The 56,813-nt window shown below is 69.6% G+C and carries 51 protein-coding genes, 1 tRNA gene and 1 pseudogene (2 of these 53 only partly in view); 23 read left to right on the forward strand and 30 right to left on the reverse strand.

Translation table 11 applies throughout. From position 1 onward, the window contains the following. Nucleotides 1-206 carry the start of a D-arabinono-1,4-lactone oxidase gene (locus ACCO44_RS15855; RefSeq protein WP_372467323.1) on the reverse strand. 1,108 nt of this gene lie to the left of the window's left edge, so only the first 206 of its 1,314 coding nucleotides appear in the window; it begins with the start codon at nt 204-206; its stop codon lies beyond the left edge, outside the window. Then, nucleotides 203-1,450, reverse strand: coding sequence for an alanine racemase (locus tag ACCO44_RS15860; protein WP_372467325.1), 1,248 nt, complete (start codon nt 1,448-1,450; stop codon nt 203-205). Before ACCO44_RS15860 ends, ACCO44_RS15855 begins: the two co-directional genes overlap by 4 nt. An 87-nt stretch (nt 1,451-1,537) precedes the next feature. Between ACCO44_RS15860 and ACCO44_RS15865 the strand changes: the two genes are divergently transcribed. Then, nucleotides 1,538-1,610: transfer RNA gene (locus tag ACCO44_RS15865), tRNA-Leu, on the forward strand. A gap of 9 nt (nt 1,611-1,619) precedes the next feature. Here the strand turns inward: ACCO44_RS15865 and ACCO44_RS15870 are convergent. The 11 genes from ACCO44_RS15870 to ACCO44_RS15920 all read right to left on the reverse strand — a co-directional run bounded on the left by ACCO44_RS15870 (nt 1,620) and on the right by ACCO44_RS15920 (nt 12,026). Continuing rightward, nucleotides 1,620-2,285, reverse strand: a complete 666-nt coding sequence (locus ACCO44_RS15870) for a DedA family protein (protein ID WP_372467328.1) — start codon at nt 2,283-2,285, stop codon at nt 1,620-1,622. A 6-nt stretch (nt 2,286-2,291) separates the two neighbouring features. Then, nucleotides 2,292-3,197, reverse strand: coding sequence for a cation-transporting ATPase (locus tag ACCO44_RS15875; protein WP_262000601.1), 906 nt, complete (start codon nt 3,195-3,197; stop codon nt 2,292-2,294). A 293-nt stretch (nt 3,198-3,490) separates the two neighbouring features. Then, entirely contained in the window at nt 3,491-5,005 is a 1,515-nt protein-coding gene (locus tag ACCO44_RS15880) for an NAD(P)/FAD-dependent oxidoreductase (RefSeq protein ID WP_372467331.1), read from the reverse strand. Between the two features lie 25 nt (nt 5,006-5,030). Next, nucleotides 5,031-6,338, reverse strand: coding sequence for a S8 family serine peptidase (locus ACCO44_RS15885; RefSeq protein WP_372467333.1), 1,308 nt, complete (start codon nt 6,336-6,338; stop codon nt 5,031-5,033). Next, the gene (locus ACCO44_RS15890) at nt 6,335-6,877 is read right to left on the reverse strand and encodes a DUF501 domain-containing protein (protein WP_372467335.1); all 543 of its coding nucleotides are present in this window, start codon (nt 6,875-6,877) and stop codon (nt 6,335-6,337) included. Before ACCO44_RS15890 ends, ACCO44_RS15885 begins: the two co-directional genes overlap by 4 nt. 47 nt (nt 6,878-6,924) lie before the next feature. Continuing rightward, entirely contained in the window at nt 6,925-7,491 is a 567-nt protein-coding gene (locus tag ACCO44_RS15895) for a septum formation initiator family protein (RefSeq protein ID WP_105709540.1), read from the reverse strand. A gap of 98 nt (nt 7,492-7,589) precedes the next feature. After that, nucleotides 7,590-8,870 (reverse strand): phosphopyruvate hydratase, encoded by a 1,281-nt coding sequence (gene eno, locus ACCO44_RS15900; protein WP_029262985.1) that lies wholly within the window; start codon nt 8,868-8,870, stop codon nt 7,590-7,592. 118 nt (nt 8,871-8,988) lie between these two features. Beyond that, nucleotides 8,989-9,648: an O-methyltransferase gene (locus tag ACCO44_RS15905; RefSeq protein ID WP_105709539.1), complete on the reverse strand. Its 660-nt coding sequence runs from the start codon at nt 9,646-9,648 to the stop codon at nt 8,989-8,991. Between the two features lie 31 nt (nt 9,649-9,679). Further along, nucleotides 9,680-10,630, reverse strand: a complete 951-nt coding sequence (locus ACCO44_RS15910; protein WP_372467339.1) for a lysostaphin resistance A-like protein — start codon at nt 10,628-10,630, stop codon at nt 9,680-9,682. 5 nt (nt 10,631-10,635) lie between these two features. Then, nucleotides 10,636-11,679: a hypothetical protein gene (locus ACCO44_RS15915; RefSeq protein WP_105709538.1), complete on the reverse strand. Its 1,044-nt coding sequence runs from the start codon at nt 11,677-11,679 to the stop codon at nt 10,636-10,638. Next, nucleotides 11,676-12,026 carry a GntR family transcriptional regulator gene (locus ACCO44_RS15920; protein ID WP_262000597.1) on the reverse strand — a complete coding sequence of 117 codons (351 nt, stop codon included), beginning with the start codon at nt 12,024-12,026 and terminating at the stop codon, nt 11,676-11,678. The genes ACCO44_RS15915 and ACCO44_RS15920 overlap by 4 nt, the downstream gene beginning before the upstream one ends. A gap of 102 nt (nt 12,027-12,128) precedes the next feature. Between ACCO44_RS15920 and ACCO44_RS15925 the strand changes: the two genes are divergently transcribed. After that, nucleotides 12,129-12,599 (forward strand): PaaI family thioesterase, encoded by a 471-nt coding sequence (locus tag ACCO44_RS15925; RefSeq protein ID WP_105709536.1) that lies wholly within the window; start codon nt 12,129-12,131, stop codon nt 12,597-12,599. A 43-nt stretch (nt 12,600-12,642) separates the two neighbouring features. Further along, the gene (locus tag ACCO44_RS15930) at nt 12,643-13,872 is read left to right on the forward strand and encodes an APC family permease (RefSeq protein WP_372467342.1); all 1,230 of its coding nucleotides are present in this window, start codon (nt 12,643-12,645) and stop codon (nt 13,870-13,872) included. A 2-nt stretch (nt 13,873-13,874) separates the two neighbouring features. On the opposite strand, the gene ACCO44_RS15935 is transcribed toward ACCO44_RS15930, so the two are convergent. Continuing rightward, nucleotides 13,875-14,669, reverse strand: a complete 795-nt coding sequence (locus tag ACCO44_RS15935; RefSeq protein WP_372467344.1) for a helix-turn-helix domain-containing protein — start codon at nt 14,667-14,669, stop codon at nt 13,875-13,877. An 87-nt stretch (nt 14,670-14,756) separates the two neighbouring features. Between ACCO44_RS15935 and ACCO44_RS15940 the strand changes: the two genes are divergently transcribed. Continuing rightward, entirely contained in the window at nt 14,757-15,299 is a 543-nt protein-coding gene (locus tag ACCO44_RS15940; RefSeq protein WP_372467346.1) for a VOC family protein, read from the forward strand. On the opposite strand, the gene ACCO44_RS15945 is transcribed toward ACCO44_RS15940, so the two are convergent. The 4 genes from ACCO44_RS15945 to nhaA form a co-directional block, all read right to left on the reverse strand. Beyond that, nucleotides 15,268-16,074, reverse strand: a complete 807-nt coding sequence (locus ACCO44_RS15945; protein WP_372467348.1) for an SGNH/GDSL hydrolase family protein — start codon at nt 16,072-16,074, stop codon at nt 15,268-15,270. The genes ACCO44_RS15940 and ACCO44_RS15945 overlap by 32 nt on opposite strands. Before the next feature lie 67 nt (nt 16,075-16,141). Next, entirely contained in the window at nt 16,142-17,392 is a 1,251-nt protein-coding gene (gene hisS / locus ACCO44_RS15950) for a histidine--tRNA ligase (RefSeq protein ID WP_372469418.1), read from the reverse strand. A gap of 64 nt (nt 17,393-17,456) precedes the next feature. Continuing rightward, nucleotides 17,457-18,062 (reverse strand): MazG family protein, encoded by a 606-nt coding sequence (locus ACCO44_RS15955; RefSeq protein ID WP_372469419.1) that lies wholly within the window; start codon nt 18,060-18,062, stop codon nt 17,457-17,459. A gap of 100 nt (nt 18,063-18,162) precedes the next feature. After that, complete coding sequence (gene nhaA, locus ACCO44_RS15960) at nt 18,163-19,332, reverse strand: Na+/H+ antiporter NhaA (protein ID WP_029262997.1); 1,170 nt, start codon at nt 19,330-19,332, stop codon at nt 18,163-18,165. A 113-nt stretch (nt 19,333-19,445) separates the two neighbouring features. On the opposite strand from nhaA, the gene ACCO44_RS15965 reads away from it, so the two are divergent. Both ACCO44_RS15965 and gdhA read left to right on the forward strand, forming a co-directional pair. Then, nucleotides 19,446-22,139 (forward strand): phosphoenolpyruvate carboxylase, encoded by a 2,694-nt coding sequence (locus tag ACCO44_RS15965; protein ID WP_372467350.1) that lies wholly within the window; start codon nt 19,446-19,448, stop codon nt 22,137-22,139. Nucleotides 22,140-22,272: 133 nt separating this feature from the next. Continuing rightward, complete coding sequence (gene gdhA / locus ACCO44_RS15970; protein ID WP_372467352.1) at nt 22,273-23,643, forward strand: NADP-specific glutamate dehydrogenase; 1,371 nt, start codon at nt 22,273-22,275, stop codon at nt 23,641-23,643. Nucleotides 23,644-23,704: 61 nt separating this feature from the next. Here the strand turns inward: gdhA and ACCO44_RS15975 are convergent, their stop codons facing one another. Beyond that, entirely contained in the window at nt 23,705-24,307 is a 603-nt protein-coding gene (locus ACCO44_RS15975) for a gamma carbonic anhydrase family protein (protein ID WP_105709528.1), read from the reverse strand. A gap of 46 nt (nt 24,308-24,353) precedes the next feature. After that, a complete protein-coding gene (mfd, locus tag ACCO44_RS15980; protein ID WP_372467354.1) occupies nt 24,354-27,941 on the reverse strand; it encodes a transcription-repair coupling factor in 3,588 nt (1,195 codons plus the stop codon). Between the two features lie 79 nt (nt 27,942-28,020). Here mfd and ACCO44_RS15985 point away from each other — a divergent pair, with 79 nt between their 5' ends. From ACCO44_RS15985 to ACCO44_RS16015, 7 genes are all read left to right on the forward strand, one after another. After that, the gene (locus ACCO44_RS15985) at nt 28,021-28,584 is read left to right on the forward strand and encodes a GNAT family N-acetyltransferase (RefSeq protein WP_372467356.1); all 564 of its coding nucleotides are present in this window, start codon (nt 28,021-28,023) and stop codon (nt 28,582-28,584) included. Between the two features lie 51 nt (nt 28,585-28,635). Beyond that, nucleotides 28,636-29,499, forward strand: coding sequence for an Fpg/Nei family DNA glycosylase (locus tag ACCO44_RS15990; protein WP_372467358.1), 864 nt, complete (start codon nt 28,636-28,638; stop codon nt 29,497-29,499). 276 nt (nt 29,500-29,775) lie between these two features. Further along, the gene (gene ribD, locus ACCO44_RS15995; RefSeq protein WP_372467360.1) at nt 29,776-30,825 is read left to right on the forward strand and encodes a bifunctional diaminohydroxyphosphoribosylaminopyrimidine deaminase/5-amino-6-(5-phosphoribosylamino)uracil reductase RibD; all 1,050 of its coding nucleotides are present in this window, start codon (nt 29,776-29,778) and stop codon (nt 30,823-30,825) included. After that, nucleotides 30,825-31,454, forward strand: coding sequence for a riboflavin synthase (locus ACCO44_RS16000; protein ID WP_091034373.1), 630 nt, complete (start codon nt 30,825-30,827; stop codon nt 31,452-31,454). Before ribD ends, ACCO44_RS16000 begins: the two co-directional genes overlap by 1 nt. After that, the gene (gene ribA / locus ACCO44_RS16005; protein WP_091034375.1) at nt 31,451-32,719 is read left to right on the forward strand and encodes a GTP cyclohydrolase II; all 1,269 of its coding nucleotides are present in this window, start codon (nt 31,451-31,453) and stop codon (nt 32,717-32,719) included. The genes ACCO44_RS16000 and ribA overlap by 4 nt, the downstream gene beginning before the upstream one ends. Further along, nucleotides 32,716-33,189, forward strand: coding sequence for a 6,7-dimethyl-8-ribityllumazine synthase (gene ribH, locus ACCO44_RS16010; RefSeq protein ID WP_372467363.1), 474 nt, complete (start codon nt 32,716-32,718; stop codon nt 33,187-33,189). Before ribA ends, ribH begins: the two co-directional genes overlap by 4 nt. Before the next feature lie 71 nt (nt 33,190-33,260). After that, nucleotides 33,261-33,614: a hypothetical protein gene (locus tag ACCO44_RS16015; RefSeq protein WP_029263008.1), complete on the forward strand. Its 354-nt coding sequence runs from the start codon at nt 33,261-33,263 to the stop codon at nt 33,612-33,614. A 10-nt stretch (nt 33,615-33,624) separates the two neighbouring features. Here ACCO44_RS16015 and ACCO44_RS16020 read toward each other — a convergent pair whose 3' ends face one another. Next, the gene (locus tag ACCO44_RS16020; RefSeq protein ID WP_372469420.1) at nt 33,625-34,611 is read right to left on the reverse strand and encodes a LacI family DNA-binding transcriptional regulator; all 987 of its coding nucleotides are present in this window, start codon (nt 34,609-34,611) and stop codon (nt 33,625-33,627) included. 159 nt (nt 34,612-34,770) lie between these two features. Between ACCO44_RS16020 and ACCO44_RS16025 the strand changes: the two genes are divergently transcribed. The 4 genes from ACCO44_RS16025 (at nt 34,771) to ACCO44_RS16040 (ending at nt 39,810) form a co-directional block, all read left to right on the forward strand. Beyond that, on the forward strand, nt 34,771-35,688 hold the full coding sequence (locus tag ACCO44_RS16025) for a carbohydrate ABC transporter permease (RefSeq protein WP_105709521.1): 918 nt from the start codon (nt 34,771-34,773) through the stop codon (nt 35,686-35,688). A 1-nt stretch (nt 35,689) separates the two neighbouring features. Further along, nucleotides 35,690-36,580, forward strand: coding sequence for a carbohydrate ABC transporter permease (locus tag ACCO44_RS16030; RefSeq protein ID WP_051662277.1), 891 nt, complete (start codon nt 35,690-35,692; stop codon nt 36,578-36,580). Nucleotides 36,581-36,645: 65 nt separating this feature from the next. Then, on the forward strand, nt 36,646-38,007 hold the full coding sequence (locus ACCO44_RS16035; protein ID WP_372467366.1) for a sugar ABC transporter substrate-binding protein: 1,362 nt from the start codon (nt 36,646-36,648) through the stop codon (nt 38,005-38,007). 66 nt (nt 38,008-38,073) lie between these two features. Next, nucleotides 38,074-39,810, forward strand: coding sequence for a beta-galactosidase family protein (locus ACCO44_RS16040; protein ID WP_105709519.1), 1,737 nt, complete (start codon nt 38,074-38,076; stop codon nt 39,808-39,810). Nucleotides 39,811-39,849: 39 nt separating this feature from the next. Here ACCO44_RS16040 and ACCO44_RS16045 read toward each other — a convergent pair whose 3' ends face one another. Continuing rightward, a complete protein-coding gene (locus tag ACCO44_RS16045) occupies nt 39,850-40,347 on the reverse strand; it encodes a metallophosphoesterase (RefSeq protein WP_372467369.1) in 498 nt (165 codons plus the stop codon). A 147-nt stretch (nt 40,348-40,494) separates the two neighbouring features. On the opposite strand from ACCO44_RS16045, the pseudogene ACCO44_RS16050 reads away from it, so the two are divergent. Beyond that, nucleotides 40,495-41,954 (forward strand): annotated as a pseudogene (locus ACCO44_RS16050) (MFS transporter). Between the two features lie 78 nt (nt 41,955-42,032). Here ACCO44_RS16050 and ACCO44_RS16055 read toward each other — a convergent pair. Together ACCO44_RS16055 and ACCO44_RS16060 are read right to left on the reverse strand one after the other, a co-directional pair. Continuing rightward, entirely contained in the window at nt 42,033-42,410 is a 378-nt protein-coding gene (locus ACCO44_RS16055; RefSeq protein ID WP_105709516.1) for a type II toxin-antitoxin system VapC family toxin, read from the reverse strand. Continuing rightward, the gene (locus ACCO44_RS16060) at nt 42,407-42,658 is read right to left on the reverse strand and encodes a hypothetical protein (RefSeq protein ID WP_105709515.1); all 252 of its coding nucleotides are present in this window, start codon (nt 42,656-42,658) and stop codon (nt 42,407-42,409) included. Before ACCO44_RS16060 ends, ACCO44_RS16055 begins: the two co-directional genes overlap by 4 nt. Before the next feature lie 127 nt (nt 42,659-42,785). Between ACCO44_RS16060 and ACCO44_RS16065 the strand changes: the two genes are divergently transcribed. Both ACCO44_RS16065 and ACCO44_RS16070 read left to right on the forward strand, forming a co-directional pair. After that, complete coding sequence (locus ACCO44_RS16065; protein WP_372467371.1) at nt 42,786-42,992, forward strand: AsnC family protein; 207 nt, start codon at nt 42,786-42,788, stop codon at nt 42,990-42,992. 97 nt (nt 42,993-43,089) lie between these two features. Then, entirely contained in the window at nt 43,090-44,976 is a 1,887-nt protein-coding gene (locus ACCO44_RS16070; RefSeq protein ID WP_372467373.1) for an ABC transporter ATP-binding protein, read from the forward strand. A 128-nt stretch (nt 44,977-45,104) separates the two neighbouring features. On the opposite strand, the gene ACCO44_RS16075 is transcribed toward ACCO44_RS16070, so the two are convergent. Continuing rightward, on the reverse strand, nt 45,105-46,967 hold the full coding sequence (locus ACCO44_RS16075) for a phosphoenolpyruvate carboxykinase (GTP) (RefSeq protein ID WP_262000580.1): 1,863 nt from the start codon (nt 46,965-46,967) through the stop codon (nt 45,105-45,107). A 112-nt stretch (nt 46,968-47,079) separates the two neighbouring features. Here ACCO44_RS16075 and ACCO44_RS16080 point away from each other — a divergent pair, with 112 nt between their 5' ends. From ACCO44_RS16080 to ACCO44_RS16090, 3 genes are read left to right on the forward strand one after another with little or no spacing between them, the layout of a single operon-like run. Continuing rightward, nucleotides 47,080-48,522 (forward strand): XRE family transcriptional regulator, encoded by a 1,443-nt coding sequence (locus ACCO44_RS16080; protein ID WP_029263022.1) that lies wholly within the window; start codon nt 47,080-47,082, stop codon nt 48,520-48,522. A 45-nt stretch (nt 48,523-48,567) separates the two neighbouring features. Further along, entirely contained in the window at nt 48,568-50,034 is a 1,467-nt protein-coding gene (locus ACCO44_RS16085) for a S10 family peptidase (RefSeq protein ID WP_372467376.1), read from the forward strand. Next, a complete protein-coding gene (locus ACCO44_RS16090) occupies nt 50,031-51,422 on the forward strand; it encodes a hypothetical protein (protein ID WP_105709510.1) in 1,392 nt (463 codons plus the stop codon). Before ACCO44_RS16085 ends, ACCO44_RS16090 begins: the two co-directional genes overlap by 4 nt. A gap of 21 nt (nt 51,423-51,443) precedes the next feature. On the opposite strand, the gene ACCO44_RS16095 is transcribed toward ACCO44_RS16090, so the two are convergent. The 5 genes in view from ACCO44_RS16095 to ACCO44_RS16115 are tightly spaced (at most 4 nt apart) and all read right to left on the reverse strand, a layout consistent with a single transcriptional unit that may run on beyond the window. Next, nucleotides 51,444-52,628: a M20 family metallopeptidase gene (locus ACCO44_RS16095; RefSeq protein WP_262000578.1), complete on the reverse strand. Its 1,185-nt coding sequence runs from the start codon at nt 52,626-52,628 to the stop codon at nt 51,444-51,446. Beyond that, a complete protein-coding gene (locus ACCO44_RS16100) occupies nt 52,629-53,432 on the reverse strand; it encodes an ABC transporter ATP-binding protein (RefSeq protein ID WP_197021063.1) in 804 nt (267 codons plus the stop codon). Beyond that, on the reverse strand, nt 53,429-55,354 hold the full coding sequence (locus ACCO44_RS16105; protein WP_372467379.1) for a dipeptide/oligopeptide/nickel ABC transporter permease/ATP-binding protein: 1,926 nt from the start codon (nt 55,352-55,354) through the stop codon (nt 53,429-53,431). Before ACCO44_RS16105 ends, ACCO44_RS16100 begins: the two co-directional genes overlap by 4 nt. Continuing rightward, a complete protein-coding gene (locus ACCO44_RS16110; RefSeq protein ID WP_091034413.1) occupies nt 55,351-56,373 on the reverse strand; it encodes an ABC transporter permease in 1,023 nt (340 codons plus the stop codon). Before ACCO44_RS16110 ends, ACCO44_RS16105 begins: the two co-directional genes overlap by 4 nt. 4 nt (nt 56,374-56,377) lie before the next feature. After that, nucleotides 56,378-56,813: the final stretch of an ABC transporter substrate-binding protein gene (locus ACCO44_RS16115; RefSeq protein ID WP_029263029.1), read on the reverse strand. It continues 1,139 nt past the right edge of the window; 436 of the gene's 1,575 nt are visible here — the last part of the coding sequence; the start codon falls outside the window, past its right edge; its stop codon occupies nt 56,378-56,380.

Below are 56,813 nucleotides of genomic sequence, written 5' to 3' on the forward strand. Positions count from 1 at the left end.
TCGTCCAGCTCCAGCAGAACGCCGGGTGCGACGGCGATGCCGGTGAAGCTGTGCCCCGCTCCGACAGCCTTCACGCTGAGACCGTGCTTGACCGCAGCGATCACCGCGCGCTGCACGCCTTCGGGGCTGCGCGGACGCTCCACGCGCACGGGGCGCACCGAGGCCGAACGGCCCCAGTTCTGCCAGGAGCCGCCGATTCTCGTCACAGGAACGCCTTTCCCTCGCCGCGGTAGGTGGGAAGCTCCTCGATGACCTGCTCCCCCGACACCAGGTGATAGCGCTCGATGCGCTCCGCGGGCTCGCCGCTCTTCGCATGCCGGAACCAGACCCGGTCCCCCACGCCCAACGACGTGGCGGCGGGGCCCTGCAGCGGCGTCTGCACCTCACCGGCGGCCTCGCGCCCGAGTGTGCGGAGTCCCTCGGGCCACACCGGACGGGGCTGACGGGAGGCGAGAGCGGGACCGGAAGCTATCCACCCTCCACCCAGCACGGTGGCGATGTCGGCGGCCGGTCGGCGCACCACATCGAACGCGAAGGCCGAGGCAGGAGCGGGGCGGAACGAGCGGTACCCGTCGAACAGGTGGCCACCGAGCAGCCCGCTCCCGGCACTCGCCTCGGTGAGTGATTCGTCGCTCCCCGTGAACTCGAGCGAGCCGGTGCCCCCTCCGTTGAGGATCTCCAGCGGAGCGATCGCACCGACGGCGGCCACGATGGCTGCCCGTCGCTCCCGCAGCTCGTTCCTCGAACGTGCCTGCACCATGCGGATCAGCGGCGCGTCGGCACCGGCGTCATCGCCCTGACCGGCGATCTGCGCGTCGTACATCTGAAGTCCGACCAGGCGGAAGCCGGGACGGGCGACGACCTTGCGGGCGAAGCCGGCGACCTCGCCGGGCGTGAAGAGCGCCGAGCGGCGCACGCCGATGTGGCCGAGGAGGGAAGAGCGCCAGGACGCATCGACATCGATCGCGACACGGATCTCGGGGCGCGAGGTGGGACCTGCGACACTGTCGATCAGGTCGAGGTGGACGAGATCGTCGACCATGAGCGTGATGCGCTGCGCCGCCTGCTCGTCGGAGAAGAGCCGTTCCAGTCCCGCACGATCCACCGTCGGATAGCCGAGCATGATGTCATCGTGCGTCTCGGCCAGCCACAGCGCCTCCTCGAGCGTGAACGCGAGGATCCCGCGGAATCCGGGGAGCTTCAGCACGGCATCGAGCACGGCCCGCACCCGCACCGATTTCGAGGCGACACGGATGGGGAGCCCGCCCGCGCGCACCAGCAGGTCCATCGCGTTATAACGGAGCGCTTCGCGATCGATCACCCCGACCGGCGCGGGCACGTGTCCGGTTGCGGCGGAGAGGCGTGGCCAGTAGCGGGCCGGATCTTCCCACTCGGGGGCGATCGCGGGCGCACCCTGGACGGGGCTCAGTTCGTCGATGAGGTCGAGCACTCCCCCACCCTAAGGCCTCCTCGTACTCCGGATCACCCCTTGCGGCACCGGGTCGCAGCCACCGCACGGCGATAGGCTGACGACGCGGCCCCCGTAGCCCAATGGCAGAGGCAGGCGACTTAAAATCGCTTCAGTCTGGGTTCGAGTCCCAGCGGGGGCACTCCGCTTCTCACTTCTCGCCGTCGGCAACCGCCCTCCGCTCTCCCGCAGCCTCACGCACCCGGCGAGCGACCAGGACGATGAGGGCGATCACGATGGCCATGTAGACGGCGTAGTCGAGGTACCCGAGGTACTGCTCCAACTGCTCGTGCTGCGTGCCGAGCGCCGCACCGACACCGAGGAGCAGAGCGTTCCACGCGCCACTGCCGACGATCGTGTAGATGCTGAAGGTGGCGAGATTCATGCGCGATGCCCCGGCGGGGATGGAGATGAGACTGCGCACACCCGGGACCATCCGGCCCACCAGCACCGTCCAGCCGCCGCTGCGCGTGAACCAGTCGGCTCCCCGCTCCAGGTCGGAGCGGCTCACCAACCGGGTCGCCGCCAGCAGCCGCACCGCCCGTTGCATGCCGATCGCCGCGCCGAGTCCATACAGCAGCAGGGCTCCCAGCCAGGAGGCCAGCGTGCTCCAGAAGATGAGCCATCCCAGGTTCAGCTCCCCACTTTGGCTGAGGTATCCGGCGAACGGCAGGATCACCTCGCTCGGGATCGGCGGGATCAGCACCTCGAGGAAGACGAGCACCCCGACCCCGACGTCGCCGAGGGAGGTGAGCACGTCGGCCGCGAATCCGGTCAGACCGGTGAAGCCGTGTTCGGCGTCGGTTGCGAAGAACATCCGAGCTCAGCGTCCGAACAGATCGCCGATGCCCGGGATGCCCAGGTCGCCGAGCCGCTCGCCCCATCCCGTGGCCGTCTCGCCCAGTCCGGACGCCGCCTCGCCTGCGGAACCCATGAGGTCGCCGGCCCCGCCGGCGATCGACTCGACATCGATTCCGGCGGCGAGCGACTCGACGTCGACGCCCTCGGCCAGCGCGCCGAAGTCGACGCCGATGTTCGCGGCCTGCTCCAGAAGCGGACCGGCCACCGTGCTGAGCACCGCACCACCGGCGACCACGCCGAGCAGTCCCACCGCCGCACCGCCTGCGGCGACCGCAGCACCACCGGCACCCGCGCCGCGCACGCGCGACAGGAGTCCGCGCATCCGCCCCGGCTTCATGGCCTCCGCACGCCCGGCCGCGCGAGCGAGATCATCGGGAGATGAAGACCTCGGACGCTCCCCCGGTTCGAGCTCCTGCCGCATCCGCGCCTCGACGAGCGTGCGCTGCTCGGGAGTCAGCCGGGCGAATGCCTCGCGGTGGATCTGCTCGACACGCTGCGGGTCGGCCGTCTGCAGCAGGTAGTCGTAGCGGGCGATGGCTGCTCTATCGGCGTCGGTTGCCGCAGGGGATGTACGCGCGGATCCGGCGACCGGTGGTGCGTAACGATCCCGCGGAGGGGTCGAACCGGCCCTGACGCTCGGAGCACCGGGTGCCGGCGGCGCGTAGGGATCCGCCCCCGCGACCCGTGCGCTCTGCTCGGCGCGAGGAGTTCCGTCCGCCGGACCGCGGACCGCGTCCACGGCTCCGCGGAGCATCCCGCCCCAGTCCGTCGAGCGGGACCCGCCCGCCGAATGGTCGGTGCGTCCGGAACCGGCATTCTTCTCGAGCGCGTCGGATGCCATTCCGATCAGTCGGGAGAGCTTTCCCATGGGTGTCCCTTTCGTGGTGCGGGCCACCGGGGATTCCCACGTCGAAGCGACGGCAGGGGTCTCTCGGCACCCCGCTATGCGGGTGCCAAGGTCTCCTCCACCCTCACGGGCCAGCGGGCCGGAGCACGATCTCGTGCTCGTAATGACGACGACGCTGCAGACGGGAGTACTCCCCTTGCTGCCCTCACGCTACCGACCGCACCTGTGCTTCGCCTCGGAGCCGCCCCGAAGAAACGAAGATCGGCCCCGGCGCAGAGCGCGCGGGGCCGATCTCAATCTGATTCGAGGGTCTGCTACTTCGCTGCAGCCTCCGCCGGCTCAGGAGCCTTCTCGGCGGCAGGCTTCTTCGCCGCAGGCTTCTTCGCGGCCGGCTTCTTCGCGGCCGGCTTCTTCTCGGCGGTCGTCTCCGAGGCCGCCGGAGCAGCCTTCGCGGCAGGAGCAGCCTTCGCCGCAGGAGCAGCATCTGCCACGGGCGCCGCGGGAGCTGCCGGACGCGGACGCGCGGCGAACTCCTCGAAGACGTAGCGCGGGTTCTGCACCGTCTCGAGGTTCACCAGGTCGCGACCCAGCCACAGGTTGTTCCACCAGCCCCAGATGACGCGGAACTTGCGCTCCCACGTCGGCATCGCGAGACCGTGGTAGCCGCGGTGCGCGACCCAGGCCACGAAGCCCTTGAGGGCGATCTTGCCGGACTGGAAGACGCCGTTGTACAGGCCGAGACCCGCCACAGCGCCCATGTTCTTGTGGAAGTACTCCTTGGGGTTCTCGCCCCGGAGGACGGCCACGAGGTTCTTCGCGAGGAGCTTCGCCTGACGGACGGCATGCTGAGCGTTCGGCACGCAGAAGCCGCCGACTCCACCGCCCGAGAGGTCGGGGACGGCCGACACATCGCCCGCAGCCCAGGCACCCTCGACGAAGGCCTCGGGCGTTCCGACGCGCAGGTCGGCACGGGTCTGGATGCGACCGCGCTCCTCGACCGGGAGGTCGCCGCCACGAACCACGGTCGGGTTCGCCATGACACCGGCGGTCCACACGATGACGTCGGTCGGGATGACCTCGCCCGTGGAGAGCTCGACGTTGCCGTCGACCGCGCTCGTCAGCTGCGTGTCGAGGTGCACGTTGGCACCGCGCTTGGCGAGGTCCTTGAGCACCCACTCGCTGGTCTGCAGCGAGACCTCGGGCATGATGCGGCCCATCGCCTCGATGAGGTGGAAGTGCGTGTCTTCGAAGCTGATCTGCGGGTACTTGCCCACCAGCGCGGAGGCCAGCGAACGCAGCTCGGCGAACACCTCGATACCGGCGAACCCGCCGCCGACGACAACGACGGTCAGCAGACGGTCGCGCTCGGGTCCGGCGGGGAGCGAGGCGGCCTTGTCGAAGTTCGACATGACCTTGTCGCGGATCGCGACGGCTTCCTCGATGGTCTTCAGCCCGATCGCGTTGTCGGCGATGCCCGGGATCGGGAAGGTGCGGGAGACGGCTCCCGCGGTGACGACGATCTGGTCGTACGCGAACTCGTACGGCTCGCCGACGGGCGGCGTGATCGTCGCGACCTTCTGCGCGTGGTTGATGTTCGTCACCTTGGCGGTGAGGACGTGGGTGCGCTTGAGGTGACGGCGGTGGGCGACGACCGAGTGGCGTGCCTCGATCGAGCCGGCGGCCACCTCGGGCAGGAACGGCTGGTACGTCATGTACGGCAGCGGGTCGACCATGGTCACGTCGGCCTCACCCTTGCGGAGGTGCTTCTCGAGCTTCCACGCGGTGTAGAAGCCTGCGTACCCTCCGCCGACGATCAGAATCTTGGGCACAGTGCTGTTCTGAGGCACAGAAGAACTACTCCTCGGAGTCGGGGATTTGGCGTACGGAAACGCGCGCCGATCGGATGCGCCGGGCAGCTGCGGTGACGCCAAGCGCTACCAGGATACCAGGCACCGTGAGCGCGATGAGCGGCAGGGTACCGTAGCGCAGCGAATCGGCGCTGGGAAGCAACGGTGAAGCCGCCTCGCTCGGCGCATCGGCCGCGGGAAGCGGGGGCACGGCCACCGGCGTCATCGACGGCACGGGCTGCGGTTCCGACTCCGCGCGACGGAAGTAGCGCACCCATTCCGCCAGGTCGCCCATGGGGTTCGCGCTCACCGGGGGGATGTTGACGGAGATCGCCGCGGCGGCATCCACCAGCCCGTAGCCGTAGAGCGGATCCTGCGGCTTGACGGCGTCGGGGACCGGTATCGCCGTCTTGATGATGCGGTTGATCACGTCGATCGCCTTGATGTCGGGATGCGCAGAGCGGATCAGCGCGGCGACTCCTGCGACGATGGGCGCCGCGCCGCTCGTGCCGCGCCAGTGCTCGACCTTGCCATCGGCGGAGACTCCGATCAGGCCTTCGCTCGGCGCCGAGATCCCGATCGTGATGCCCTGGGTGGAAGCCTCGACGCTCGCCGTGCCGGTCTGGTCCACGCCGCCCACCGTGAGCACGCCGGGGATGGTCGCCGGTGCGCCGATGATGTTCGTGCCACTCCCCCGGTTGCCCGCGGCGACGACGACCACGACGTCGTGCTCGAACGCATAGAGGAACGCGTCGTCCCAGCTCTCGTCCCAGTCGAGCGTGTTCGTCGTGAACGAGAGGTTGATGATGTCGGCACCGTTGTCGACCGCCCAGCGCATGCCCTTCGCCACCTGCTCCGTGAACGGCACGGCGGCGGCCGCGCCGAAGCCGACCGAGATGGAGAGGAGGTTGGCCTCCGGCGCGACTCCGATCATGCCGGTCCCGTCGGCGGCGCCGCGTCCGGCGGCGAGCGAAGCCACCCAGGAGCCATGATTTCCGTCGATCGCGCCGAGCGGCGTCCGTCCATCCGGCGTGCCCGCACCGGAGACGTCCGTGCCGCCGACCACGGCATCGCCGAACACCTCGGGCACCTTGCCGATGCCGGTGTCGATCACGGCGATCGTCACACCCTTGCCGCGGGTCGTCTGCCATGCCTCGCGGATCCGCGCCCCGTCGAGCCAGTACTCCGATGCGCGGGTCGGATCGGACGGATCGTCCGGGATCGGGGGCGGCGTCGCGGTGGCGCCGAGGAGCAGCACAGACGCCGCGACCACCATCATGGCGGCGGCGCTGCGCAGCGTCCGACGGGCTGTCATGCCGGTGACGCCGCCGCTTCGCGCTGCGCGGCGCCGGGGTCTTCGCACCGGCACACGTCGGGCGACCAGGATGACCGCGCCAGCGCGGCATCACCGATGGGGTTCACTCCCGGACCGGCGGCGAGCGCATGCCCCGCGAGTGCATGCAGGCACTTCACACGCGTCGGCATCCCTCCGGCCGAGATGCCGTCGATCTCGGACACCTCCCCGAACTGCGCGCGGTCGGCGAGGTAGGCCTCATGCGCGGCGAGGTAGGCGGCGGTGACATCTTCATCGTCGGCCAGGAGCGCTGCGAGCTCCGGCATCACCTGGTTGGCCTCGAGGGTCGACATCGCGGCCGTGGCAGCCGGGTGCGTCAGGTAGTAGAACGTGGGGAACGGTGTGCCGTCCGGGAGGCGCGGCGTCGTCGCGACCACCGTGGGGTTGCCGCAGGCGCAGCGAGCGGCGATGCCCACCACACCCCGGGCAGGACGACCGAGCTGGGCCGAGATGACGGCGAGCTCGGCGGGCGTGGGAGCGGGGAACGGCGGCGTGGTCACCCCACCAGCGTAGGGGAGCCGACCGAGAGGATGCTCGGAGCGGACGCTCAGGGAGCGGTCGTCGCCGTGTCGCTGAGTCCCGTCGCGACCAGGGTGCGCAGCAGCTGCGGCATCCAGTCCGACGGCTTCTCCTCGAGCGTGTCGCTCACGGGCGCCTGCTCACGCGGGAGCACGGACGGATCGAGGTCGTTGTCGATCAGATAGACGACCTCGCCCGGCTTGACGTAGTACAGGCGCTCGCGCGCCTGAGTGGTGATGTAGGCGGGGTCGTTCCATCGCTCGCGCTCGGCGATCAGCGCCGTGATCTCGTCTTCGCTCACCTGCACCGATGCCTCGAGCGCCGCGATCTTCTGACGCTGGTCGATGAACGTGCCGAGCGTGGGCACGAGGACCCAGGCCCCCAGCACCACGAGCGAGAGCATGATGACCGAGAACGCCGAGAGGCGGATGCCGGAGGCCCACTCGCGCACATCGACACGTGCCGCGTCGCCGCGGTTCCTCCCCGCGGCCCTGGGCGCGGGGGCGGCAGCAGCGGACGCCTTCGACCCGCCGCGCCCCTTTCCGGTCGCCTTCGGATTCGGAGACGACGAAGGAGGAGCCGGTCGTCGTGCCACGGCCCCTCCTTCGTCGTACCGCTTCAGCGGCTTCCTGCGCCGCGGGCGACGGCTTTCTCGGCCGCCGCTCGCGCGGCTTCTTCGTGTGTCAGCTGTTCTCAGGCCTGCGAACGCGGGAACGCGGAACGACCGGCGAAGACCGCGGCATCGCCGAGCTCCTCCTCGATGCGCAGCAGCTGGTTGTACTTCGCGACGCGCTCGCTGCGAGCGGGCGCACCCGCCTTGATCTGACCGGAGTTCGTCGCGACGACGAGGTCGGCGATGGTGGTGTCCTCGGTCTCGCCCGAGCGGTGCGACAGCATCGCCGTGTAACCGGAGCGCTGCGCCAAGCTGACCGCATCGAACGTCTCGGTGAGCGTGCCGATCTGGTTGACCTTGACGAGCAGCGAGTTGGCGACGCCGCGCTTGATGCCGTCGGCGAGACGCTGCGGGTTGGTGACGAACAGGTCGTCGCCGACCAGCTGGACCTTGGAGCCCAGAGCGTCGGTGAGGTGCTTCCAGTTGTCCCAGTCGTCCTCGGCGAGAGCGTCCTCGATCGTGACGATCGGGAAGTCGTTGACGAGGCCCACGTAGTACTCGGTGAGCGCGGCCGCGTCCCAGTCCTTGTTGTCGAGGCGGTAGACGCCGTCCTTGAAGAACTCGGTCGCCGCGACGTCGAGGCCGAGGGCGATGTCGGTGCCGGGGGTGAAGCCGGCCTTCTCGATCGCCTTCACCAGGAAGTCCAGACCCTCGCGGTTGCTGGGCAGGTCGGGGGCGAAGCCGCCCTCGTCGCCGAGACCGGTCGCGTAGCCCGCGGCCTTCAGCTCTGCGCGCAGCACGTGGTAGGTCTCGACGCCCCAGCGGAGCGCCTCGGAGTAGGTCTCCGCGCCGACCGGCGCGAGGAAGAACTCCTGCATGTCGATGCCGTTGTCGGCGTGCTCGCCGCCGTTGATGACGTTGAAGAGCGGAACGGGCAGCACGTGCGCGTTCGGGCCACCCAGGTAGCGGAACAGCGGGAGGTCAGCGGAGTCTGCGGCCGCCTTGGCGACGGCGAGGCTCACGCCGAGGATGGCGTTGGCGCCGACGCGCTTCTTGTTCTCGGTGCCGTCGACCTCGATGAGGATCTCGTCGACGATGCGCTGCTCGCTCGCCTCGACACCTTCGATCGCAGGTCCCAGCTCGTCGATGATGGCCTCGACGGCCTTGAGGACGCCCTTGCCGCCGTAGCGGCTCTTGTCGCCGTCGCGGAGCTCGTACGCCTCGAACGCACCGGTGGATGCACCGGACGGGACGGCCGCCCGCTGCACGATGCCGTCGTCGAGGAGGACCTCCACCTCGACGGTCGGGTTTCCGCGCGAGTCGAGAATCTCGCGTGCGCCTACAGCCTCGATCAGTGCCACTGATGTGCTCCTTGCTCAGGGGGAAAACGTGGTGTGGAGCGTCGTCGATCCGCGCCCAGTCTAGCCCGGCCGTGCGACCCGATCAGGGACTCGTCCGACCGCCGCGCACGGAGCGGGCTCAGACCACGACGGCGATCGCGAAGCCGTCCCAGCCCTTCGCCCCGACCGTCTGCAGCGCCGTGGCGTCGAAGCGCGGGTCCTCCCCCAGCATCCGCAGACCGTCACGGGTGCCGATCACCTTCGAGTCGGTGCTGTCGTCGCGGACGATCTCGCCTTCGCGCCCGATGTTGTCCAGCACGACGACCGTGCCCGAGTGACCGAGTCGCGCGGCCCAGTCGAGATAGACGGTGTTGGACTCCTTGTCGGCGTCGATGAACACCAGATCGAACCCGCCGACCAGAGTCGGCAGCACCTCGGCGCCCCTGCCGATGCGGATGTCGACCCGGTCACCGACACCGGCGGCGTCGATGCTGGCCCGTGCGACGGCGGCGTTCTCAGCCTCCGCCTCGATCGTCACGACGCGGCCTTCGGAACCGACGGCGCGGGCGAGCCAGATCGTCGAATAGCCGCCGAGGGTGCCGATCTCGAGCACCCTTCGCGCACCGCTGATGCGGACGAGCAGGTTCAGCAGCTTGCCGGCGACGGGAGCGACCTCGATCTCGGGCAGCCCCGCCTCTCGCTGCGCGACGAGAGCCGATTCCAGTTCGGCGTCGGGCCCGACGAGCGTGTCGGCGAGGTACGAATCGGCCTGCGACCAGGCGGCGGGGGTGGAGTCCATGACCTCAGCCAACCGCCGGCTGTGGCCTCCGTCAACCCCGCGGCGGCGAGAGCAGACGACCGGGCGCGTCGGCGAGCTCCGGCTGCTTCCGGAACTGGCCGGTCAGCACGAGCACCAGGACGACCACCGCGATGACGATCCATGCCGCCACGCCGACCGGTCCGGCGAGCGCCATGTCGGGCTGCGAGGCTGCGAACAGGACGATGAGCCCGGCGGCGGCGTTCAGTGATCCGTGCGCGATCACCGCCGGCCAGAGGGATGCCGAGCGCAGGCGCAGCCAGCCGAGCAGGATGCCCCACGCGACGCAGCCGCCGACCATGAACAGGACTCCCGTGATGTCGGTGCGCCCGAAGTTGTAGCCGAGCAGGATGATCGGGCTGTGCCACAGGCCCCAGATCGCGCCGCTGAGGATCAGGGCGGGCCAGGTGCCGAGCGGTCGCAGGGCCGGCACCAGCCAGCCTCGCCATCCGAGCTCCTCCCCGAAGGCGAAGAAGCTGTTGAGCAGCGCCCCGAGCGGAACCATCGCGATCTGCGCGAACACCACGATCTCGACCGGCGGCACCGGAACACCATCGGGCAGCGACTTCGCGAGCTCAGCCGCGAAGCCGGCGAACGTCAGATCGAGCTGCACGAACCCGAGCGCTGCGGACACGAGGATCGTAAGCGCCACCAGGACCGGCGGGACGAGCCATGCGGCGACCATGAGCCAGACCACGCGCTTGGCGGGCCGTAGCGGCCAGAGGCCCAGGAAGCGCGCACGCTGTCCCCGCGCGGGCACGCGCATCGCGAAGGTGACGACCAGTACCGCGATGGCCGGAGTGAACATCATGACCGGGAGGAGGAAGACGGACATCGGCTCGGCGAGACCGGCTCCGAGCCACAGTGGCAGTGCCACCAGCCAGGCCAGCGCGCAGGCGACGACCACGAAGACGATGATGGCGGGCCACTCGACTCTTCGAGACGTGGGGGTGGGTGAGTCCATGCTGTTCACGCTTCCTTCCTCGTGACGGCGGCGAGCGCCGCCGCCGCTGTCTGTGCGTCGTCGACCGTGACGACGAACCGCCGTCCACCGACCCGCGTCACTTCGAGCGCTTCACCTCGCCGCAGGACCACGCCGTACCGTCCGTCGAGGCCGTAGCGCAGCCCCCATCCCCCGAACTCGGCGAAGGGATCGACGTCGATCGCGCGTACCGACGCGATATCGGCGGACGGGATCTCGATCCTCGGCCAGCCCGCCAGCGACCGCACGAGCAGTCCGGCGGGCCCGATGCGCACGCGGAACGCGAAGGTGGTGACGAGCGCGGCGATCAGGATCCCGCACGAGGCGAGCATGATGACCGCGGTCATCACTCCGCCCGCTCCCGTCGCGATCATGACGGCGGCGAGCGCACAGGCGAGCAGCACCGCGCCGCCGAGCACGGCCAACGCGACACCGGCGATCGCTGCGGTGCCGATCCACACGAGGCGTTCCGTGGCGGAGGTCGGGAGGGGCTCCGCCGGGCTCTCGGACCCGCTCGTGTCCGGCAGGGGCGTGGACGGCTGCAGGAACCACCCGATCGCCACGCCGGCGGCCATGAGCAGGAACCCGATCAGCACCTCGAAGCCGATGTCGGGTGTGTCGGCGGCATCCGCGAGACCGCGTTGCGCGTCGACACCGACCAGGGTGATGAAGGAGATGATGGCCGCGAGACCGAGGTTCATTGCGCCGAGGAACCTCGCCGTGATCGACCACTGCGGGCGCTCGGCTTCTGCGGAGGGAACCGGCTGCCCGTTCTGCGGGAGTCGGTGCGCGAACCACGCGAGGAGCGCGAACCCGATGACCATCACCGCGATGCCGCCGAGGATGGCGAGGTAGGTCCAGCCGGGCCCGAAGCCGTTCACGCCGTCCTCCGACCAGTGGATCGCCGCAGGCTCCGGGATCTCGGGGAGCCAGAACGCGACGATGACCGCCGACACCGCCAGGATCGTGAGCGGAATGATCACCCCCACCCAGAGGAAGGCGGTGCGGGCACGGCGGACGGCGGGGGTCATACGGTGATCTCCTTCACGAGAGCGGCGAGTGTGGCCGGCGCGACGCCGAGCGCGGCGGCGCGCGACACCAGATCATGCAGATCCTTCGTTAGGTCGACGAGCGGACCGACGGAAGCCGAGACCACTGCACCACGACCACGTCGCAGGTCGATCAGGCCCTCCGCGCGCAGCTGCTGGTATGCGTGCAGGACGGTGTGCAGGTTGATCTCGAGGGTCTCGGCGACTTCGCGCGCCGAGGGAAGGCGGTCTCCCGGCGCCAGTCTGCCGGCGATGATGTCGGCGCGCACAGAAGCGGCGACCTGCTCGTAGAGCGGCACCCCGCTCGCCATGTCGACCCTGATCAGCATCCGACCTCCGTCTTGTTCGCGTTATTCTACTCGAACTATAACAACTGTGGCTACCCTCCAGACGTCTTCGTCGTCCTCGCCCGCGTCCCCCACACTGGCGGGATGCGCATCACTCCCCGCCGCCTCGCCCTCGGCATGAGCCTGTGGATCCCGAACCTCTTCAGCGGCATCCGCATCCGTCGCTTCAGCGAGGACTGGACCCACGCCACCGTCGAGCTACACGTGAACGTCTTCACCCGCAACTACGTCAAGACCGCGTTCGGCGGGTCGATGTCCGCGATGACCGACCCGTACTTCTTCATGCTCGTCATGCATCAGCTCGGGCGCGACCACGTGGTGTGGGACACCCGCGGCGAGATCGAGTTCCTCAAGCCCGGCCGCGGCGTGCTCACTGCGGAGTTCGAGGTGTCGAAGGAGAAGGCCGAGGAGATCCGCGAACGCGCCCGCGGCGGGGCGAAGGTCCTGGAGTGGTTCGAGACGGTCATCACGGACCGCGAGGGCGATGTCGTCGCGAAGGTGCGCCGCGAGGTGTACATCCGGGAGAAGAAGCGGGTCACGGCGTCCCGAGGGTGAACCGCGTCACCCGCCGTTCACCGCGGGCTGTCACCATGGACGGATGCCCCTCGCTCGCCGTCTGACGCTCGGAGACGCCGTCGCCATCGGTCTCGGCTCCATGATCGGCGCCGGCGTGTTCGCCGTGTGGGCTCCGGCGATCGGGGCCGCCGGAAGCGGCATCCTCATCGCCCTCGCGATCGCCGCCGTCGTCGCCTACGGCAACGCCACCGCATCGGCGCAGCTCGCGGCCGCGCATCCCGTCGCGGGCGGCACGTATGCGTACGCCCGCGCCGAGATCGGGCCCTGGTGGGGATTCGTCGCCGGCTGGAGCTTCGTGATCGGCAAGATCGCGAGCTGCGCCGCCATGGCGATGACCTTCGCCGCCTATGCCGCCCCCGCCGGATGGCAGGTGCCGGTTGCCGCGGCGGCGGTGGCGGCGCTCGCTGTCGTGAACTGCTTCGGCGTGACCAGGACCGCGCTGCTCACCCGCATCCTGGTCGTGTGCTCGCTCCTCGGGATCGCCGTCGCTGTCGGATTCGGGCTCGGCGCCGCACCGACCGCCGCCCCCGGTCCGCTGCCCGACGCCACCGCCTACGGCGTGCTGCAGGGTGCCGGGCTGCTGTTCTTCGCGTTCGCCGGCTACGCGCGCATCGCGACCATGGGCGAGGAGGTGGTCGACCCGTCGAAGACGATTCCGCGCGCGATCGTCCTCGCACTGGGTGGAGCCGTCGTCGTCTACACGCTCGTCTGCGTCGCGGTCGTCCTGGTCCTCGGCGGGGATGCGATCAGATCGATGGCGCCTCTGGTCGACCTGCTCGACGCGGCGGGCGCTTCCGCGTGGGCCCCGGTCATCCGTGTGGCTGCAGCGGCCGCCTCACTCGGCGCGCTGCTGGCACTGCTGACCGGGATCGGCCGGACGACCCTCGCCATGGCACGGGAGAGCGACGTCCCGAGATTCCTCGCGAAGATCGACGAGCGCCACCACGTGCCGCAGCGCGCCGAGATCATGATCGCCGTCATCGTGATCGCCATCGTGCTGTTCGCCGATCTTCGCGGGGCGATCGGCTTCTCGTCCTTCGGTGTGCTGCTGTACTACTTCATCGCCAATGCGGCGGCCTTCCGGCAGACAGGATCGGCACGCCGCTACCCCCGCGCACTGCAGGTCATCGGCGCGCTCGGCTGCCTCGTGCTGGTGGCGACGCTTCCCGTCCTGGCCTCCACCATCGGAGCAGGGGTGGTCCTGCTCGGCGTGGGATACCGGATGCTGCGACTCCGACTCGCGCGCGTCTGAGGTCAGCGGCTCGACTCGGAGCGGTATGCGCGCGGCGCGATACCGAGGACGGCTTGGAAGTCCCTCGTCAGATGGGCGTGATCCGCGTATCCGAGCTCGGCGGCGATCGACGCGAGGTCGATGTCCGGGTGCTCCCGCACGCGCACAGCTGCCTCCTGCAGGCGCCGTCGCCGGATCATCGCTGCCGGCGAGAGCCCGACGTGGCGATGGGTCATCCGCTGGAGAGTGCGAACCGATACCGCGAGGCGGGCGGCCGCCTCTTCCGGAGTGAGCGCGGCTCCCTCCCCCATCAGCACGTCCATGAGCGCGTTGGCCTGGCGGGCGGGATCCCCGACCGGACCGACCCGTTCCCCGAGCCACCGGGCGAAGGCCGCGACCGCCCGATCGCGATGCCCGTCTCCGGAACCCATCGCCGCCACCAGGGCACCGCGCAGCTCGGCGACCTCCGCCGTCGACTCGCCCAGGACTCGCTCGCCGTCGACCAGCACGCTGGGGTCGTCGATCAGGGCGGCGACAGCAGCGGGGCGCAGCAGAGCACCCACGGCCCAGCCTCTCCCCCGGAGATCACGGTGGGTCATCCGGGTCGTGGCGCCCGACAGCGTCACAGCATCCGCATCGACGACGAGGTTGAGCGCCGGATAGGCGACGATCTCCTGGCGCGACGAACGCCCGCGCTCGATGTCCCACTCCGGAATCCAGAACCAGGCGACCAGCTCCGTCGCCGCTGCCGGTGCGGGGAGGCGGTGGAACTCGGGCAGGCGGGCGGGGTAGAGCACCCCACGGGTCGGGTTCACCATGCGCTCAGCGTAGGCTCCCCCACCGACGTCGGGAGGTTGTCGCGGATGTTCAAGCCGCGGGCCTTCCCCGCGACCTAACGTGGCGGCATGAGCAACGACATCCCCACGACAGAGGCCCCCACGACAGGCGCCACCGGGACATACACGACCGACGGCCGCCCGAACAGCGCGACCTCGCTCACGCCGTTCCTGGCGATCCCCGACGCGAGGCAGGCCATCGAGTTCTACCGCGACGTGTTCGGTGCCAGGGTCATCGACGTGACCGAGTTCGGCGGCGTGGTCGCACACGCCGACCTCGACTTCGGGCTCGGCATCCTCCAGCTCGGCGAACCGAACCCGGAGTACCACCTCGTCCGCGCGCCCGAAGGCGACGACGACTGCTACTCGATGGGCCTGTATGTCTCCGATGTCGATGCGGTCGTGGCGAAGGCCGTCGCGGCAGGAGCCACCGTGCGCGAAGCACCGGCGCCGTTCGTCTCGGGCGACCGGTTCGCGAGCATCCGCGACCCGTTCGGCGTGCGCTGGTCGGTGATGACCCGTGTCGATGACATCTCCGACGAGGAGAGCAGCCGCCGGGTGGCCGAGTGGGCCGCGTCCTTCAGCGCGGCCCCGAGCGACGGCGCGAGCTGAGGGCCACCTCCGCGGCACGGCACACCGCAGGCAGCACCGCCTCAGCGGTACGCCGGTAGCCCAGAGCGCTCGGGTGGAAGCGGTCGAGACTGAACATCGCCTCCGGCTCGTCGAAGAACATCGGGCCGACCGCGCGGCGCAGGTCGACCGGCTCGGCGCCCGCCCGTCGCGCCGTCTCGTCCTGGATCACGGCGAGACGGCGCGACAGGCTCGACGCGATCCGGCGGAGCGGCTGCGGAACCGCACGCAGTGCGCCGAGGTCGGGGCAGGTGCCGACGACGACCTCGGTGCCGGTCTGCCGCAGCCGACCGATCGCCTCGTGCATGTGCTGTGCGGACAGCGCCACCGGCAGCCGGTGCGTGACATCGTTGCCGCCCACGATGATCACCGCCACGTGCGGACGGTAGTCGGCGGGGAGCGCGTCGAGCTGCGCGGGAAGGTCGGGTGACTCCGAGCCCACGACCGCAGCGGTGCGCAGCCGCACCGGTCGATGAATCCGCCGGCCCACGCTCTTCGCGAGCCGACCGCCGAGCGTCTCCTTGCGGCGCTCCGCCCCGAGACCCGCGGCGATCGAGTCGCCCAACACCAGCAGATCGAGGGGCTCGCCGTCGAGCGCTCGACGCCACACCCGGTCGGCGTCGAGGGACTCCTCTCCCAGCGGCTTCCCGATCCGCTTCCGCGCGATGGCGGCCTGCTGCACGAGGGCGAAACGCGCACCGCTCAGCACCGCCGCGAGGGCCAGCGTCACGACGGCGAGGGTGCGGAAGCGGCTCACGCCCCGATTCCACCGCGCCGGCGTGAACGCGGCGTGAACGCGACGCGGGGCCCTTCCGAACCTCGCGTCAGGAGAGCGGCTTGACGTCGAGGTCGTCGGCACCCGCGGACACGGTCGCGAAGGCCGTGTATCCGTCGGCCGCCGAGCGCTCGAGCAGTGCCTTGACGTTCTTCGTGCGTCGCTCGAGCCGAACCCGGGCACCATCGGCGATGAGCGCGGCCTTGTGACGGACGAGCTCATGCACGGGAACGTCGGCGTCGTGGATCAGCACGACCGCCTCGGCCGCAGCATCCACCTCATCGGCGATCAGATCGACCAGACGCTCGAAGCCCAGCGAGAACCCGACCGCGGGCACCTGCTGCCCGAGGAAGCGACCGATCATGCCGTCGTACCGCCCGCCGCCGCCGAGCGAGTATGCGACAGACGGGTGCGCGAGCTCGAAGATCGTGCCGGTGTAATACCCCATGCCGCGCACGAGGAACGGGTCGAAGACGAGCGGGATGTCGGACTGACCACGCCCCGCAGCGACGGCCTCGCCGATGCCGACCAGGTGCTCGATCAGTTCGGCAGGGGCGCCATCGGGCAGCGCCTTGCGGATCTGACGCTCCCCGAACGGGTTGTACTCCATCGTCTGCGGCCGACGCAGGAAAGCGTCGAAGGCGTCGGCGGCAGCGGTCGAGGCACTGCGCTCATGCAGCTCGGCGGCGACTCCTTCCGGACCGATCTTGTCGAGCTTGTCGATCGTGATGAGCACGCCAGGACGCTCCTCGGCAGTGAACCCGAAGGAGTCCAGCATCCAGTCCAGAACGCGTCGGTCGTTGATCCGCACGGTCGCGCCCTCGAGACCCAGGGCGTCGACCGCGTCGAGCGAGGCGACCATCAGCTCGGCCTCGGCACGAGACGAGTCGTCTCCCATGATGTCGATGTCGCACTGCACGAACTGCCGGTAGCGTCCCTTCTGCGGGCGCTCCGCACGCCAGACCGGACCGATCTGGATCGAGCGGAAGACGGTGGGCAGCTGACCGCGGTTGCTCGCGTAGAAACGGGCGAGCGGCACGGTGAGGTCGTAGCGGAGGCCGAGGTCCGAGAGCGCGGCAGGGTCGTCGGCCGCCGCACGGATCGCGTCGGCGTCGAGCCCGCGCCGCAGGATGTTGTACGAGAGCTTCTCGTTGTCGCCGCCGATCCCGGCATGCAGGCGTTCGTAGTCCTCGACCACGGGAGTCTCGATCTCGTCGAATCCGTGCGCGAGGTAGCGCTCGCGGATGACGGAGAGCACGCGCTCACGGCGGGCCTTGTCGGCGGGGAGGATGTCGCGCATACCGCGCGGCGGGTTCACAGTAGCCACGCGTCCATCTTCCCAGGTCGGGCACCCCGGCCGTGCGTCAGGAGCCGGCTTCGGCCGCCCGGACGTCGTCTTCGAGCGCGCGGAGCCGTTCGCGCAGTGCACGTTCCGCGTCCCAGCCCTCGGCGCGCGCGGTCGCCACGAGCACGAGCAGTGCCTCGCCGAGGTCGGCTTCGGATGCCGGGGGCACAACCGTCGACGCCGGTGCGATCGCCACACCGACCCCGGCCGCGCGACCGACGAGCTTCTGGGCGAGCGCGAGCGCCGGCATCCCCCGCGGCACGCCGTCGAGCACGCTGCGGCGGGTCCGCTTCTCCGCGGCCTTCGCCGCGTTCCAGTGCACCAGCACCTGCTCGGGCGTCTCGGCCACCTCTCCCGCGAAGACGTGCGGATGCCGGCGCACCATCTTCTCGGTCAGGGTGCGCGCCACGTCGTCGATGTCGAACGGGTCCTCCGGATCCTGCGCCGCGATCGCCGCGTGGAACAGCACCTGCCACAGCAGGTCTCCGAGCTCTTCGCGGAGGTCGTCGCGGGTGCCGGACTCGACCGCGTCGATCACCTCGTGCGACTCCTCGATCAGATACGGCACGAGGTCGCGGTGCGTGATCTGCTGCGACCACACGCAGCGGTCGCGGACCGCGTGCATGGTGTCGGCGGCGGTGCGGAGCGGGTCTTCCCCGTCAGGACGGGACTCAGACGCGGGCTGCGAGTTCACGCGACCTCCTTCGGTCGGTCCGGATCCGCGCTCACGACGAGGCGGATGCGACCCGACGGTACCAGCGTGCCCGCAGCGACACGATGAACCCGGAGAGGACGAGCGCGATCAGCGAGCCGACGAGCACACCGAGGATCGCCTGGTCGCGGATGCCGCCGTCGCTCGCGAAGGCGAGGTTGGCCAGGAGGAGCGAGACCGTGAAGCCGATACCGCCGAGCGCACCGGCCGCGAGGATGTCGGCGAACGGCAGCGCAGGATCTGCGCCCTTCGGACGGATGCGCATCGCGATCCAGCCGAACAGCGAGATGCCGATGATCTTGCCGACGGGCAGCGCCACCACGATCGCCCAGAACGCGGGTGACAGCTGCGTGATCGACACCGCCGGGATCACGACGAACGCCGCGACGAAGGCGAAGACGGGGAGGATCACGCCGTTCACGGTCGGCTCCAGCGCGTGCCGCGTGCGGCCCGCGGGGACCGGCGACATGACGAGCCCGAGCAGCACCCCGGCGATCGTCGCATGGATGCCGGAGGAGGCGACGAGACCCCAGGTGATGACACCCACCACGACCATGGCGACCGCGATGAGCGGGTGCCCCTTCGCGTGCAGGACACGGCTGAGCGCCCAGAACACGGCGACACCCACGACCGCGAGGCCCAGCAGCAACCACTGCACGTCGTCGGCGAAGAGCACCGCGATGAAGATGATGCCGATGATGTCGTCGAGGATCGCCAGGGCGAGGAGGAACACCCGAACGCGCGAGGGCAGCCCCTTGCCGAACATCGCCAGCACCCCGAGAGCGAAGGCGATGTCGGTCGCCGTCGGGATCGGCCAGCCCGACGACGTGGAGCTGTCACCGCCGGCGATCAGCAGATACACCGCGATCGGGACGAGCACTCCGCCGCCCGCGGCGATCGCCGGCTGCACGGCCTTGCGCGGCGAATCGAGCTCGCCGTGCGTGAGTTCGTGACGCAGCTCGATCGCGACGACGAGGAAGAAGATCGCGAGGAGGCCGTCGGACACCCAATGCGAGATCGACAGATCGAGCGCGGTGCCCGGCACCGCGATGTGGAAGTCGAGGAACGCCGCCAACCCGTCGTGCGTCGGCAGGTTCGCGAGCAGCAGGCCGAGGCCGGCGGCGACGAGAAGGAGGACGGCGGGGAACTGCTGACCGCGGAGGGGGTTCGCTGAGATGCGCATCCCCTCCATCGTAGGTCGCCGGGATATCGCCGCGCCCGCGGTCTCGCTGCGTCGCGCCGGCGCCGGGCGTCATGCGTGCAGGACACCCCCACCGCCCGGGATACTCTCGAAGGGTGACCCCCGCACACTCTTTCTCCGAGCCCACGAACACCGAGGCGATCCGTGTGATCGGCCGATTCGAAGCCGGTCGCGGCACGCCGGATGCGATGCGCACCGATGTCAGGATGCTCGGGCAGCTGCTCGGGCAGGTGCTGCGCGAAGCCGGCGGCGACGGCCTCTTCGAAGACGTCGAGCGTCTGCGCCTCGCGACGATCCAGGCGTACGACGAGGAGACGCCCGACGCGTTCGAGCGTGCCGCGGCGATCGCCGAGTCGTTCACGATCGCCAGGGCCGACGAGGTCGCCCGGGCCTTCACCTGCTATTTCCACCTCGTGAACCTGGCCGAGGAACACCAGCGCGTTCGCGTGCTGCGTGAGCGCGCCGGACAGCCGGGACGGGAGGATGCCGCCGACACCGTCGCGACCGCCTATGCCCGACTGCGCAGCGAGGTCGGCGACGAAGAAGCCCGCCGCCGCCTGGACGGCCTCCGCTTCCACCCGGTCTTCACCGCGCACCCGACCGAGGCCCGCCGCCGCGCCGTCTCCTCGAGCATCCGCCGCCTGTCCGAACTGCTGACCCAGCACGACGCGGCGAGCGCCGGCGGATCCGAGGAGCACCGCGCCCGCCGCCGGATGCTGGAGGAGATCGACACTCTCTGGCGCACCGCGCCGCTGCGATCGCAGAAGCCTTCCCCGACGGACGAGGTCCGCACCGTGATGGGCGTGTTCGACGAGACGCTCTTCACGACCGTGCCCCACGTGTACCGCCGCATCGACGACGCTCTGCGTGGCGAGGACTCCGGATCCAGCGCCCCGGTGGTGCCCGCGTTCGTGCGCATCGGCTCCTGGGTCGGCGGCGACCGCGACGGCAACCCGTTCGTCACGGCCTCCGTGACGCGTGAGGCCTCGCAGATCGCGGCCGACCACGTCCTGCGCGGCCTCGAGCGCGCGCTCGACCGCATCGGCCGGACCCTCACGCTCTCGGCCGACGACACCCCGCCGAACGCCGAGGTCGTCGCCCTGTGGGACCGTTTCGTGGCGGCCGAACCGGAACTCGCCGCCGAACTCGCGGCCCGCTCCCCCGATGAGCCCCACCGCCGCGTGCTGCTCGTCCTGTCCCGACGGGTCTCCGCGACCCGCCACGGCGACTCGACCCAGGGTTACTCGCGTCCCGAGGAACTTCTCGCGGACCTGCGGGCCGTGCAATCCTCGCTCGCGGAGGCCGGCGCCAAGCGCCACGCCTTCGGCGGCGTGCAGCACCTGATCTGGCAGGTCGAGACCTACGGCTTCCACCTCACCGAGCTCGAGGTGCGTCAGCACTCGCAGGTGCACGCGAAGGCTCTGGCCGAGCTCGATGCGGGAGAGGCGATCAGCGCCCAGACCGAGGAGGTGCTGGAGGTCTTCCGCGCGATCGCGGACATCCAGCGCGACCGCGGCCTGCGCGCGGCCGGACGCTACGTCGTCTCCTTCACCCAGGCCGCCTCGGATCTCGCCAACGTGCACCGCCTCGCTCGGTACGCGCTCGGTGACGACGCTCCGGTGCTCGACGTGGTGCCGCTGTTCGAGACGTTCGCCGACCTTCAGGCAGCGCCCGGAATCCTGGCCGAGGCCGTGACGTTCCCGGAGTTCCGCGAGCGCATGGCCGCCACCGGCAACCGCCTCGAGGTCATGCTCGGATACTCGGACTCGTCGAAGGATGTCGGCCCCGTCGCCGCGAACCTCGCCCTGTACGAGGCACAGGAGAAGATCGCGCGCTGGGCGCAGGAGTCCGAGATCGAGCTGACGCTCTTCCACGGTCGCGGTGGCGCCCTCGGGCGCGGTGGCGGGCCCGCCAACTCCGCGATCCTCGCGCAGCCGCCGCACTCGGTCGACGGTCGATTCAAGCTCACCGAGCAGGGTGAGGTCATCTTCGCGCGCTATGGCGAGCCGGCCATCGCGATGCGGCACATCGACCAGGTCGCCGCCGCCACGCTGCTCGCGTCGTCCCCCACCGAGGAGGAGCGCACCAGTCGCGCGGCCGAGCGCTACGCGGAGGTCGCCTCGGTCATGGACGCCGCCTCCCGCGAGCGCTTCTTCTCGCTCGTGAAGGCTGATGGATTCGCGCCCTGGTTCGCCACGGTCACCCCGATGGAGGAGATCGGGCTGCTCGCGCTCGGCTCCCGCCCGGCGCGCCGCGGACTGTCCGTCGAGTCGCTCGAGGATCTGCGGGCCATCCCGTGGGTGTTCGCGTGGACGCAGGCGCGCATCAACCTCGCCGGCTGGTTCGGTCTCGGCACCGCCCTGGACGCCGTCGGCGATGAGGAGCTGCTCGTCGAGGCGTACCGCGAGTGGCCGCTGCTTCGCACAATGATCGACAACGTCGCGATGAGCCTCGCCAAGACCGACGAGCGCATCGCGCGGCAGTACCTGGCGCTGGGCGACCGCGATGATCTGGCACAGCTCGTCCTCGACGAACTCGCGATCACGCGGCGCTGGGTGATCCGGCTCACCGGCGGCGAGCGCCTGCTGGAGAACAAGCCGGTTCTGCAGCGGGCCGTGCAGCTGCGCAGCCCCTACGTCGACGCGCTCTCGCTGCTGCAGCTGCGCGCCCTGCGGGCGCTGCGCTCGGCGAGCGACGAGCCCACCGGCTCGGGCGCCGATGCCGAACAGCAGCGCCTGCTCCTGCTCTCGGTCAGCGGCGTCGCCGCCGGCCTTCAGAACACCGGGTGACCGAGTTACCGTCCGGCCGGGTGCGCGATCCGCATTCGGCCGGCCGCTAGAGTGAAACCTCCGCCGACTCCGGCGATGCCTCACGCGACACGATCGCCTGCACCACAATCCCCCATCAGAAAGTCCCTTCCGCGTGACCGCTACGACTCCCGCCGACTTCCATCCGCTCGCCGCCTCCGTCCAGCCCGTGTTCGACACGGTGCTCTCCCGCAGCCCGTACGAGCCGGAGTTCCACCAGGCCGTCCACGAGGTGCTGCACTCGATCGCCCCCGTGCTGGAGCGACGCCCGGAATACGTCGACGGCGGCATCCTCGAGCGGCTCGTCGAACCCGAGCGGCAGATCCTCTTCCGCGTGCCGTGGATCGACGACGCCGGCAAGCTGCAGGTCAACCGCGGCTACCGCATCCAGTTCTCCTCTGTGCTCGGCCCGTACAAGGGCGGACTGCGCTTCCACCCCTCGGTGAACCTGTCGATCATCAAGTTCCTCGGCTTCGAGCAGATCTTCAAGAACGCGCTCACCGGTCAGGGCATCGGCGGCGGCAAGGGCGGGTCCGACTTCGACCCGCACGGCAAGTCCGACGCCGAGGTCATGCGCTTCTGCCAGTCGTTCATGAACGAGCTTTACCGCCACCTGGGCGAGCACACCGACGTCCCCGCGGGCGACATCGGCGTCGGCGGCCGCGAGATCGGCTACCTCTTCGGCCAGTACCGCAAGGTCACCAACCGCCACGAGTCGGGCATGTTCACCGGCAAGGGCACCGGCTGGGGCGGCGCCGAGGTACGCACCGAAGCGACCGGCTACGGGGCGGTGTTCTTCGCGCAGGAGATGCTCGCCGTGCACAACGACTCTCTCACCGGCAAGCGCGTCGGCATCTCGGGCTCGGGCAACGTCGCGATCTACGCGATCCAGAAGGCCACCCAGCTCGGCGCGACCGCCGTCACGGCCTCCGACTCGTCCGGCTACGTCGTCGACGACGCCGGCATCGACGTCGACCTGCTCCGTCAGCTCAAGGAGGTCGAGCGCGCCCGCATCGTCGAGTACGCCAACCGTCGTCCGAGCGCGCGCTTCGTCGAAGGCGGCAGCGTCTGGGAGGTCCCGGTCGACATCGCCGTCCCCTCCGCCACGCAGAACGAGGTCAGCCTCGCGGATGCCGAGGCCCTGATCGCGAACGGCGTGCGCGCCGTCTCCGAGGGCGCGAACATGCCGTGCGTGCCCGACGCCGTCGAGGCCTTCCAGAAGGCGGGCGTGCTGTTCGCCCCCGGCAAGGCCGCGAACGCCGGCGGTGTCGCGACCTCGGCGCTCGAGATGAGCCAGAACGCCTCGCGTCAGCGCTGGACCTTCGCCGACAGCGAGAACAAGCTGCGCGAGATCATGGCGGACATCCACGACGCCGCGTTCGACGCCGCAGAGCGTCACGACGTCGGCGGCGACTACGTGTCCGGAGCCAACATCGCGGGCTTCGAACGCGTCGCCGCCGCGATGCTCGCCCAGGGCGTCATCTGATCCGAACGACATGAGGCCGGGCATCCGCAGGGGTGCCCGGCCTCGTCGTCTCCGCGGCGTCTCAGTCCGTGATCTCGCGGTCGTGGGCGTGCCTGGCGAGCGAGCTGCCGTAGCGCTCGGTGAGCTGCACCATCAGGTCGGGGGTGTCTCGGTCGACGCCGAACACGTGACCGGGGAAGTCGAGCTCGGGCTGCGCAGCGGCGATCTCCTGATCCCGGTCGGGTGAGAGCAGCTGCACCGGGTCGCCGACGGCCACCCACCCGATCGGGACCACCGTGCCCTCGGGCAGCACGGCGCGGCGGTGCACGATCGCGTTGACCCGCACCTCGCAGCGGGCCCCCACGAGGGCGCCGTTGAAGACGCGGGCGCCGGAGGCGAAGAAGACCTCCTCACCCACCGTCGCCCCGGCGATGCTCGCCAGCGTCCCGATCAGCGTGTGCGCGCCGACATGGACCGCATTGGCCGCGGTGGCGCGGATCAGCGCGTTCTCCATCACGATCACGTTCTCGCCGAGGGTGATCGGGCCGCCCTCCGCCGTGATGACGGCGCCGTGCAGCACCTGGCAGCCCGGCCCCACCTCCACATCGCCGGAGACGACGGCGGTGGGGGCGATGACGGCGGTGTCATGGATGCGGGGGCGAGCCCCGAGGTGCTCGTACAACATGCGGCCAGACTAGTCCCGCCGCAGCCGCGAAAGCAGCCACCGCACGCTACTCGGCTTTGGCCGGTTCCGGGAAGATCGCGGTGAACAGCTGCTCGACCCATTCGAGAAGCTGTGCGTCGGGCAGCGGCTCGAGCCCCACGCCCACAGCGGCGGGAACCGTGGGCATCGGCACGACCAGCGCCTCTCCCCCGGTCACGAGCTTCGCCTTCGGATACAACCGCTGCAGCCGTACCTTGATCGAGTCCTCGAGCCGCGCCGGTGCGATGCGCAGGTTCGAGCCCATGACCACCACGTCGGTCAGCCCGGCGCGCGCAGCCCGACGACGCAGTCGCGAGATCGCCAGCAGTCCCTCGACCTCTTCCGGCGGCGTGCCGTAGCGGTCAACGAGCTCCTCGATCACGAGATCGATGGCCCCGTCCTTCGCTGTGGCCGCCGACGCCGCCGACAGCTTCTGGTACGCCTCGAGACGCAGCCGCTCGCTGTCGATGTAGTACTCGGGGATGCGGGCATCGAGGGGAAGCTCGAGCCGCAGCTCCTGCCCGGTCTCGACCTCGTCGCCGCGGAACGTCGCCACCGCCTCGCCGATCATCCGCAGATACAGGTCGAATCCGACGCCGGCGATGTGTCCGGCCTGCTCCGCACCGAGCATGTTGCCCGCGCCGCGGAGCTCGAGGTCCTTCAGCGCGACCTGCATGCCCGAGCCGAGCTCGTTGTTGACCGCGATCGTCTGCAGCCGGTCGGCGGCGGTCTCGGAGAGCGGCTTCATCTCGTCGTAGAGGAAGTACGCGTACGCCCGCTCACGCCCTCGCCCGACCCGACCGCGGAGCTGGTGCAGCTGGCTGAGGCCGTACTTGTCGGCGCGGTCGATGATGATCGTGTTCGCGTTCGAGATGTCGAGGCCGGTCTCGATGATCGTGGTCGAGACGAGCACGTCGAACTTGCGCTCCCAGAAGTCGTCGACGACCTGCTCCAGTTGGTGCTCACCCAACTGCCCGTGGGCGACGGCGATGCGCGCTTCGGGCACGAGCTCCGCCAACTGCGCCGCGACGCGCTGAATCGACTGCACGCGGTTGTGCACGAAGAAGACCTGCCCCTCGCGCAGGATCTCGCGCCGGATGGCCGCGGCGATCTGCTTGTCGCTGCGGGGGCCGACGAACGACAGGATCGGATGCCTGTCCTCGGGCGGCGTCGCGAGCGTGGACATCTCGCGGATGCCCGTGACCGCCATCTCCAGCGTGCGCGGGATGGGGGTGGCGCTCATGGCGAGGATGTCGACGTTGGTCTTCAGCTTCTTCAGCGCGTCCTTGTGCTCGACGCCGAACCGCTGCTCCTCATCGATGATCATCAGGCCGAGATCCTTGAAGATGACCCCTTCCGTGAGGATGCGGTGGGTGCCGATGATCATGTCGACCGACCCCTCCAGCAGCCCCTGGAGCGTGAGCCGGACTTCCTTGTCGGTCTGGAAGCGCGACAGCGCGCGCACCTTGACCGGGAAACCGGCGAAGCGCTCGGTGAACGTCTCCATGTGCTGCTTCACCAGGAGCGTCGTCGGCACGAGCATCGCGACCTGCTTGCCGTCCTGGATCGCCTTGAACGCCGCGCGCACGGCGACCTCGGTCTTGCCGAAGCCGACGTCGCCGGAGAGCAGCCGGTCCATCGGGATCGGCCGCTCCATGTCGGCCTTGATCTCGTCGATGGTCTGCAGCTGGTCCTGCGTCTCCGCGAACGGGAACGCCTCCTCCAACTCGCGCTGCCAAGGCGTGTCCGGGCCGAAGGCATGGCCCTTGGCGCTCATGCGCGCGGAGTACAGCTTCACGAGCTCGACGGCGATGTCGCGCACCGCCTTGCGGGCCTTGCCCTTGGCCTGCGACCAGTCGCTGCCGCCCATCTTCGACAGGGTCGGGGCCTCGCCGCCGACGTACTTCGAGAGGGAGTCGAGCTGATCCGTCGGCACATACAGCTTGTCGCCGGGGTAGCCGCGCTTGGAGGGGGCGTATTCGAGGATGAGGTAGTCGCGCACGGACTTGGTGGCGTTGCGTCCACCGGTGGACACCTCGCGCTGCGTCATCTCGACGAACCGCCCGATGCCGTGCGTGGCGTGCACCACGAAGTCGCCCTGCTTCAGCTGCAAGGGGTCGACGACGTTCTTGCGCCGCGAGGCGAGCTTCTTGACGACCCGCTGGTCGCCACCGATCGTGCGTCCGTAGAACTCGTTGTCGGTGAGGACGGCGAGCTTCGCCTCGGGCACCTGGAATCCGGCTTCGACGGACCCCATGACCAGGGTCGCGACACCGGCCTCTGGCGCATCCGTGAGACTCTCCACGACGCGGGCCGCGAGGCCGCGATCGGACAGCACATCGCGTGCACGGTCGACCAGGCCGCTTCCGGCTGCGATCACCACGACGCGCCAGCCGTCGGTGACCTTGGCCTCGACGAACGAGATCGCCCCGTCGACGTTGCCGTGGAACGACGGGATGATGGCGGCACCGAGGGTGGCGGCATCCGTGTCGGAAGCCGCATCGCCGTCGCCGACGCTGATGCCGAAGGGGCTCAGCTGCCACCAGACGCCACCCCGGTCGCGCACGACCTCGCGCAGTTCGGCGACCGTGAGGAAGTCGCCGGCCCCGAGGTCGATGGGCGCCGACGCACCAGAGGTGGCCGCGCTCCAGGCGGCATCGAGGAACTCGCGGTTGGTGTCACCCAGCGTGATCGCACGCGCGGTGGAGCGGTCGGGATCGACGACGGCCGTCGCGGCCCCCGCCGGCAGATACTCGGCCAGGGACTTCAGCGGCCCCGCGACCGCAGGCAGGAGCGATTCCATGCCCTCGACCGGGATGCCCTCGGACATCTTCTCGAGCATCCCTCTGATCGCCGGGAAGCCCTCGATCAGCTCCCGCGCGCGATCGCGGACATCGGCGGTCAGCAGCAGCTCGCGGCTCGGCGGCAGGTCGACGCCGGGCACGTCGCCGGGGAGCGAGCGCTGATCGGCGACGGAGAAGGCGCGGATCTGGTCGATCTCGTCGCCGAAGAACTCGATGCGGAACGGGTGCTCCGAGACGGGAGGGAAGACATCGAGGATGCCGCCGCGCACGGCGAACTCGCCACGGCGGGAGACCATGTCTACACGGGAGTATGCCCGCTCCACGAGCTGCTCGACCACGCGGTCGAGCCCGTTGCCCCTGCTGCCGACAGAGAGTTCGAGCGGCGCGATCTCCCCGAGGTTGCCCGCGATCGGCTGCAGCGCCGCGCGCACGGAGGCGACGATCACGAGCGGGTGGTCACCGGACCACTCCGCGATGCGGCGCAGTGTCTGCAGGCGCTGGCCCACCGTGTCGACGCTGGGGCTCAGGCGCTCGTGCGGCAGCGTCTCCCAGGCCGGGAACGTCAGGATGTCGGCCGTGGGCAGGTAGGCATGCATCGCCAGCGCCAGGCTCTCGGCGCGGCGCCCGGTGGGGACGACCGCGAGGAGGGCGGGAGGATGCCCCGCCGCCGCGCGCTTGCCGAGCAGACCGGCGAGCGCCGGCGCATCGAGCCCGTCGACCAGACCGAGGTCGGCATCGGTGTGCGCCCACTTCAGAGCGTCACGGTACAGAGACGCCTCTTCCAAGGCGCGCAGAATCCCCGGAACAGTCACCGGACAAGACTAGTCGCGCCCGCCGACACTCCGGCCCGCCCGCTCGTTCCGAGGGGGCTCACCTCAATAGGCTGTCGGGATGGAATCCGTCGCCCTGACCACCGAACGTCTCGTCCTGCATGCACCGACGGAGGCGGACATCGATGCGATCACGGAGGCGTGCCAGGATCCGGAGATCGCGCGCTGGACGACGGTTCCGAGCCCGTACAACCGCGAGGATGCCGAGCACTTCGTGCGTCTCGTCGCGGGGTCGTGGGCCGACGGCTCGGAGGCCGTCTGGGGCATGTACGCCGGCGACGAGCTCGTGGGCATGATCGGTCTGCACGGCATCGCCACCCACGTCACGGGTGGGGCCGCCGAGCTCGGGTACTGGGTGACCCCGGCCGCTCGGGGCAAGGGTCATCTCGCGGAAGCGGCACGCGCCGTGATCGACTGGGGTTTCACCGAGCTCGGGCTCGTCCGCATCCGCTGGCAGGCCGTCGCCGGGAACGTCCCTTCGGCGCGGGCCGCCCGTGCGCTCGGCTTCCGCTATGAAGGCCTGCAGCGCCAGGCGCTCACGAGCCCGCGTGGCCGCGACGACGGCTGGATCGCCGGCATGCTGCACGATGACGACCGCACGCCGGTGGACTGGCCGATCCTCTGAGGAGTGAGCCCACCGGGTGACAGTGTCGGCGGCCGATGACAGGATGAAGGCATGCCGGAGATGCCGGAAGTCCAGGGCCTGACCACGTTCCTCGCCGACCGCGCCGTGGGGCGCACGATCACCCGCACCAGCGTCGCGGCGATCGCCGCGTTGAAGACCTACGATCCGCCGATCACCGCGTTGCAGGGCGCCACGATCACGGCGGCCGCCCGGCTCGGCAAGTTCGTCGTGCTTTCCTGCGGCGACGAGCTGCACCTCGTGTTCCACCTCGCGAAGGCGGGGTGGCTGCGTTGGTACGAGACGCTGCCGACGACGCTCATCAAACCCGGCAAGTCGCCGATCGCCCTGCGCATCGCGCTCGACGACGACAGCGGTTTCGACCTCACCGAGGCCGGAACGAAGAAGTCGCTCGCCGTCTACGTCGTCCGCGACCCGCAGGAGGTGCCGGGCATCGAGCGGCTCGGGCCCGACCCGCTCGACTCCGCCTTCGACCGCGACGCCTTCGCCGCGCTGCTGGAGGACCGGCGGATGCAGATCAAGGGGCTGCTGCGCGACCAGGCGGTGATCGCGGGGATCGGCAACGCCTACTCCGACGAGATCCTGCACGCCGCCCGGATGTCGCCGTACGCGATCGCCGGGAAGCTCGACGATGCCGAGATCGACCGCCTGTTCGACGCGATGCGCGAGACGCTGACCGAAGCGGTCGCCGAGGCATCGGGCAAGCCGCCCGCCGACCTCAAAGACGCCAAGCGCCGCGGGATGCAGGTGCATGCGCGTCGCGGCGAGACGTGCCCCGTCTGCGGCGACACCGTCCGCAGCGTGTTCTTCGCCGACCGCTCGCTCGAGTACTGCCCCACCTGCCAGACCGGCGGCAAGGTGCTCGCCGACCGCCGTCTCTCTCGACTGCTGAAGTGATCGCGGCCCTGCCGGTCCATGTCTTGGAATGAAATGCGCGCAGGTGCGTTGAGTACACTCAGAACAACAACGTGCTCCGGGGTCGGTGGGAATCCGAACCGGCGGTGACAGTCCGCGAGCGTCTCGAGAGATCGGGATGCCGATCCGGTGGAATTCCGGGACCGACGGTGATGCGAGGGAGACCTCGCTAGTCCGGAAGGGAGGCAGCACGAGACGCATCCGTGCGTCCGTTCCGCCATCCCTGTCTGACCCCGGAGCCTCAGAGGAGGACGACGGATGGCAGTGAACGCGGCAGAGCGCAGCGCGATGGATCGCGCGCTCCAGCTCGCCACGCGCGGACCGCGCGGGGCGAACCCGCAGGTCGGCGCGGTCATCCTCTCCCCCGATGGCACGGTCCTCGCCGAGGGCTGGCATCAGGGAGCCGGGACACCGCACGCCGAGGTCGATGCGCTCTCGAAGCTCGCGCCCGGCGACGCCCGCGGCGCCACTGCCGTCGTGACGCTCGAGCCCTGCAACCACACCGGCCGTACCGGGCCCTGCGCCGTCGCCCTCATCGAGGCGGGCGTGGCCAGAGTCGTGTACGCCCTCGACGATCCCGGCGCCGAATCGGGAGGCGGAGCGGAGCGCCTGCGCGCCGCCGGCGTCGACGTCGACTCGGGTGAGCAGGCGGATGCCGCGCATGCCCTGATCGACGGCTGGCTGACGGCACAGCGCCTGGGACGCCCGCACATCACGGTCAAGTGGGCGCAGAGCCTCGACGGTCGCGCCGCTGCCGCCGACGGCTCGAGCCAGTGGATCACGGGACCGGCCGCTCGGGCCGACGTGCACCACCGCCGCGCGGAGGCCGACGCGATCGTCGTCGGCACCGGCACCGTGCTCGCCGACGACCCTGCTCTCACCGCCCGCGACGGCGACGCTCTGCTGTCGCACCAGCCCGTCCCGGTCGTCATCGGTTCGCGCCCGACGCCGACGGACGCCGCCGTGCACCGTCATCCGCACTCCCCGCTCTTCTACGACACCCACGATCTGCACGCGGTGACCGCCGATCTGCACGCGCGTGGCATCCAGCGCGTCTTCGTCGAGGGTGGGCCGACCCTGGCCAGCGCCTTCATCCAGGCGGGCCTGGCCGACCGGGTGCTCGCCTACATCGCGCCGGTGCTGCTCGGCGGCGACAAGCTCGCCCTCGGCGACATCGGCGTCGCATCGATCGACCATGCGCGCCGCCTCACGATCGACGAATGGGTCCCCCTCGGACCCGATCTGCTCGCCGTCGCACGCCCCGCAGCACCGACAGACCCTCAGAACCAGAACGAAGGAGCCGCCTGATGTTCACCGGAATCATCGAGGAGATGGGCGAGATCACCGCGATCGCGCCCGCGGGCGACGGCTGGCGCCTGACCGTGCGCGCCCCCCGCGCGGCAGCGGATGCCGTGCACGGCGAGTCCATCGCCGTCTCGGGCGTGTGCCTCACGGTCGTCGGCTCGACTGCCGACACCTTCGACACCGACGTGATGAAGCAGACGCTCGACGTCGCCGCGATCGGCTCGGCGACGGTCGGCACCCGCGTCAACATCGAGAAGGCCATGCCTGTCGGTGCACGACTGGGCGGACACATCGTGCAGGGACATGTCGACGGAGTCGGCGACGTACTCGAGGTGCGACCCGGTGCCCAGTGGAGCGTGCTGCGCATCAGCCTGCCGACTGACCTCGCCCCGCTCGTGGTCGACAAGGGCTCCATCTCCGTCGACGGAACGTCACTGACCGTGAGTGCCGTCAGCGAGCCCGCCGACCCCTCCCCGTGGTTCGAGGTCTCGCTGATCCCGGAGACCCTCGCCGCGACCACCCTCGGCAGCCGCGCCGTCGGCGACCGTGTGAACCTCGAGACCGACATCCTCGCCCGTCACGTCGAGCGCCTGCTCGCGTTCCGCGCCGCACCGGAAGGAGGCTCGCGATGAGCCTTTCCACCATCGCCGAGGCCCTGGAGGCGCTGCGCGCCGGGCGCCCCGTGCTCGTCGCTGACGACGAGAATCGCGAGAACGAGGGCGACGTGATCCTGTCGGCCGAGCTGGCCACGCCCGAGTGGGTGGCCTGGACGGTGCGCTGGTCGTCCGGCTTCATCTGCGCGCCGATGCCGACCGACCTCGCCGACCACCTGAACCTGCCGCCGATGGTGGCCGCCAGCGAAGACGCCCGCTCCACCGCCTACACGGTGAGTGTGGACGCGGCCGAGGGCGTCACCACCGGCATCAGCGCCCACGACCGCGCGCACACGCTGAACGTGCTGGCGAACCCGGGATCGACGGCGACCAGCATCATCCGTCCGGGCCACGTCCTGCCGCTGCGCGCCGTCGACGGAGGCGTGCGTGAGCGCAGCGGTCATACCGAGGCCGCCGTCGAGCTGATGAAGCTCGCGGGCCTGCGACCGGTCGGTGCGATCGCCGAGGTGGTCGCCGAAGACGGCAGCATGATGCGTCTCCCCGGCCTGATCGACCTCGGAGCGCGCGACGGCGTGCCGGTCATCACGATCGAGCAGCTCATCGCGCACCTCAACGAGATCGATCCCGAAGGCGCCACGCCCTCGGCGCATCGCGGGCGCCGCGTGAGCCTGCGGGCCGACGCCACGGTGCCGACGACCCACGGGGTCTTCCGGTTCCTCGCCTACAAGGACCGGGTGACGGGGACCGACCACATCGCCGTCGTCTCGGGCGAGCTCGGCGAGACGGCCCTCGTGCGCGTGCACTCGGAGTGCCTGACCGGCGAGGCGTTCGGCTCGCTGAAGTGCGAGTGCGGACCGCAACTGGATTCGGCGCTCGACGCGATCGAGAAGCAGGGCGGCGTCGTCATCTACATGCGCGGGCACGAGGGACGCGGCATCGGCCTCATCAACAAGCTGCGGGCATACAGCCTGCAGGAGGAGGGCCTCGACACGGTCGACGCGAACCTCGCCCTCGGCCTGCCCGCCGACGCGCGCGACTATGCCGCAGCAGCGGGCATCCTCGCCGATCTCGGCGTATCGAAGGTGCGGCTGCTGACGAACAACACCGACAAGGTGGAGCAGCTGCGCGAACTGGGACTCGACGTCATCGAACAGGTCCCCCTGATCGTGGGCGTCGGACCGAACAACCACCAGTACCTGGAGACCAAGCGTGACCGGATGGGTCACATCATCGGCGAAGCGGAACTCGCAGAGGCGCTCGCCCACGGGAAGGACGAGAAATGAGCGGCGCAGGAGCACCCGAGACGGGCGACATCGATGGACGCGGTCTGAACGTCGTGATCGTCGCCGGCACCTGGCATGAGACGATCTCGAACGGCCTGATCGCCGGCGCGGAGCGCGTGCTGAATGAGGCGCAGGCCACACACCGCCTCGTACGGGTGCCCGGCTCGTTCGAGCTCGCTCTCGCTGCACAGGCCGCATTCGCCGGCGGCGCCGATGCGGTCGTCGCGCTCGGCGTCATCATCCGGGGTGGCACCCCGCACTTCGAGTACGTGTCGGCAGCGACCACCGACGGGCTCACCCGCGTCGCGCTCGATGCCGGCAAGCCGGTCGGGTTCGGCGTGCTGACCCTCGACGACGAGCAGCAGGGGCTCGACCGCGCGGGCCTGGAAGGCTCCAAGGAAGACAAGGGCGCCGAGGCGGCGGACGCGGCACTGCGCACCGCCCTCGTCGTCCGGGACCTGCGCGGCTGAGGCGGGCCCCACCGCGCAGGTCAGCCTGGCCTTGCTAGCGCGGACCGCCCCGCACCTCCTACGGTGAGGGCATGGAGACTCTGCGCCACATCGTGCTGTTCGTCCACCTCATCGGCTTCGCCGTGCTCTTCGGAGCGTGGGCGGTTCAGGCGTTCGGCGGCAAGCGCGAGTTCACTCGTCTGATGAACATCGGCATGGCGATCGCCGCGGTCGCCGGCCTCGCTCTCGCCGCCCCCTGGGGAATCTCGTATGAGCTCAACTACGTCAAGATCGGCGTCAAGCTCGTGATCCTGCTCGTCATCGGTGCGCTGCTCGGAATCGGCCTGGGCCGTCAGCGCCGCGGAGCAGCCATCCCGCCGGCGGTGTTCTGGCTCGTCGGCATCCTCACCGCCGCCAACGCCGCCATCGCCGCGATCTGGCGCTGAGCGCGAGCGCTCAGCGTTTCCGCGGCGCCGCCGTGCTCTCCCGCACGACCAGCTCGGTGCTCACGAGCGGCGTCTGCTGACGTCCGCTGCCGTCGAGCTCGGCGAGCAGCGCGTCCACCGCGAGGGCCCCGACCCGCTCCGGATGCTGCTGCACCGTGGTCAGTGGCGGCCACAGCTGCGCGGCATCGGGCAATCCGTCGAAGCCGACGAGGCTCACATCGCCCGGCACCTCGCATCCGGCCTCCCGGAACGCGCGGAGCACGCCGATCGCCATCTGGTCATTCGCGACGAACACCGCGGTGACGCCGTCCATCTCGCGGAGCCGGAGACCCGCCTCGTACCCCGACGCGGCGGACCAATCGCCCTGGAGCGGCTCGGGCACGGGTCGCCCGTGCTTCTCGAGGGTCTCCCGCCAGGCATCGCGACGCCGTTCCGCGGAGTACGAGCGCGCGGGACCCGTGACGTGCCACACCGTGTCGTGTCCGAGCTCGAGCAGATGCTCGGTCGCCAGTCGCGCACCCTGCGCCTGGTCGGTGTCGACGAACGGCAGCGTCTCGCCGCGGTTGGAGTCGACGAACACCACGGGCAGGGCATCGGGGATCTCGATATCGGCCTCGTCGAGCTGGTGTGCCTCGATCACGATGATGATCCCGTCGACCGCGTGCTCCTCCAGGCGCCGGAACGCACCGGCCACGGTCTCGCCGGCACTCGACTCCACGGGGATGAGGGTGAGCGCGTAGCCGAGCTGGGCGGCGCGCACCGCGATCGCGTCGAGCGTGCGCTGGTTGCCGTAGGAGCTGAACGAGAACATCACGACGCCGATCGTGCGGAATCGCCCTGACCGCAACGCGCGGGCTGCGCTGTTGGGGCGGTAGCCGAGGCTCTGCATCGCGGCTTCGACGCGCTCGCGGGTGGCGGCACCGACGTATCCCCTGGCGTTCACGACGCGGGAGACCGTCTGTCCGGAGACGCCGGCCTCGCGGGCGACGTCTTCCATCGAAGGCTCACGACGACGTGCCGACGTCTCTGTCGGATGCTCTGGGGTCACGATCACCCATCCCCTCATATGTTGACGTTGACACACTAGCAGCGCATCGCATATGTTGACGTTGACACACGGCGCACGGTGCGCCGGAACCGTAAGAAGGAATCGTCGATGACGACTGAAACCCCCGCAGCCCTGGGCGCCTCCGGCCTCCGGCGCCGCGACAAGCGCGACTGGAAGGGCTGGGCCTTCGTCGGCCCGTTCATGGTCGTCTTCGCCCTGGTGTTCCTGACACCGCTCGCCTACGCGCTGTACCTGAGCTTCTTCCAGGAGAAGCTCATCGGAGGCAACGCCTTCGTCGGCCTGGACAACTACGTCCGCGCGCTCACCGACCCGCAGTTCTGGGAGGCGTTCGGCCGCGTGCTGATCTTCCTCGTCGTGCAGGTGCCGATCATGCTGGTCCTCGCCCTCGGCGCCGCCCTCGCCATCGACAGCGCACGTCTGCGCGGAGCATCGTTCTTCCGCATCCTGATCTTCCTGCCCTACGCCGTGCCCGCCGTCGTCGCGGTGCTGATGTGGGGCTACATCTACGGCGACCAGTTCGGACTCACGAGCAACATCAACGACTTCCTCGGAGTCGATGCGATCACGCCGTTCGCCAAGGAGTGGATGCTGGTCTCGATCGGCAACATCGTCACGTGGGAGTTCGTCGGCTACAACATGCTGATCTTCTACTCGTCACTCAAGACAATCCCGACCGACATGTACGAGGCCGCCTCCCTCGACGGAGCGGGGGCATGGCGCACGATCTTCTCGATCAAGATCCCCTCCGTGCGCGGCGCGCTCGTGATCGCGACGATCTTCTCGATCATCGGCAGCTTCCAGCTCTTCAACGAGCCGAACATCCTGCGGCCCCTGGCTCCGAACGTGATCACCACGTTCTTCACGCCGAACATGTACGCCTACAACCTGTCGTTCGCCGGACAGCAGTTCAACTACGCCGCCACGATCGCCATCATCATGGGCATCATCACCGCGGTCATCGCCTACGTCGTGCAGCTGCGCGGCTCGAAGTCGGAGGTGCGCTGACATGGCACTCCCCCTCGCCCGCCCCTCTCGCCGACGTCACGATCCGCTGAACCCGCGCAAGTCCAACACGCTGCTGATCGTCATGATCGTCTACGCGCTGTACACGCTCGTGCCCCTGGTCTGGCTGCTGTTCAGCTCGACGAAGACGCAGGCGGGACTCTTCAGCTCCTTCGGGCTCTGGTTCTCGGACGACTTCGCGTTCTTCGACAACCTCGTCGCCACGTTCTCCTACCGCGACGGCATCTTCCTGCGCTGGCTCGGCAACACGCTCCTGTACGTCGTGGTCGGCGCGGGCGGCGCGACTCTGCTCGCCACACTGGCCGGCTACGGCCTCGCGAAGTTCCGCTTCCCGGGTCGGCGCGCGGTCTTCGCCGTCGTCCTCGGAGCAGTCGCCGTTCCCGGTACGGCACTCGCCGTCCCGACGTTCCTGCTGTTCAGCGAGTTGGGCCTGACCAACACCCCCTGGGCCGTGATCATCCCGTCTCTCATCAGCCCCTTCGGGCTGTACCTGATCTGGGTCTTCGCCTCCGAGTCCGTGCCGACCGAGCTGCTGGAGGCCGCGCGCATCGACGGCGCCGGAGAGTTCCGCACGTTCTTCACGATCTCAATGCGCCTGCTCGCGCCGGGCATCGTGACGGTCGCGCTGTTCACGGTCGTGGCGACCTGGAACAACTACTTCCTCCCGCTGATCATGCTGTCGGATCCCGCCTGGTATCCGCTCACGGTCGGTCTGAACCAGTGGAGCGCCCAGGCCATCGGCGCCGGCTCCCAGCCGATCTACAACCTCGTGATCATGGGCTCGCTGCTCACGATCATCCCGATCGTCATCGCCTTCCTGCTGCTGCAGCGCTTCTGGCAGTCAGGTCTCACCGCGGGAAGCGTCAAGCAGTAGCCCCGCACTCCTTCCTCACCCCCTCGCGATCCGATGCTGGATCGCACCCCCGAAAGGACACAGCAATGAAGCACCTTCCCTCACCGACACGGCGCGCCCTCGCGGTGCTCGCCGCAGGATCCGTGGCAGCACTGGCGCTGGCCGGCTGCAGCACCGGCAGCGACGCCGGCAGCGGCTCCGGCTCCGACGCCGGATCCGGCTCCTTCGACTCCGTCGAGGCCGCGCTCGAGAAGGGCGGCGAGATCACGTACTGGTCGTGGACGCCGTCTGCCGAGGCGCAGGTCGAGGCGTTCCAGAAGGAATACCCGAACGTCAAGGTCAACCTCGTCAACGCCGGCACCAACAACGAGGAGTACACGAAGCTGCAGAACGCGATCAAGGCAGGCTCCGGCGCGCCCGACGTCGTGCAGATCGAGTACTACGCGTTCCCGCAGTTCGCACTGACCGACGCCTTCGCCGATCTGTCGAAGTACGGCTTCGCCGACTTCGAGGACGACTACACCGCATCCACCTGGAACTCGGTCACCAGCGGCGACGCCATCTACGGCCTGCCGCAGGACTCCGGCCCCATGGCGCTGTTCTACAACAAGACCGTGTTCGACGCCGCGGGCGTCGAAGTGCCGACCACGTGGGACGAGTACTACGAGGCGGCGAAGAAGATCCACGCCGCGAACCCCGACGCCTACATCACCAACGACACCGGCGACGCCGGCTTCGCGACCTCCATGATCTGGCAGGCCGGAGGCAAGCCGTTCGAGACCTCGGGCACCGATGTCACGATCGACCTGCAGGACGAAGGGTCGAAGAAGTGGACCGAGAACTGGAACCGCCTCGTCGAAGACGACCTCGTCGCGCCCTACGGCAGCTGGAGCGACGAGTGGTTCCGCGGCCTCGGTGACGGCAGCCTCGCCACCCTCGTGATCGGCGCCTGGATGCCCGGCAACCTCATCACCGGCGCCCCCGACGGCGCAGGCGACTGGCGCGTCGCGCCGATGCCGACCTACGACGGCACTCCGGCGAGCGCCGAGAACGGCGGTGGCGGTCAGGCCGTCACGACGCAGAGCAAGAACCCGGAGTTGGCGGCCGGCTTCCTGTGGTGGCTGAACAACTCGGAGGAAAGCATCTCGATCTTCCTCGAGTCCGGCGGCTTCCCGTCGACGACCGCCGAGCTCTCCAGCGAAGAGTTCCTCGCCGATGCTCCGGAGTACTTCGGTGGCCAGAAGATCAACGAGGTCCTCGCGGCCGCAGCCGACGACGTGGTCGAGGACTGGAGCTACCTGCCCTACCAGGTGTACGCGAACAGCATCTTCGGCGACACCGTGGGCCAGTCGTACCAGAACGGCACCGACCTGAACGAGGGCCTGACGGCCTGGCAGGACGCGCTGGTCGAGTACGGCAACGCGCAGGGCTTCACCGTCAACAAGTAACACCCGTGGCTGAGCCGGCCCCAGAGCGGGGCCGGCTCAGCTCCTCGATCGAAAGCACTCCGACACGTGACCACGTTCTCTCTCGGCGACACCGACTTCCTCCGCGACGGTCAGCCGCATCAGGTGATCTCCGGCGCCATCCACTACTTCCGGGTGCACCCGGACCTGTGGCAGGACCGCATCCGCAAGGCACGGCTGATGGGCCTGAACACGATCGAGACGTATGTCGCCTGGAACGCGCACGCCCCGCGGCGCGGTGAGTGGGACACGACCGGGTGGAACGATCTCGGACGCTTCCTCGACCTCGTTCATGCCGAGGGTCTGGATGCGATCGTGCGCCCGGGTCCCTACATCTGCGCCGAGTGGCACAACGGCGGTCTGCCGGTGTGGCTGACCGGGAGCATGGAGAACCTGCGATCGTCGGCTCCCGACTTCCTCGTCGAGGTGAGCGCCTACCTGCGACGCGTGTACGACATCGTCGCGCCGCGCCAGATCGACCGGGGCGGACCCGTCGTGCTCGTGCAGATCGAGAACGAATACGGCGCCTACGGAGCGGACAAGGCCTACCTCGAGGCACTGGTCGCCGTCACGCGGGACGCCGGCATCACGGTGCCGCTGACGACCGTGGATCAACCCGTGGATCAGATGCTGAGCGACGGCAGCCTCCCCGAGCTGCACAAGACCGGCTCCTTCGGATCCCGCAGCGCGGAACGCCTCGCGACTCTGCGCCGGCACCAGCCGACGGGACCCCTGATGTGCTCGGAGTTCTGGGACGGCTGGTTCGACTGGTGGGGCGGAGTGCATCACACGACCGACGTCACCGCTGCCGCAGCCGACCTCGACGCCCTGCTCGCCGCCGGAGCATCGGTCAACATCTACATGTTCCACGGCGGCACGAACTTCGGGCTCACCAACGGCGCGAACGACAAAGGTCGCTACCTGCCGCTCGTGACCTCCTACGACTACGACGCGCCGCTCGACGAGGCCGGCACCCCCACGGAGAAGTTCTTCGCCTTCCGAGAGGTGATCGCGAAGTACGCCCCGGTGCCGGAAGAGGTGCCAGCCTTCGCGAGCGCGGCACCGGCGCTCGAAGTCTCCCTCTCCCCCGTCGGGGCGTGGACGGATGCTGCCGGATCCGGTGCGGTCGCCGCACAGCCGCAGAGCTTCGACGCCCTCGGGCATCTGAGCGCGCTGGTGCGATACGACGTCGACCTCCCGGACGGGAAGGGCGGCCAGTTGCTCATCGACGAGGTGCGCGACCTCGCCTGGGTGAGCGTCGATGGCGTCGCCGTCGGCACGCTCTCCCGCACGCGGCATGACCGTGCGATCCGCATTCCGGCCGGCCGCACCCTCAGCATCCTGGTCGAGGACCAGGGCCGGGTGAACTACGACCACCGGCTCGGCGAGGAGAAGGGGCTGATCGGCGCGGTCACTCTCGACGGCACAGTCGTGACCGGGTGGCGCTCGACACCGCTCGACGTCGCCGCCATCGCCGCCGAGCTCGCCTCGGCACAGCCGACGGATGCTGCGGGAGACGGCCCGCTCGCGTGGACCGCCGAGTTCACAGTGGACACCGCGACCGACCTGTTCCTCGACACCGCACCGTGGAGCAAGGGATACGCGTTCGTCAACGGCTTCTTCCTCGGCCGCTACTGGCGCAACGGGCCGCAGCGCACGCTCTACGTGCCCGCACCGGCGACACGCACCGGCGGCAACCGGCTCGTCGTGCTCGAGCTCGAGCAGATCCTGGCACCCGTCGCCCGCTTCGTCGAGGCACCGGCGCTCGGCGTCACGGAGGAGTGACGCGGGAGCGCATCGGAGCGCGGTAGACGGGCGGATGGTTCACGGCAGCGGCACCAGCGTCGCGTCCACATTCGTCCCCTCGATCGTGACCCACATCATGGTGCACGCCGGCTGCCGACGGCGGTCCGTGGGCGACCCGGGGTTGAGCAGTCGCAGGCCCGCAGGGGACACGGTGTCCCAGGGAATGTGCGAGTGCCCGAATACGAGGAGATCGATGCCGGGGTACGCCTCGTCCATCCGCTCTTCGCGCCTGCGGGACTCCCCCGTCTCATGCACGACGGCGATATCGACGCCCTCGACCGTGAACCGGGCGACCTCCGGCAGGCGTGCCCGCAGCTCGGGGCCGTCGTTGTTGCCGAACACTCCGTGCAGCACTCGCGCCCGGGACTCCAGCAGATCGAGCGTCGCTTCGTCGACCCAGTCGCCCGCGTGCACCACGATCTCGGCATCGTCCACCGCCTGCAGCACCGCATCCGGCAGCCTTCTCGCCCGCTTCGGCACGTGGGTGTCGGCCAGGAGCAGCATCCTCGTGGTCATCGTTCCTCCCCGTCTTGCGCCGCCTCCGACTCTATGCAACGGCATCGCGCGCCGGATGACACGCGAAACGCGTACACAGCCAACACTCAGGAAGGCGTAAACTCGCCGAGTCCCCGGTATACCAAAGGGGCTGAACGGAGGAGCCTCATGAGTACTGCCACTGCGCCCGCGAACCCGCGCTCGCGCGTCATCACCGCGAGTCTGGTCGGCACGACCATCGAGTTCTACGACTTCTACGCGTATGCGACGGCGGCCGTTCTCGTGTTCCCCGTGCTGTTCTTCCCGACCGGAGACGACACCACCTCGCTCCTGTCGTCGTTCGCCGTCTTCGGTGCGGCGATGGTCGCGCGTCCCATCGGCGCCGTGGTCTTCGGCCACTTCGGCGACAAGTTCGGCCGCAAGGCCACCCTCGTCGCGTCGCTGCTGACCATGGGCATCGCGACCTTCGTGATCGGCCTGCTCCCCACCTACCAGGACATCGGCTGGTGGGCAGCGCTCCTGCTGCTGATCTGCGTCTCGCCCAGGGCTTCGCGCTCGGTGGCGAGTGGTCGGGTGCCGCGCTGGTCGCCACCGAGAACGCCCCGAAAGGCAAGCGCGCCTGGTACGGCACCTTCCCGCAGCTGGGTGCACCGCTCGGCTTCATCATCGCCAACTTCCTCTTCCTCGCGATCAACTGGCTGCTGCCGCACGCCGAGAACCCGGTCCTCAAGTCCGAGGCGTTCCTCTCCTGGGGCTGGCGCATCCCGTTCCTCTTCTCGGCCGTCATGGTGATCATCGGCCTGTGGGTGCGACTGAAGCTCGTCGAGTCCGACACGTTCAAGAAGGCCGAGACGAAGGGTGTGATCCGCAAGCTCCCGCTCGCGACGGTGTTCCGTCACCACTGGAAGCAGCTGATCCTCGGCACGTTCATCATGCTGGCGACCTACGTGCTGTTCTATCTGATGACCAACTTCACGCTCGCCTACGGCACCAAGCCCGCGTCGCTCGAGACCGCTTCGGCCGCCGCGAAAGTCGCAGCCGAAGCGACGGGCGCACCGTTCGACCCGACCAAGTTCGCGGCACAGTTCTACCCCGGCCTCGGATTCGGCTACACCGACTTCGTGCTGATGCAGATCATCGGCGTGGTGTTCTTCGGCATCTTCACGCTGCTCTCCGGGCCGATCGCCGACGCTGTCGGACGCCGGAAGCTGCTGCTCTGGGTCACGGGCGCGATCATCGTGTTCGGCTTCACGTTCAACACGTTCTTGCTGCCCGCCGTCGACCCGAAGTTCACCGGTGCACTCGCCCAGGCGTTCCTCGTGTTCGGGTTCATGCTGATGGGGGCGACGTTCGGACCGATGGGCGCCCTGCTCCCCGAACTGTTCCCGACGAACGTGCGATACACGGGGTCGGCGATCGCCTACAACGTGTCGTCGATCCTCGGCGCGGCTGTGGCGCCTCTGATCGCGCTCTGGCTGTGGGCGCTCGGCGACGGCGCGCCGTGGCTGGTGGGCCTCTACCTGTCCGCGATGGGTGTGCTGACCTTCGTCGCACTGCTTCTCTCCCCGGAGACGAAAGATCACGACTACGACGACGACCTCGGGGTCGCCGCCGCCGTCGAGCTCTGATCACGGAGAGCGGCAGCCGCCGGCGTCGGAGGCTGCCGCTCCCGCAGGACTCAGATCAGCACGCGGGCGTGACGCCCGTCAGAGGACGATGACCTCGCAGTAGCGCGCCGCCGTCTTCGCGAGCTTCCGGTCGAGCGTGAGCAGCGGGATGCCGAGGGCCTCGGCGAGCGCGACATACCCGGCGTCGTAGGCGGTGACATCGTCCCGCAGCATCCAGATCCGCGGTATCAGCCGGCGCAGCGGATGCCGCGTGATCTGCAGCTCGCCGAAGAGGTCGAGCGCCTCCCGCGCGCGGTGAGCCGGCAGGCCATCGTGGAGCGTCTGACGCCGCAACACCGAGAGCACCTCGATGTCGAGCCCGGCGTGTGCGTGAAAGTCGTCGCCGTTCACCCAGTCACTCGTGCCCAGCAGGGCATCGATCGCTGCGGAGGCATCGAGCACGACCGCGGTGCTCATGGGGCGAGCTCGTCGTCCCTGTCGGCACGAGCCGCGTCACGCGCCGCGAGGATCTGACTGCGTGTGAGCGCGCTTCCGTCACTCACCGACCTCGCGCGCGCTGCGGCGATGATCTCCGCGTTCGTCCGGTACTGCACGAGGTCCGCGAGTTCGCGGGCCACGTAGTCGGACAGCGACATGCGCTCCGCGGCGGCGCGTTCCTTGAGGCGTGCATGAACATCGTCCGGGAGATTTCGTACCTGCAGCATCCGACCCACTCTTCCAGGATCGCATGTGTTGCGCATGCGCGAAAGAGCGGTCTGTGGATAACCCGCGGCGTCAACAAAAATTGACATCCGTGGCAAAGTCAACAAGAATTGACGCAGGAGGTGCATCATGACAATGCCGACCGCGATCGCACAGGACGACGGCAGCGAGCCCCTGGCCGCACTGCACAGGCTCGCCGAGGCGCGTAAGGAGATCGCCCGCGCCGAGGAGGCGAATGTGCGCCGCGCCCGTAACCTCGGATACTCGTGGCAGGCGATCGCGAGCGCACTGGGCGTGAGCAAGCAGGCCGCGCACCGGCGGTTCGGTCGCTCCTGACGCCCGGCCCCGACACCGCTCACCCTTACAGCCCGCCCATAGGATTCGGCCGCGAACGAAGTACGGTCGAAGTACCATCTCCAGATCGAGGTCCCGCATGTCCGGTTCGGCGACAGCACGCCGCCGCGGACGTGGCGCACAGCCCGAAGGCCCGCGCGCCACCTTCCGCCAGCTCCTCCCCTTCCTCTTCGAACACAAGCGAACCCTGATCGTGGTCGCCGTGCTCAGCGTCGTCGGTGCCGCCACGTCTCTCGTGCAACCCCTGCTCGTCGGCCAGGTCATCGAGGCGGTGCAGTCCGACACCGGCATCGGGATCCTCGTCTGGCTGCTGGTCGGCTTCGTGATCGTGTCGTCCGTCATCTCCGGCTTCCAGCACTACCTGCTCCAGCGCACCGGCACCGCGGTCGTGCACTCGAGCCGCCGCAAGCTGATCGCCCGCATCCTGCACCTGCCGACCTCCGAGTTCGATGCCCGCCGCACCGGCGACCTCGTCTCACGCGTCGGCACCGACACGACCCTCCTCTACGCCGTGCTCACGCAGGGCCTCGCGGATGCCGTCGGCAGCGCCGTGCTCTTCCTCGGCGCGCTGATCGCGATGCTGCTGATCGACCCGATCCTCCTGCTGCTCATCGTGGTGGTGATCGGCATCTCCGTCACGGTCGTCGTGCTGCTCAGCGGCCGCATCCGCACCGCCTCGACCGCCCAGCAGGAGAAGGTCGGCGAGCTCGCCTCCGGCGTGGAGCGTGCGGTCGGCTCGATCCGCACCATCCGCGCCTCGGGCGCCACCGAGCGCGAGACGGCCGCGGTGTCGGAGCTCGCCTCCGACGCGTACGGCATCGGCGTGCGCATCGCCAAGATCTCGTCGATGGTCGTGCCCGTCTCCGGCATCGCGCTGCAACTGTCGCTGCTCGTGGTCCTCGGCGTCGGCGGGTTCCGGGTGGCCGCCGGCGCGATCACCATCGCGTCGCTGATCTCGTTCATCATGTTCCTGTTCCTCCTCGTGATGCCGCTCGCCACGACCTTCGGCGCGATCACTTCGGTGAACCAGGCACTCGGCGCACTCGGTCGCATCCAAGAGGTGCTGGACCTGCCGACGGAATCGCAGGACGACGAGGCCATCGCCGCCGCCCTCCCTCACGAGGACGCAGCCCCCGGCGCACCGGCCATCGAGTTCCGCGACGTCCGCTTCCACTACCCCGCGAACGTGGTGGCAGCCCGTCAGGCCGCAGCGAAGGCAGCGCGGACTCTCCTCGCGGACGCGCATCTGGAATCGGTCGAAGATGCGGCACCGGCCGCGCAGGACCACGAAGTGCTCCGCGGGGTGTCGTTCGCCGTTCCGCACGGTTCTCGCGTCGCCCTGGTGGGGCCCAGCGGGGCCGGAAAGAGCACGATCCTGTCGCTGATCGAGCGGTTCTACGACCCGACCGGCGGGTCCATCCGCCTGCACGGCCACGACGCGCGCACCTACCCGCGCGACGACCTGCGCGCCAACTTCGGATACGTCGAGCAGGATGCTCCCACCCTCGCCGGCACGCTCGCCGAGAACCTGCGTCTCGCCTCACCCGATGCCTCCGACGCGGACTGCGAACGGGTGCTGCGTGCCGTGAACCTCGGCGACGTGCTCGAACGCAACCCGCTGGGCATCGACGCGCCCGTCGGCGAGGATGGCGTCATGCTGTCCGGCGGCGAGCGCCAGCGTCTCGCGATCGCCCGCGCCCTGCTCACCGATGCTCCGATCCTGCTGCTCGACGAATCGACGTCATCGCTCGACGGCGTGAACGAGCAGCGGATGCGCGAAGCCATCGATGCCGTCTCGACCGACCGCACACTCATCGTGATCGCGCACCGCCTGTCGACCGTGGTCGACAGCGACCTGATCGTGGTGCTGCAGGACGGCGTCGTGGTCGGCCAGGGCACGCACGAGGAGCTCGTGGAGTCGACACCGCTCTACCGCGACCTCGCCCGGCACCAGCTGCTCACCTGATTCTCGTCCGTTCCCGGGACAACACGAAGGCGGGACGTCGGAGACCACTCAGCCATGGGTTCGTCTCTGATGTCCCGCCTTCGCGGGTGTGAGGGTGCCGGCTCCCCCGAACCGGCACCGGTCTGGGGCTACGCCTTGGCGAGGCGGTAGCGCAGCGACGCCAGCTCGGCGCGCAGCGCCGCCGGAACCCTGTCGCCGAAGGTGTCGTAGAACTCCTCGGTCAGGTCGGCCTCCGTCTGCCACGCCGCGGCGTCGACGGCGAACAGCTCGTCGAGGTCGGCGGCGGGGATGTCGAGTCCGTCGAGGTTGAGGTCTTCCACGCGCGGCAGGCGTCCGATCGGGCTGTCGACCGCCGGCACGTCGCCGGCGATGCGGCGGATGATCCAGTCGACGACGCGCGAGTTGTCGCCGAAGCCGGGCCACAGGAACCGGCCGTCGTCACCGCGGCGGAACCAGTTCACCTGGAAGATGCGCGGTGCGCGGTCGAAGCGCAGACCACGACCGACCTTCAGCCAGTGGCCGAAGTAGTCGGCCATGTTGTAGCCGCAGAAGGGCAGCATCGCGAACGGGTCACGGCGCAGCTCCCCGACCGTGCCCTCGGCCGCAGCCGTGCGCTCCGACGAGATGTTCGAGCCGAGGAAGACACCGTGCGTCCAGTCGGTGGCCTCGACCACGAGCGGGACGTTGCTGGCGCGGCGTCCGCCGAAGAGGATGACGTCGAGTGGCACGGCCTCCTCCCAGTCGTCGGAGATCTGCGGGCACTGCGCCGCCGACACCGTGAACCGGGAGTTGGGGTGCGCTGCCGGTCGACCGGAGTCGGGCGTCCACTCGTTGCCCTCCCAGTCGATCAGGTTCGCGGGCGCCTCGTCGGTCAGCCCCTCCCACCACACGTCGCCGTCGGGACGGAGCGCGACGTTGGTGAAGATCGTGTTGCCCCACAGCGTCTCGACCGCCGTGACGTTGGTCGACTCGCCGGTGCCCGGCGCGACGCCGAAGAAGCCGGCCTCGGGGTTGATCGCCCACAGGCGACCGTCTTCGCCCGGACGGATCCAGGCGATGTCGTCACCCAGGGTCTCGACCTTCCACCCCGGGATCGTGGGGCGGAGCATGGCGAGGTTCGTCTTGCCGCACGCCGAGGGGAACGCGGCCGCGACGTGGTACGCCTTGCCCTGCGGGTCGATCACGCGGATGAGCAGCATGTGCTCGGCGAGCCAGCCCTCGTCGCGGGCGATCACCGAGGCGATGCGCAGCGCGAAGCACTTCTTGGCGAGGATCGCGTTGCCGCCGTAGCCCGAACCGTAGGAGTAGACCTCGAGCGTCTCGGGGAAGTGGACGATGTACTTGTCGTCGTTGCAGGGCCACTCGACGTCGTTCTCGCCCGGGGCGAGGGGCGCGCCGACCGTGTGCACGGTCTTGACCCACGGAGCCCCCTCGGCGATCTGACGCGTGACGGCATCGCCGACGCGCGTCATGATGCCGATCGACGCGACCGCGTAGGCGCTGTCGGTGATCTGCACGCCGATGTGCGAGAGCGGGCCGCCCACGCGTCCCATCGAGAACGGCACGACGTACATCGTGCGGCCGCGCATCGATCCCTCGAAGATCTCGTCCATCTTCGAGTGCATCTCGGCGGGGTCGGCCCAGTTGTTCGTGGGGCCGGCATCCTCTTCGCGCTCGGAGGCGATGAACGTGCGTCCCTCGGTGCGGGCGACGTCGCTGGGGTGCGAGCGGGCGAGGTAGGAGCCGGGACGCCACTCGGGGTTGAGCTTGATGAGCTTGCCCTCGTCGACGAGGCCGTGCAGCAGCCAGTCGTTCTCGGCGCGCGAGCCGTCGACCCAGTGCACGGAGTCGGGCTGGGTGAGAGCGCGGATCTCCTCGACCCACGCGGCCAGCTCGGCCATGGCGGGGGTGTCATACGTCGGAGCCGCGCCGAACGTACGCGTCGGTGCGACGGGAGACGTGCGAGGGGTGAAGACTTCGGCGAAGGCCATGACGTGTGCTCCTTTGAATTGTGGGGCGTTGCACCTATCTTCTTCCGCTTCCGACCGGACTTTCGGACAAATCGAGCGATAAGAACTGCAATTCTTTCGCTACACTCAAGGAATGGCGTCCTCCGGCATACACCTCACGACTCTCGGTCATCGCATCCGTCACCACCGGCTCGAGAAGGGGTTCACCCTCGACGAGCTCGGCGCGCTGGTCGGCGTCGCCGGGTCGCAGCTCAGCCTGATCGAGAACGGCAAGCGCGAACCCAAGCTGTCGCTGCTGCAGGCGATCGCGCACGCCACGAGCACCGAGGTGACCGACCTCATCTCGGGCGAGCCGCCGAACCGTCGCGCCGCCCTGGAGATCGAACTCGAACGCGCCCAGGAGAGCCCCGTCTTCCGGCAGCTCGGCGTCGCACCCGTGCGCGTGACCAAGGGCATGAGCGACGAGACGATCGAGTCGGTGCTCGGACTGCACCGCGAACTGCAGCGTCGCGAACGCGAAGCCATCGCCACCCCGGAGGAGGCACGGCGCGCGAACACCGAGATGCGGCTGCGCATGCGCGCGCAGAACAACTACCTCCCCGAGATCGAGAAGCTCGCCGAGAAGCATCTGAAGGCCGCCGGGCACGTGCAGGGCGCGCTCACCCACCGCACGGTGAGCATCATGGCCGAGAAGCTCGGCTTCGAGCTGATCTACGTCAACGACCTGCCCCATTCCACGCGATCGGTCACCGACCTCGAGAACGGGCGGATCTACCTGCCGCCGGCATCGATCCCCGGCGGTCACGGCCTCCGCTCGATGGCCCTGCAAGCCATGGCCCACCGCTACCTGGGGCACACGCCCCCGACCGACTACGCCGACTTCCTGCAGCAGCGGCTGGAGATCAACTACTTCGCCGCGTGCTGCCTGATGCCGGAGACGGCCGCTGTCGCGTTCCTGCAGCAGGCCAAGAAGGATCGCAACCTCGCGGTCGAGGACTTCCGCGACGCGTTCGGGGTGACGCACGAGGGAGCCGGCATGCGCATGACGAACCTGCTCACCCAGCACCTCGGGATGTCGCTGCACTTCCTCCGCGTGGACGCCACGGGCGCGATCACGAGGGTCTACGAGAACGACGACCTGCCGCTGCCCATGGACGTCACCGGCGCGGTGGAGGGACAGCGGGTGTGCCGCAAGTTCCAGGCGCGCGCGGCGTTCACCCAGCAGAACCGCACCACGGAGCATCACCAGTACACCGACACGCCCTCGGGCACGTTCTGGTGCTCGACACAGACCGGGGCGTCGACCGACGGAGAGTTCTCCATCACGGTCGGGGTCCCCTTCGACGACGCGCGCTGGTGGCGCGGGCGCGAGACCAGCGATCGCGCCGTGTCGACCTGCCCCGACGAATCCTGCTGCCGTCGCCCCTCCGCCGAGCTCACCGAACGCTGGAACGGCAGGGCCTGGCCGAGCGCGCGCGTGCACACGCACATGTTCTCGCCGCTCCCCCGCGGCGCGTTCCCCGGCGTGGACGACAACGAGGTCTACAACTTCCTCGGTCGGCACGCGAGTGAGTGATTAAGCTATATTCAATTCACTCATTCATTTTCCCGAGGGAGACCTGTGACCGAGCCGACCCCCGCAGACGCACCTGACACGGAGACCTTCACCTCGCGCCGCCACCGCATCACCGCGGGCGGCCGCTCGCTCGACTACACCGCCGGCGCGGGCACCGTGATCGTCCGCGACGACGAGCACCGCCCACTCGCGAGCGTGTTCTACACCTCGTACATCGCCGACCGCGAGGAGGGCGCCCCGGTGCGCCCCGTGACGTTCCTGTTCAACGGCGGCCCCGGTTCGGCGAGCCTCTGGCTCAACATCGGTGGCTTCGGACCGAAGCGCACGCCCACGAACACACCCCTCGCGACGCCGCCCGCCCCCTACGCGAGCGGCGACAACCCGCACACGCTGCTCACCGCCTCCGACCTCGTGTTCATCGACGCGCCCGGCACCGGATACTCACGTCTCCTCGGCGATGCGACCCCGGCAGAGCTGTGGGGCGTCGACCAGGACGTCGCCGCGTTCGCAAAGGCGATCACGCGCTGGCTCACGATCACGAACAACTGGAATGCGCCGCGCTTCCTGTTCGGCGAGTCGTACGGCACCACGCGCGCTGCGTCGCTCGTGCATCGGCTGCAGAACCAGGGCCTCGACTTCAACGGCGTCGTGCTTCTGTCGACCGTGCTCAACTGGGGCGAGAGCAACCTCGGCGGACCCCGCGAGTACATCAATCTGCTCCCTTCGTACGCGGCGACCGCCTGGTACCACGGCAAGGCCCGCACCGGGCACACCGAGCTCGAGCCACTCCTCCTGGAGGCACGCGAGTTCGCGCAGGGTCCGTTCGCCGAGGCGCTGCTACGCGGCGATCTGCTGCCCGCCGACCTCGAGGACGCCGTCGCCGAACGGATGAGCGCCCTCATCGGGCTCGACGCCGACTACCTGAAGAAGTACCACTTCCGCATCGGGATGGAGCAGTACCGCTACGCCCTGCTCGCCGACGAAGGGCGCGTGATCGGCCGCTTCGACACCCGCTTCACCGCCGAGCACCAGTACGTCGTCGGCAACGGCTCGCACGACCCGGCCACCGACGACGCGGCCACCGCCGGCGTCAACAGCGCACACCTCTCGACGTACCGCGCGCACCTCGTGGACGACATCGGCTTCACCAGCGACCTGCACTACCGCCACCTGCACAACATGCCGATCTCCCGCGCGTGGGACTGGAAGCACAAGGCACCGGGCGTGGATGCCCCGCAGCTGGTGCCCGACGTCTCCATCGACCTGTCGGCCGCCGTGCGCCGCAACCCGAACCTGAAGGTTTTCGTGATGGGCGGGTACTACGACCTGGCCACTCCGTTCTTCGGACCCGAGGTCGACGTGGCGCACCTGTACCTGGCGCCGAGCCTGCGGGAGAACATCCGGTTCACGTTCTACGAGTCGGGTCACATGACCTTCGTGGACGAACGGGCGGTGGAGCGCATGAAGAGCGATCTCGACGACTTCTACCGCGACGCCACGACGCACGGATGATCGGGCTCGGGGCCGCGGGTCGGGTCGGCGACCTGGCCTACACCGCCCGCCTCGAGGAGCTCCCGCTGCGGCGCTCGGACGGCGCAGTCCAGGGGAGGATCTCGGCGTTCAGCTACATCGTCGAGGGCACGGATCGCCCCGTGCTGTTCCTCACCAACGGCGGTCCGGGGGTGTCGACGCTCTATCTGCACCTGAGCGGGATCGGGCCGATGCGCGCGCACGTCCCCGTCGACCTCGCCGACGACGGGCTCCCTCCCTACGGCGTGGAGGAGAGCCCGTCGACGATCCTCGACGTCGCCGATCTGGTGTTCCTCGACGCACCCGGTACCGGGTTCGGGGGCTTCGCCGACGATGCCGATGCGTCGGACTTCCGTTCCGTGGAGGGAGACGCCGACGCCATCGCCGCCGCCATCTCGGACTGGGTCGACAGGCACGGTCGCTGGAACTCCCGGAAGTTCTTCCTCGGAGAGAGCTACGGCACCCTGCGTGCGGCATTCCTCGCGACCTCATCGCACAGCATAGACACCGCGCCGCTGGACGGCATGGTGCTGCTGGGGCAGGCCGTCAACATCCAGGAGACGCTGGATCGTCCGGGCAACGTGGTCGGAGCGCTCGCGAACCTGCCGTACAAGGCAGCGACGGCCTGGTATCACGGCGTCGGCTCCCGCGAACACGAGACGGTCGAGGACGCGATCGCCGCGGCACTGGACTTCGCTCGAGGCGACCTCGCCCTCGCGATGCTGCAGGGCGACCAGCTGCCGGCCGACGAGCGTGCCGGGATCTCGGAGCGCCTCTCGCGGATGATCGGGATTCCCACGGGCGAGCTCGCCGACGATCGACTCTGGGTCAGCAAGCAGGACTTCCGCTCGCGCCTGCTCCCCGGACGCGTGCTCGGAGTGACCGACAGTCGGTACTCCGCACCGGCGGCCGACCGCCGCTCCGGTGAGCTCGACCACGACCCCTCCGATGTGGCACTCTCCCCGCGGTACGTGGCGGGACTGCAGCAGTTGATGCGACACGTCTTCGGCACCGCCCCCGCGCAGCCGTATCGCGTGGTCGACCCGGAGGCGGGCCGCGACTGGGAGTGGGACGAGCAGGGCGGTGCGGGGTTCGTCGCCTACGGACGCCCCTCCCCGTTCCGCACGTACCCGTACCCGGCACGGCTGTCACGCTGGATGAAGCAGACACCGCGCGGACGACTGTTCATCGGCACCGGCGTGTACGACTCGCTGACGACCGTCGGCGCGGCCGACCACCTGCTGCGGCAGTGGGGGTTGCCGCGCGAGCGCACCGAGACCCACTGGTACCGCGCCGGGCACATGATGTACAGCGACCCCGAGGTCGCGGTGCGCCTGAACGCCGACCTCCGCGCCTTCCTCACCCGCTGAGGAGTCCGACGAGGCTGCAGATCAGGCCGTGAGCGTCTCCATCGCGAAAGCCGCGAGCGCCACGGCCTGATCGGCGAGGACCGCATCGTCGAACACGACCGTCGGAGAGTGGTTCGGAGACGCCGTCTCGAGGTCGACCTCCGCCGGCGTCGCCCGCAGGAACAGGAACGCCCCCGGAACCTGTTCGAGCACGAAGGAGAAGTCCTCCGATCCCATCACGGGGTGCGCGGTCTCCCACACGCGTTCGTCGCCGAACAGGCCCCGCAGCGTGGCTCGCACCCGCTCCACCGCGCGGGCATCGTTCACGGTGGGCGCGCACAGCACGGTCACATCGACCTGGGCCGTGCAACCGTGGGCGGCCGCGATCTCGCGGACGAGTGCGGGGAGCTCCGTCTGCACGCGCGCACTCGACTCGTGCGACAGCACCCGCACCGAGGCGACGAGCGTCGCGGTGTCGGCGATGATGTTCCGGGCCGGTCCCCCGGCATGCAGCTGCGTGACGCTGAGGACGACCGGGTCGAACACATCGAAGCGGCGGGTGACGAACGTCTGCAGCGCGGTGACGAGTTCGGCGGCCACCGGCACGGGGTCCCGGGTCAGGTGCGGTGCCGAGGCGTGGCCCCCGGCTCCCGTGACGGTGATCTCGACCTCGATCGCGCCGGCCATGAGCGCGCCGGGACGGGTCGAGAACACGCCGTACTCGCCGGGCACGACATGGATGCCGAAGGCCGCGACCGGCCGGGACCCGGTGGTCTCGAGGAGCCCCTCGGCGAGCATCCGCTTCGCGCCGTCGCCGAGCTCCTCGCCGGGCTGGAACATCAGCAGGACATCGCCGTGGAGCTCCTCGCGACGCCCCGCCAGCAGGTGCGCGGCTCCGACGAGACCGGCGACGTGCAGGTCATGCCCGCAGGCGTGCATCCGCTCCCCCGTCGCCGCGTAGTCGAGCCCCGTGTCCTCGACGAGCGGAAGCGCGTCCATGTCGGCACGCAGCAGCACGGTCGGTCCGGGATGCGCGCCGCGCACGACCGCGGCGATCGAGCTCAGGCCCTCACCGAGGACCACCTCGAGTCCGAGGGTCTCCAGCGCGTCGAGCACCCGTCGCTGGGTGCGCGGCAGCTCGAGACCCAGCTCGGGGTCGGCGTGGATGGCGCGGCGCAGGGCCACGAGCTCGGGCAGCAGGACCTGAGCGTCGTCGAGCAGGGTCATTCAGGATCCGATCGAGTGGAGGAGGCTGTCGGTGCCGGCGTTCTGGATGCGCGGGATGGCCGCCACGAGCGCCTGTGTGTAGGGATGCTGCGGGTTTGTGACGATCGCGTCGGCATCGCCGTGCTCGACGATCTCGCCGCTGCGCATCACGGCCGTGGTGTCGGCGATGTAGCGCACCGCGGCGAGGTTGTGGGTGATGAACAGCACCGAGAGCTCGAGCTCGCGCTGCAGGTCGCGCATCAGGTTGAGCACCGCGCCCTGCACCGAGGCGTCGAGGGCGGACGTGATCTCATCCGCGATGATCAGGCGCGGCTTCACCGCGAGGCAGCGGGCGATCGCGACGCGTTGCCGCATGCCGCCGGACAGGCTCGACGGATGCAACTCCGACACACCGGGCTTCAGCCGCACGAGTTCGAGCAGCTCCTTGACGCCGGCCGCACGAGCCTTGGCGTTGCCGGAGCCGTGGGTGGCCAGCGCCTCGTCCAGGGTCTCGCCCACCGACATGCGCGGGTTCAGCGACGAGTACGGGTCCTGGAAGATCATCTGCACGTCTCGGGCGTGGGCCCGGCGATCACGGCGTCCGACCGCGAGGTCTTTGCCGTCGAGCAGGATCCGGCCCGACGTCGGCTTCTGGAGCCCCGCGACCGTGCGTGCGACCGTGGACTTGCCCGATCCGGATTCGCCCACCAGCCCCACCGTCGTGCCGTGCGGCACCGTGAGCGACACGTCGTCCACCGCATTCACGGCGTGGGGCCCGCGGCCGAATGTGACCACGAGGTTCTCGATGACGAGATCGGCCATCATGCACCCGCCTTCGCGAATTCGTCTTCGTGCACGCCCACGTCCTGCGGGTGCCAGCACGCCACGCGGCCGGAGCCGTGCGCGACGAGCTGAGGGGTCTCGGTGCGGCAGAGCTCGGTGGCGAACGCACAGCGCGGGGCGAACGCGCAGCCGACCACCGGCTGCGCGAGGTCCGGCGGCTCGCCGGGGATCGTCGCGAGCGGTGCCGTGCGGTCGGTGTCGAGATCCGGCAGCGACTCCGCCAGCGCGCGGGTGTACGGATGCGCCAGCCGTTCGGGTTCTGCAAGGTGGCGGACGTCGACGTCTTCGACGATGCGGCCGCCGTACATGACCAGGATGCGCTGGCAGAGCTCGGCCAGCACCGCGATGTCGTGCGAGACGACGATCGCCGCTGCCCCGGTCTCCTCGCACTCGCGGCGGAGCAGGGCGAGCACCCGCTGCTGCACCGTGACGTCGAGCGCCGTGGTGGGCTCGTCGGCGATGATCAGCCGCGGCTTCCCGATCTGCGACATCGCGATGAGCGCACGCTGCCGCATGCCACCGGAGAACTCGTGCGGGAACTGCTTGGCCCGACGCGCCGGATCGGTGATCGACACGGCAGCCAGAGCGTCGACGGCCGCGGCATCCGCTTCCCGCCGCGTCGCCTTCTGGTGCACGCGCGGCACCTCGGCGAGCTGCGTGCCCACGCGGAGCGCCGGGTTCAGCGCGGTGAGCGAGTCCTGGAACACGATACCGACCCTCGTGCCGAGCTTCTTCGCCGCACGCTCGCTCGACAGTCCGGACAGCTCCTCTCCCGCGAAGGTGAGGCGCTGCGCGCTGACGGCGGCCCCGGCCGGAGCCAGCTGCGCGATCGCCATCATCGTGACGCTCTTGCCGCTGCCGGACTCGCCGACCACGCCGACGATCTCGCCGGGTGCGATGCGGAACGAGACGTCCTGCACGGGGCGCACCCAGCCGTGCTCACCGGGGAAGGAGACGCTGAGGCCCGCAACGTCCAGCAGCGGTTCCACGTCGTCCCTCCGCTCCTCGACGGCAGTGGTCGAGGAGACGCGGTCAGGATCGCCGAGCTCGCGGACGCTGAGCGTGCGGGTGCGCCCCCGGCCGCGCATGTGGGAGGCCAGCGCCTCGCCGAACATGCCGAACATGATTCCGGCGAGCACGACCATCACACCCGGCCCCAAGATCGCGGACGGCTGGCTGTAGACCTGCTCGAAGCCCTCGCTGAGCAGGCGGCCCCAGTCGTACTCGGGCGGCTGCACGCCGACGCCGAGGAAGCTGAGGCTCGACAGGGCGAGGAGTCCCCCGCCGATCGAGATCGTGACGTTGACGATCACCGGCTCGGCGATGTTGGGGAGGATGTAGCGGGTGAACTGACGCGTCTTCGACACCCCGAGCAGGCGGGCCGCGGCCAGGTACTCCGAACCCCCGACGCGCGAGGAGAGGGTCTGTGCGAGGCGGGCGAACGAGGGGGTCATGGTCAGCGCGAGCGCGATCACGGCCGTCGTGGAGCCGGTGCCGAGCAGGATCACTGTGAGCATCGCGACCAGCAGCACCGGGAAGGCGAGCCAGGTGTTGATGACCGAGCCGAACATGCGCTGCACGCGCGGACCGGCGACGACCGGCAGCGCACCGAGGATCAGACCGGCCACGGCACCCAGAGCGGTCGCGGTCAGCGCCATCACGAGCGACAGCCGCGTGGCCACGAGCGTGCGCAGCAGCAGGTCCCGCCCGAGCGCGTCGGTGCCGAGAGGGTGCTCGGCGCTCGGTGGCTGGAGGAGGTCGGCGGGCGACGGGGTCTCGGCCTGCGTACCCCACAACATCGGGGCGAACACGGCGAGGAGGGCGAAGATCGCGATGAAGGTCAGCGAGATCAGCGCCATCGGGGACTGCAGCAGCCAGGTGCGCCGCCGGTGCGAGGAGGTCATGCGGTCTCCAGAATGGTCGTACGACGGTCGAGGATGGCGAGCACCACATCCACCAGCAGGTTCACGACGAGGATGATCGCCGCGTAGACGATCGCGAGCCCCTGCACGATGCCGTAGTCCTTGGTGATGATCGCCTGCACGAAGGCACTGCCCATGCCCGGCCAGTTGAAGACCCGCTCGACCAGGACGCTGCCGGCGATCATCGTCGCGAGCAGGGCGCCGCCGAGGGTCAGGGTGGCGGTGAGCATGTTCGGCAGGGCGTGCCGGAAGTACACCATCGCGGCCGGGAGCCGCTTGGAGCGCGCGGTGCGGATGTAGTCGTCGCTGAGCACATTGAGCGCCTCGACACGAGCGATGCGGGACAGCGACGCCGACGCGCCGAGCGCGAGCGCGAGGACGGGGAGGATGTACGACTGCGGGCCGCTGATGCCGGCGACCGGGAGGAGCGGGATCGTGATCGCGAACAGCGTCAGCAGTGCGACACCGATCAGATACTCCGGCACGGCGGCGAAGAAGCCCGTCACCGAGGTGAAGGCGACCTCGACGGGGCGACGGCGGTTGCCGGCGGTGAGGATCGCGATGGCGAGCCCGAGGGGGATCGCGATGAGGAGGATCACGATGAACGCGATGCCGGCGAGCTGCACGGTGGCGGGGAGCCGGTACTCCACCAGCTCGTTCACCGATCGTCCGGTGATCAGGGAGACGCCCAGATCGCCACGGAACACGATGCCCGTCAGATAGTTCCAGAACTGCACGATGAGAGGATCATCGAGCCCGAGCTGCGCCCGGCGCTCCGCCACCACGGATGCCGGTGCGGTCGGCCCGAGTGCCGCGCGGACCGGGTCTCCCCCGGCGGCGCGGAGGACGACGAACGCCGCCGTCACGATCACGAACATCGCGATGAGCATCCGGCCGATGCGCCGGAGGAGGAAGGGGATCCAGCGGCCGCCGCCGTGGCGACCACCCCGAGGGGTGGCCACCACGACGGTCTTCGGCCGCGTCACGATCTGCGACGTCATCCTGTCACTCTGTCACGCGGATCGTGGTCGGAGCGAGGATGCTCTTCGACATGCCGAACTCCACACCGACACCGTAGAAAGTCGACGTCGACGAGTAGACGGGCAGCACCTCGAGGTTGCGGAACAGGGAGTCCTGCGCAGCCTGCCAGGCGTCGCACGAGTCGGCTCCGGCCAGCGCCTGCGCCTCGCCCACCAGGTCGAAGTACTCCTGGTTGCTGTTGTAGGTCCAGTTACCGCCGTTGGGCGGGAACTCGCCGCCCAGGATGCCGGCCCAGTCACTCGGGAGGCTGGTGAAGATCGGCGCCCACACGATGTCCCAGTCGCCACCGGAGAAGATCACGTCGGTGTAGGACGCGGACGGGGTGGGCACAGCATCCACACCGATCTTCTTGAACTCGGTCTGCAGCAGTTCGATCGCGGCGGTGACGCCCTGGCTCTCG

Source organism: Microbacterium maritypicum (genome assembly GCF_041529975.1).
Lineage (GTDB): Bacteria > Actinomycetota > Actinomycetes > Actinomycetales > Microbacteriaceae > Microbacterium.

Excerpts from the sequence above, each read along its gene's own strand:
- ACCO44_RS15870 (WP_372467328.1), bottom strand. The coding sequence starts at position 2,285 with ATGTTCTTCGCAACCGACGCCGAACACGGCTTCACCGGTCTGACCGGA.
- ACCO44_RS15875 (WP_262000601.1), bottom strand. The coding sequence starts at position 3,197 with ATGGGAAAGCTCTCCCGACTGATCGGAATGGCATCCGACGCGCTCGAG.
- ACCO44_RS15885 (WP_372467333.1), bottom strand. The coding sequence starts at position 6,338 with ATGACAGCCCGTCGGACGCTGCGCAGCGCCGCCGCCATGATGGTGGTC.
- ACCO44_RS15905 (WP_105709539.1), bottom strand. The coding sequence starts at position 9,648 with ATGGACTCCACCCCCGCCGCCTGGTCGCAGGCCGATTCGTACCTCGCC.
- ACCO44_RS15910 (WP_372467339.1), bottom strand. The coding sequence starts at position 10,630 with ATGGACTCACCCACCCCCACGTCTCGAAGAGTCGAGTGGCCCGCCATC.
- ACCO44_RS15915 (WP_105709538.1), bottom strand. The coding sequence starts at position 11,679 with ATGACCCCCGCCGTCCGCCGTGCCCGCACCGCCTTCCTCTGGGTGGGG.
- ACCO44_RS15920 (WP_262000597.1), bottom strand. The coding sequence starts at position 12,026 with ATGCTGATCAGGGTCGACATGGCGAGCGGGGTGCCGCTCTACGAGCAG.
- ACCO44_RS15925 (WP_105709536.1), top strand. The coding sequence starts at position 12,129 with ATGCGCATCACTCCCCGCCGCCTCGCCCTCGGCATGAGCCTGTGGATC.
- ACCO44_RS15930 (WP_372467342.1), top strand. The coding sequence starts at position 12,643 with ATGCCCCTCGCTCGCCGTCTGACGCTCGGAGACGCCGTCGCCATCGGT.
- ACCO44_RS15935 (WP_372467344.1), bottom strand. The coding sequence starts at position 14,669 with ATGGTGAACCCGACCCGTGGGGTGCTCTACCCCGCCCGCCTGCCCGAG.
- ACCO44_RS15940 (WP_372467346.1), top strand. The coding sequence starts at position 14,757 with ATGAGCAACGACATCCCCACGACAGAGGCCCCCACGACAGGCGCCACC.
- hisS (WP_372469418.1), bottom strand. The coding sequence starts at position 17,392 with ATGCGCGACATCCTCCCCGCCGACAAGGCCCGCCGTGAGCGCGTGCTC.
- ACCO44_RS15955 (WP_372469419.1), bottom strand. The coding sequence starts at position 18,062 with ATGCACGCGGTCCGCGACCGCTGCGTGTGGTCGCAGCAGATCACGCAC.
- nhaA (WP_029262997.1), bottom strand. The coding sequence starts at position 19,332 with ATGCGCATCTCAGCGAACCCCCTCCGCGGTCAGCAGTTCCCCGCCGTC.
- ACCO44_RS15975 (WP_105709528.1), bottom strand. The coding sequence starts at position 24,307 with ATGTTGTACGAGCACCTCGGGGCTCGCCCCCGCATCCATGACACCGCC.
- ACCO44_RS15985 (WP_372467356.1), top strand. The coding sequence starts at position 28,021 with ATGGAATCCGTCGCCCTGACCACCGAACGTCTCGTCCTGCATGCACCG.
- ACCO44_RS15990 (WP_372467358.1), top strand. The coding sequence starts at position 28,636 with ATGCCGGAGATGCCGGAAGTCCAGGGCCTGACCACGTTCCTCGCCGAC.
- ribD (WP_372467360.1), top strand. The coding sequence starts at position 29,776 with ATGGCAGTGAACGCGGCAGAGCGCAGCGCGATGGATCGCGCGCTCCAG.
- ACCO44_RS16000 (WP_091034373.1), top strand. The coding sequence starts at position 30,825 with ATGTTCACCGGAATCATCGAGGAGATGGGCGAGATCACCGCGATCGCG.
- ribA (WP_091034375.1), top strand. The coding sequence starts at position 31,451 with ATGAGCCTTTCCACCATCGCCGAGGCCCTGGAGGCGCTGCGCGCCGGG.
- ribH (WP_372467363.1), top strand. The coding sequence starts at position 32,716 with ATGAGCGGCGCAGGAGCACCCGAGACGGGCGACATCGATGGACGCGGT.
- ACCO44_RS16015 (WP_029263008.1), top strand. The coding sequence starts at position 33,261 with ATGGAGACTCTGCGCCACATCGTGCTGTTCGTCCACCTCATCGGCTTC.
- ACCO44_RS16020 (WP_372469420.1), bottom strand. The coding sequence starts at position 34,611 with ATGGAAGACGTCGCCCGCGAGGCCGGCGTCTCCGGACAGACGGTCTCC.
- ACCO44_RS16025 (WP_105709521.1), top strand. The coding sequence starts at position 34,771 with ATGACGACTGAAACCCCCGCAGCCCTGGGCGCCTCCGGCCTCCGGCGC.
- ACCO44_RS16030 (WP_051662277.1), top strand. The coding sequence starts at position 35,690 with ATGGCACTCCCCCTCGCCCGCCCCTCTCGCCGACGTCACGATCCGCTG.
- ACCO44_RS16035 (WP_372467366.1), top strand. The coding sequence starts at position 36,646 with ATGAAGCACCTTCCCTCACCGACACGGCGCGCCCTCGCGGTGCTCGCC.
- ACCO44_RS16045 (WP_372467369.1), bottom strand. The coding sequence starts at position 40,347 with ATGACCACGAGGATGCTGCTCCTGGCCGACACCCACGTGCCGAAGCGG.
- ACCO44_RS16055 (WP_105709516.1), bottom strand. The coding sequence starts at position 42,410 with ATGAGCACCGCGGTCGTGCTCGATGCCTCCGCAGCGATCGATGCCCTG.
- ACCO44_RS16060 (WP_105709515.1), bottom strand. The coding sequence starts at position 42,658 with ATGCTGCAGGTACGAAATCTCCCGGACGATGTTCATGCACGCCTCAAG.
- ACCO44_RS16065 (WP_372467371.1), top strand. The coding sequence starts at position 42,786 with ATGACAATGCCGACCGCGATCGCACAGGACGACGGCAGCGAGCCCCTG.
- ACCO44_RS16070 (WP_372467373.1), top strand. The coding sequence starts at position 43,090 with ATGTCCGGTTCGGCGACAGCACGCCGCCGCGGACGTGGCGCACAGCCC.
- ACCO44_RS16075 (WP_262000580.1), bottom strand. The coding sequence starts at position 46,967 with ATGGCCTTCGCCGAAGTCTTCACCCCTCGCACGTCTCCCGTCGCACCG.
- ACCO44_RS16080 (WP_029263022.1), top strand. The coding sequence starts at position 47,080 with ATGGCGTCCTCCGGCATACACCTCACGACTCTCGGTCATCGCATCCGT.
- ACCO44_RS16090 (WP_105709510.1), top strand. The coding sequence starts at position 50,031 with ATGATCGGGCTCGGGGCCGCGGGTCGGGTCGGCGACCTGGCCTACACC.
- ACCO44_RS16095 (WP_262000578.1), bottom strand. The coding sequence starts at position 52,628 with ATGACCCTGCTCGACGACGCTCAGGTCCTGCTGCCCGAGCTCGTGGCC.
- ACCO44_RS16100 (WP_197021063.1), bottom strand. The coding sequence starts at position 53,432 with ATGATGGCCGATCTCGTCATCGAGAACCTCGTGGTCACATTCGGCCGC.
- ACCO44_RS16105 (WP_372467379.1), bottom strand. The coding sequence starts at position 55,354 with ATGACCTCCTCGCACCGGCGGCGCACCTGGCTGCTGCAGTCCCCGATG.
- ACCO44_RS16110 (WP_091034413.1), bottom strand. The coding sequence starts at position 56,373 with ATGACGTCGCAGATCGTGACGCGGCCGAAGACCGTCGTGGTGGCCACC.